Source organism: Flavobacterium koreense (genome assembly GCF_054776075.1).
This window is the reverse complement of sequence record NZ_BAAHCF010000002.1, coordinates 288,357-346,027: the sequence shown is the minus strand read 5'-3', so window position 1 is coordinate 346,027 and position 57,671 is coordinate 288,357. Positions and strand designations below refer to the sequence as shown.

The window sequence follows — 57,671 nt, the reverse complement described above, 5'->3', positions numbered from 1 at the left end:
ATTTGAAAAGTCTAGAACTTCAGAGTTATGTAAAGAACGTTCTATTTCTGATATTCCTTTCTCCATCAATAATTGCGTTGTATATTTTCTACTTACAGCAATTTCTTTTTCATTTAAAATAATTTTAAAATACAGCTTGCCATTTTTTGATTTGAACTTCATAAAAAACAAGTTAGCCACTGATTTTTTTAGCAATTCGATGTTCTCTTCACATTCAAAACGTAATTCAAAATCATTGCTTAGCAAAATTGCTTTACCTTTTCTAGAAGTAAATTCATATTTATAATACCCATTCAATCTTTTACTAATAACAAAAGTACCCATATCAATTAAAAACAGAATCAAATTAAAACAAAAAAGCTCCAAACATTATGTTTGAAGCTTTAGTACTCAGAGCGGGACTTGAACCCGCACGAACATTACTGTTCACTGGATTTTAAGTCCAGCGTGTCTACCAATTTCACCATCCGAGCGTATAGGTGGTTGAGCGAAAAACGGGGCTCGAACCCGCGACCTCGACCTTGGCAAGGTCGCGCTCTACCAACTGAGCTATTTTCGCATTATCAGATTTTGTATGAACGACAACACTTGTTCCGTATTGCGGATGCAAATGTAATATTAAAATTCAATTATACAAACGTTTTTTATAAAAAAAACTTCACAAAAACATAACCTACTGAAAACCTATTTGTTACTTTTTTAGCAACATTCGTTTTATTTCATTAAGTTTCATTAATGCCTCTACAGGAGTTAAGGTATTTATATCTAATCCAAGGATTTCTTCTTTAATTTCCTCCAATAATGGATCGTCTAAATTAAAGATACTCAACTGCATCTCATCCTTAGCTGATTTTATTCCATGCAACGCATCACCTGAATGATCTTTTTCGAGCTTCTTAAGCAGTTTTTGAGCTTTTTGAATTACTGTTTGTGGCATTCCAGCCATTTTAGCTACATGAATTCCAAAACTATGTGCACTGCCTCCTTTTACTAATTTTCTAATGAAAAGAACATTATCTTTTAACTCTTTTACCGAAACATTGTAATTTTGAATTCTCGGAAGCATTTCACTCATTTCATTTAATTCGTGATAATGTGTTGCAAAAAGTGTTTTTGGTCGTGCAGGATTTTCATGCAAAAACTCTGCAATTGCCCATGCTATAGAAATTCCATCATACGTACTTGTTCCTCGACCAATTTCATCTAAAAGCACCAAACTTCTATCAGAAATGTTATTCAAAATAGAAGCTGTTTCATTCATCTCTACCATAAATGTAGATTCACCCATCGAAATATTATCACTCGCTCCTACTCTAGTGAATATTTTATCGACAACTCCCATTCTAACCGCTTCTGCCGGAACAAAACAACCCATTTGAGCAAGTAATACAATCAAAGCTGTTTGACGCAAAATAGCTGATTTACCCGACATATTTGGTCCGGTTATCATAATTAATTGCTGTGTTTCTCTATCTAAATAAACATCATTAGCAATGTAAGGAACTCCAACTGGTAATTGCTTTTCAATAACAGGATGACGACCGTTGGTAATTTCTAATTCAAAAGTTTCGTCTATAATTGGACAAACATAATTGTTCTCAATTGCTAATTGCGTGAAAGATGTCAAACAATCTAACTGAGCAACCAAATTAGCATTTAACTGAACTGGTTTTATGTAAGTTGCAATCCAATTGACCAATTGTTCGAAAAGTTGACTTTCAATTTGATGTATTTTTTCTTCTGCACCAAGAATTTTGGTTTCATATTCTTTTAATTCTTCTGTAATGTATCGTTCAGCGTTTACCAACGTTTGCTTTCTAATCCATTCTGTCGGAACTTTGTCTTTATGTGTATTTCTAACTTCTATATAATATCCAAAAACATTGTTGAATGATATTTTCAAAGAAGAAATTCCTGTAGCTTCCGATTCTCTTTTTTCAATTCCTTCTAAAAACTCTTTACCAGAAAAGGCAATATTTCTTAATTCATCTAATTCGGCATGAACTCCAACAGCAATAGCGTTTCCTTTTGAAATAGCAACTGGCGCATCTTGATTTAATGTAGATTTTATCTTTTCACGAAGTAAATCACAACTATGAAAACTATCACCAATTATTCTTACTGCATCTTGCTTACTTTCTAAAGCCAATGTTTTTATTGGAATTATTGCATCCAAAGATTCTTTCAAATAAATAACTTCTCTTGGAGAGACTTTTCCTGTTGCAATTTTAGAAATCAATCGTTCTAAATCGGAAATCTGCTTTATTTGATATTGTATTTTTTGAAGTATTTCTTGATTTTCTTTCAAATAAGTAACCACTTCATGACGACTTCTAATTTTGCTAGCATCTTTCAAAGGCAACGCCAACCATCGTTTCAACAAACGTCCACCCATTGGCGAAAGCGTTTTATCAATTACATCTAAAAGCGTAACAGCATTAGGATTATAACTATGATATAATTCTAAATTTCTGATTGTAAATCTATCCATCCAAACATAAGCATCTTCCGCAATTCTTTGAATACTTGTAATATGCTGAACACGATTATGCTGAGTTTCTGACAAATAATATAAAATCGCTCCTGAAGCTATAATTCCATCTTGTAATTCTTCAATTCCAAAACCTTTTAATGAATTGGTTTGAAAATGATTGGTCAATGTTTCAAAAGCATAATCTTCCTGATAAACCCAATCTTCAAGATAAAAAGTATTAAAATCTTCTCCAAAACTTTCTTTAAATTGATTTCGATTGTTCTTCTGAATTAGAATTTCACTTGGATTAAAATTCTGAAGTAACTTATCAATATATTCTTCATTCCCTTGAGCCGTCAAAAATTCTCCTGTTGAAACATCTAAAAAGGAAACTCCCAATTGTTTTTTTCCAAAATAAATGGAAGCTAGGAAATTATTGGATTTAGATTGTAAAACCTCATCATTCATTGCAACTCCTGGAGTAACTAATTCGGTAACACCACGTTTTACAATAGTTTTAGTCATTTTTGGATCTTCAAGTTGATCACAAATGGCTACTCGAAGTCCTGCTTTTACAAGTTTCGGCAAATAGGTATTTATAGAATGGTGAGGAAAACCTGCCAAAGCCGTTTCTGTTTCTGAGCCAGCTCCTCGCTTTGTCAATGTAATACCAAGAATTTTTGAAGCACGAATAGCATCCTCCCCAAAAGTTTCATAAAAATCTCCTACTCTAAACAATAAACAAGCATCAGGATACTTCCTTTTAATCTCATTGTATTGCTTCATTAATGGCGTTTCTTTCGGGCTTTTATCTTTAGATGACAATGGTTTTATTATTTTAATTTTAGCTTACGAATTTAATTATTTAATATTAAATTTTATCATTAACAATTCATTTAATAAAAATTTAAGTTTCATTGTGACTCTTGAACTTTTTTTTATATAAATTTGTCTTGTTAAATTATTAATTTTATAAAAAATGAAAAAAATATTACTAGTAGCAGTTTTAGCAGTTTTCAGTTTAACTTCTGCAAATGCTCAAACAAAATCTAAAGCAAAAAAAGCTAAGAAAGCGGTATCAACTAAAGTTGAAACTCCTAAAGTTGATGGTGCAGGAATGGTTTTTGAAAATGAAACTATTGATTACGGAAGTATTCCACACAATGCTGACGGACAAAGAGAATTTGTTTTCACAAATAATGGAAACAAGCCTTTAGTTATTGAAAATACTCAAGGATCTTGTGGTTGTACGGTACCATCTAAACCAGAAAAACCAATTCAACCAGGAGAAACAGGTAAAATTGGAGTTAAATACGATACTAGCAGAGTTGGTCCATTTACTAAAACAGTAACTGTAACTTCTAATGCTGTAGGTTCAAATGTTACTCCAGTAACTACTCCTTCAACAACTCCAGGTGCTGCTCCAGTTCCAACAGGAAAGTCTACAAAAATTATTACTATTAAAGGTAATGTTCTTCCAGATGCTCCTGCTGCTCCTGCAACAGAGACTAAAAGCTAATATTTTTTCCTCATAAAAAAAGAGCTTCCGATTTTCGGAAGCTTTTTTTTTGAATACCTTTACCAAAAAAATTAGAAATGCGAAAATTAGAAAACAGCGAACTTGAAAGAAAATCGGTTGAAGATTTTAAACAAGCTGAAAAAACACCAATAATCATTGTCTTAGACGATATTAGAAGTCTTCACAATATTGGCTCGGTATTTAGAACTTCTGATGCATTTCTAATTGAAAAAATTTATCTCTGCGGAATAACTGCAACACCTCCAAACAAAGAAATTCATAAAACCGCACTTGGAGCAACTGAAACCGTCGCCTGGGAACACAATAAAAGTGTTATTGAAGTTATTGAAAAACTTAAAAAAGAAGGCGTTTCTGTTTATGCTATTGAACAAGTTGAAAATGCTATATTCTTAGATGATTTTAAACCTGAAAAAGAAAAAAAATACGCATTAGTATTCGGAAATGAAGTTTTTGGAGTTTCACAAGAAGCTATTGATTTAAGTGATGGCGTTATAGAAATCCCACAATTAGGAAGTAAACATTCATTAAATATATCGGTAAGTACAGGAATAGTAGTTTGGGATTTATTTCAAAAAATAAACACTCTTTAATCTTGTGAAAATAAAAAACATAATTAAAATATTTGTTTTATTTTTATTCCTAATTGGGCCTTCTACCAAAGCTCAAACATCTAATGTAGCACCAATTTTAACTGCAGCCGGAAACCAAATATACTGTCCTGGAACTTCAATGAAGATAGTTACAAATATGACTATTGTTGATCCAGATGACCCTGGTGTAACAGCTATTTACATTCAAATTTCTTCTGGATATGTTTCTGGACAAGATGTATTGACTCTTACTGGTTCTCATCCAACGATTAATAGTAGTTGGGATAGTAACACAGGAAAATTAACTTTGATTGGTCTTTTTGGTCAACCCACATATACTGAACTGGAAGCTGCAATTGAAGATGTTGAATATTTCAGCAACGTTACTAATCCAAGTGGCGTTAGAACTTTTTCTATATCAATTGGACAAGCGAATTATCTGCCTTCTAACGGACATTATTATCAATATATTCCCAATATTGGAATAACTTGGTCTGATGCTAAAATTGCGGCAGCTACCAACTTTTATTACGGAATTCAAGGCTATTTAGCTACAATAACCGCAGCGGACGAAGCACAAATTGCTGAAGAACAATCGGAAGGCGCTGGTTGGATTGGAGGAAGCGATGAACAACAAGAAGGTGTTTGGAGATGGATGACCGGACCAGAAACAGGAACTCTTTTTACCTATACACTTTGGAATACAGGTGAACCAAATAGCGCTGGCGATGAAGATTATACTCATATCACTGCTCCAGGTGTAGGAATTCCGGGGTCATGGAACGACATATCAAACACAGGAGCAACTAGCGGATTTTATCAACCAAAAGGATATATAGTAGAATATGGAGGAATGCCTGGTGATCCAATAATTCAAATTTCTACAAGCACAACAATAACTATCCCAAGCATTACCTCAACAACAGCCGCAGAAATTTGCAATCCTGGAGTGGTAACTCTTGGAGCAACTGCAAATGTTCCAGTAATTAATTGGTATACTTCTGCTACAGGAGGAACGCCAATTGCAACAGGAACAACTTTCACTACTCCTTTTTTAAATTCAACCACAACATATTTTGCAGATGCCTCTCCTGTTGGATGTACTTCAAATGTTAGAACTGCCGTAACTGCTTCTGTTAATACAACACCTATTTTAACTACTAATACTAATGTAAGTATTTGCGAAAACACAGCAACGACACTTAATGCTTCTACTTCAGCAGGAGTAATAAATTGGTATTCGTCTTTAACTAGCACAACTCCTTTAGTTACAGGAACCAGTTTTACAACTCCAGCATTATCACAAAATACTACTTATTATATTGAAGGAAATAATAATGGATGTCTTTCAATTGGAAGAATTGCTATAAATGTTCAAGTAATTACAAAACCTATAGTTGTTGATGAAAATCTTACACTTTGTGAAAACGAAACACTTACTTTAAACGCAGGAATTAACAATGTTTCTTATTTGTGGTCAACATCTGAAACTACCAATACAATTACGATTACTTCTCCTGGCATTTATTCTGTTTTAATTACAGATTTAACACCACAAGGTTGTTCTAATACTAAAACATTTACTATAACACAAAATGACCTTCCTGTTATTGATGACGTATTGATTAATGGCACAACTGCAACAATTATCGTTTCAACGTCTGGAGATTATGAATACTCTATTGACGGTGTGAGTTTTCAAACATCTAATGTATTTACTGTTTCTGAAGGCGGATTTTATACTGCTATGGTTCGAGGGAAAAACAATTGTGGTTTTGATTTCAAAGAATTTGCAGTAATTACAATCCCTAGTTTTTTTACTCCAAAAGGAGATGGATTTAATGACAATTGGACAATCAAGGGTTTAATCTATTATCCAAAAGCAAAAGTCACTATTTTTAATCGTTTTGGAAAATTAATAAAACAATTGAATGCTGTAGATAATTATTGGGATGGCACTTTAAACAACCAACTTTTACTATCTGATGATTATTGGTTTACGTTTAAAAAGGATGAAAACACTCCAGAAATAAAAGGTCATTTTTCCTTAAAGCGCTAATTAAGTTTTTTCTTAATTTCTTCAAGGATAAAAATATAATCTTCTTGATTTTTTACAAAATCTCTTTCAGAAACATCTACTATAAGTACGTTTAAATCTTTCTGAGTTTTGATATAATCGAGATAACCATTATTGATTTTTTCTAAATATTCTGCCGGAATTTCTTGCTCGTAACTTCTTCCTCTTCGCTTTATATTTGCCAATAATCGTTCTGTATTTTGGTATAAATAAACATACAAATCTGGTTTTGGCATTTCTCTATAAATGATATCGAAAAGGGTTTTATACAAACGATATTCATCTTCAGCTAACGTTACTTTTGCAAAAATTAAAGATTTAAAAATATGATAATCGGCGATTATAAAATCTTTAAACAAATCAAATTGCGCTAAATCATCTGATATTTGTTGGTATCTATCGGCTAAAAAAGACATCTCTAGCGGAAAAGCATATCGGTTTTGATCTTTATAAAATTTAGGCAAAAACGGATTGTCTGCAAATCGTTCTAGAACCGTTTTAGCATTAAAATCTTCTGCCAATTTAGAAACCAAAGTTGTTTTTCCTGCGCCAATATTTCCTTCAATAGCAATGTAATTGAAATCGTCGAAATTGATTTTTTGCAATGGTGCATTCAATTTTGAAATCTTTACACAATTTCCTTCATCCTTACATTCTTTTAAAATATCTGAAATTGATTTTTGAGAAATCGGATGTGTCCAATCGGAAACCACTTCCATCATTGGCAATAAAACAAAAAGTCGGTCTTGAAGATGTTTGTGTGGAATTTGTAATGATTCAGATTCAATAATTTCATCATCAAAAGAAATCATATCAACATCAATAACTCTTGGTTGATAATCGGAACTTTCTGTTCGAACTCTACCCAACTTTTTTTCAACTTTCAAAATATTTTTTAAAAGCTTTTGTGGATTTTTGTGCGTATGAATTAAAACCGCACAATTATAAAACGAATCACTAGAAAAACCCCAAGAATCTGATTCAAATAAAGAAGAAACCTTAACCACAGTTCCAACTTCTCGATGTAATAAATCAATACAATGCTCAATGTTTTCAAGGCGATTACCTTGATTACTACCTAGCGAAAGTATAACTTGATGTTGCTGATTCATATTTGGCAAAATAACTAAAAGAATTTTAGAATTGAAGTATATTTGTGCCTTGTGTTGATAACTATTTTTATTTTACATTTAATCAAATGGTTTGTAACAAATTATCTTTTTTAACTACTAATTAGTAAAATTAACTACTATGAGATTTTTAGGAAATGTATTAGCCACTATTGTTGGACTATTTATTTTTTGCATGATTTTTTTCTTCGGAATTATCTTGATTGGAGCCATTGCTGGTAGCGGAGATTCTGAAACAGTTTCGGTTAAAAGCAATTCTGTAATCGAATTAGATTTATCTAAAATCAACCACGATTATGCTGGAAAAACCAATTATGACGACATGCCTTTTTTGAACGACAAGGACAAACATGATGGATTATTCGATATAATCAACGCTATCGAATACGCCAAAACTGATTCGGATATTAAAGGAATTTCGATTTTAAACAATTTTTCAAATTTAGGAATTGCACAAACCAAAGCGTTGCGTGATGCTTTAGAAGATTTCAAAAAATCGGGTAAATTTATCTATTCTTACGCCGATGTTTATTCGCAAAAAGATTACTATTTGAATTCGGTTGCCAATACCATTTATTTGAATCCTATTGGAGAATTAGAGTTTAAAGGTTTATCTGCCGAATTGATGTTCTTTAAAGATTTACAAGAAAAATCGGGTGTAAAAATGGAAGTTATTCGCCACGGAAAATACAAAAGTGCAGTAGAACCCTTTTTAGAAAATAAAATGAGTGATGCTAACAGAGAGCAAACTACGCAACTTTTGACTTCGGTATGGAATTCAGTTGTCACTGATGTTGCAGCTAGCAGAAAAATCTCTGTTGCAAGATTAAATCAAGTTGCTGACGGACTTTTAGCAAGAACACCACAAATGGCAAAAGCTGAAAAATTAATCGACGTTATTGCTTACGAAGATATTTATCATAACGACATCAAAAAAGCTTTAAAAGTTGATTCAGACGATGATTACGATAGAGTTTCAATTGACGATTATGCTGAAAAAGTTGCTTCTACATCAAAAGATTATTCAACTAAAGATAAAATTGCTATTATTTATGCTCAAGGCGAAATTGGTAGCGGTGAAGGTGATGTAAACCTTATTGGTGAAGGTGCGATGCGTCGTTCTTTGCAAGAAGCTCGTGCTGATAAAAATGTAAAATCGGTAGTTTTAAGAATCGATTCTCCTGGTGGAAGCGCTTTAACATCTGAATTAATTTGGAGAGAAATTGAATTGACTAAAAAAGTAAAACCTGTCGTAGTTTCTATGGGAAATTATGCCGCTTCTGGTGGTTACTATATTGCTTGTAATGCAAACAAGATTTTTGCTGAAGCTAATACAATTACTGGTTCGATTGGAGTTTTTGGAGTTTTACCAAACTTTACTATAGCAGCAGATAAAATTGGTTTAGACATCGAACAAGTAAAAACACATACTAATGCCGCAGGTTACAGTCCGTTTATGCCTTTAGATGAAAACTATCGCGGTTTTGCTCAAGAAGGTGTTGAAAAGATTTACTCCACTTTTGTAAATCGAGTTGCTACTGGAAGAAAATTAACTTTCGAGCAAGTTGATGCAATTGGTCAAGGTAGAGTTTGGAGTGGTCAAGATGCTTTAAGAATTGGTTTGGTTGATAAAATTGGAGGAATGGACGAAGCTATAAAAGAAGCAGCTAAACTTGGAAAAACATCAAAATATAGAATTCAAAATTTTCCTGAATTTGAGAAAAGTTTTGAAGATGTTTTAGCACAATTTGGATTTGCACAATCGCGTCAAGCTATTATAAAAGAAGAAATTGGAGAGCAAAATTATAAAGTACTTCAACAAATAAAACAAATGACCAACCAAAAAGGCGTTCAAGCAAGAATGGCTTATGAGTTGAAAATTAATTAATCAAAAAACGATTGGGTTAGTTGTTTTTATCCGTCTTATTGAAAAATGAGACGGATTTTTTATTTGTAAAAGTTGTTCTACATCAAGGAAATAATGAAACATTTTATGACAATTTTACAAACTAAAACCATCCTAAAACACTAAATTTGTTGATTGTTTTTAGAAAGGCAAGATATTTGCATTGAATTAGTTGAATAAATAGTGAATCATTATGGTAAAGAAAATTTTAAAAATCGTTGGAATTGTATTGTTGTTATTAGTTGTATCAGCTTTTGCAATTCCGTATTTATTTGAAGATCAAATAAAAGCTAAAATTTTAAAATCTATCAATGAAAGTGTTGATGCAAAAGTAGCTTTTACCGATGCCGATTTGAGTTTATTTAAAAGTTTTCCAAATGCAAATGTGGCTATGGAAAATTTATCTATTGTAAACAAAGCACCATTTGAAGGTGACACTTTGGTTTCATTCAAAGAATTAAATTTAAAAATGTCGGTGATGGAATTGTTTAATGGCGATAACGAACCATTAAATATCGATGCTATTTCTTCCAAAAACGGATTAATTAATATCATTTTCAATAAAGATGGCGTTGGAAATTTCGACATTGCTTTAAAAAATCAAGACCAAAAAACAGACGATGGAAAAAGCAAACCACTTTCTTTAAAAATTAAAGAATACGATGTTGAAAATTTTAAATTCAAATATTTTGATGAATCCTCTAAAATTTCGATGGTTCTTGACAGCATTAATCATTCTGGAACTGGCGACTTTTCTAATGATGTTTTAGATTTAGACACTAAAACAACAGCAAAAATTTCGTTGAATATGGACAAAGTTAATTATATGAATAATATCAATGTCTCTTTGGATGCCATTCTCGGAATTGACTTAAAAAACAGCAAATATACTTTCAAGGAAAACAAAGCAAAAATCAACGAGTTGCCATTAGAATTCAACGGATTTATTCAATTAGTGGATGCAGGACAATTATATGATTTGACATTCAAAACTCCAACTTCATCGTTTAAAAACTTCTTAGGATTGATTCCTTCAGCTTATGCTAGTAGTTTAGATAATGTGAAAACTTCTGGCGATTTTACCGTTGCTGGTTTCGCGAAAGGAATGTTGACAGACACTACTGTTCCTAAATTTAATATTGCTATTGCTTCTAATAATGCTTCTTTTCAATATCCTGATTTACCAAAATCGGTTAAAAATATTATTATTGACACTAAAATCATCAATGAAACTGGTGTAATGAATGACACTTATGTGAATTTAGACAAACTATCATTTTCTATTGATCAAGATGTTTTTAACGCTAAAGCAAACATAAAAAACGTGGCGACAAACGCATTGGTTGACGCAGCATTAAAAGGAACAATCAATTTGGCTAATTTATCAAAAGCGTATCCTATTAAATTAGAAAAACCACTTTCTGGAATTTTGAAAGCTGATGTAACTACTAAATTTGATATGGCATCGGTTGAAAAAAGTCAGTATCAAAACATCAATAATGCTGGAAATATCAACTTAACAGGATTCAAATATGTGGATGAAAACGGCAAATCGATGAATATTAATAGTGCAATTGTTCAATTCAATCCGAGTCGTGTTAATCTTCAAGAATTTAAAGCTACTACAGGAAAAAGTGATATGAACGTGACTGGAGTTTTAGAAAATTTCTACGGATTTATTTTCAGAAATCAGAATTTGCAAGGAAACTTTAATTTGAGTTCTAACCAACTTGCGGTTTCCGATTTTATGACTACTGCAGAACCAACTGCTAAAACAGAAACGAAAGCTAAAACAGAAGCCATGAAAATTCCTGCTTTCTTGGATTGTTCACTTACCGCAAAAGCCAATACGGTTTTATATGATAATTTAACTTTGAAAGATGTTTCTGGAAAACTGATTGTAAAAGACCAAGCCGTGACTTTACAAAATGTGAAAACCAATATTTTTGGCGGTTCGATTGGCGTAAACGGAATGGTTTCTACCAAAGCAAAAATACCAACTTTTAATATGAATCTTGGTTTGAATCAAGTTAACATTGCCGACAGTTTCACGCAATTGGATATGTTGAAAAAAATTGCACCAATTGCAGGAATCATCAACGGAAAACTAAATTCAACTATCAAATTATCAGGAAATTTAAACTCTAATGAGATGACTCCTGATTTAAAAACACTTTCTGGAGATTTATTAGGCCAATTATTATCAACTACTGTAAATTCTAGTAATTCTACTCTTTTGAGTGCTTTAGATTCCAATTTGAATTTTATCGATTTGAAGAAATTAAATTTAAACGATTTGAAAGCGGCTTTAACCTTTAAAGATGGAAAAGTTACTGTAAAACCATTTGATTTAAAATACCAAGACATAAAAGTAACAGTTGGTGGAACGCATGGTTTTGACCAATTGATGAATTACAATTTAAAATTTGATGTTCCTGCTAAATATCTAGGTACTGATGTCAATAATTTAATTGCAAAATTATCTCCGGCAAATGCAGCTAAATTGGAAAGCATTCCTGTAAATGCAATTCTTGGTGGTTCTTTTACTACTCCAAAAATCACTACAGATGTTAAAACTGCAACCACAACTTTAGTAAACAATTTAGTGAAACAACAGAAAGAACAATTGATTGGAAAAGGTAAAAATGAATTAGAAAATCTAATCAATAAAAACAAAAAACCTGGCGATACTACAAAAACTAAAGTTCCAGCAACAAAAGATGAAGTGAAACAGGAAGTTAAAACCAAAGCCAAAGATTTATTAAATGGTTGGTTGAAGAAAAAAGAAAAACCTGCAAACACTACAACAACTCCATAAATTAAGATGCCTTTCGATTTGAAAGGCATTTTTTTTACAAACTAATCTTCACTACATAACCTTCAAAAGTTCGAATATTAAAAACAGTTCCGTCTTCGAAGATTAAATATTGTCCTTTTATTCCGGTTAGTTTTCCTGAGAAGTTTGGAGATTTATCCAAATTTAAACTGGTTACCTTTTTAGGATATTCCAAAACTGGAAAATGCAAATCATATAAATCTTCTTTTTCTGGATGATAGAACTCTTGTACTTCTTTTGGAATTAGGTATTTCAAATTGGCACGTTCTTTTATTAAATCGGCTGATGGCACTTCATTTTTTAGCATTTTTTGCCAATTGGTTTTATCTGCAAAATGATTTTTCAAAGCTACTTCGGTAATTCCTGCCAAGTATCGATTTGGAACCTCAACAATAGGAATGGCTTGCACTGCACCTTGATCAATCCATCGAGTTGGAACTTGCGTTTTTCTGGTAACACCAACTTTCACTTCACTTGATAAGGCTAAATAAACAATATGAGGTTGCAATTGTACTCGTTTTTCATAGTCCAAATCTCTATCTTCAATATCTAAATGTGCTGTCGATAATTCAGGTTTCATAATCCAATCACCTGCAGAAGCACTACTCATAAAGCAATCATAACAAAATCCTTGACGGAAAATTTTCTTTTTCTTACCACACTCCAAACATTGATAGCCAAGAAAATTAATTTCTAACGATTTGTTTAACAACTGATTCAAATTCAAAAAACTGTTTTCAAAAACCAAATAATATTGAATTGGATTAGAAAACTCGGTTTGCATTTTGGTTAGAACTCCTTCGTACTGCATATTAAATATTAGATTTATGATATTAGATTTTAAATATTTTACTATTTTAGCGTAAAGTTATAACTCATAACTCACAACTCATAACTCACAACCAAAAAAAATGCCTTTTCCAATAATTAATTCTATCGCATCTTGGGTTTTGAAGCAACGCATTCATCAGATTGAGTTGTTTCTTAAATATCCTAATGAAGTTCAAGATGAGTTACTTATGAACTTAATTCGCAATTGTGAAGAAACCGTTATTGGAAAAAAATATGAGTTTGATTCCATAAGAAATTATAAAACATTTACCGAAAGAGTTCCGGTTTCAACCTACGAAGAATTGGAACCCATGATTGAACTCACTCGAAAAGGCGCACAAAACGTTTTTTGGAATACACCTATAAAATGGTTTGCGAAATCAAGCGGAACTACAAACGCTAAAAGTAAATTTATTCCGGTAAGCAACGAAGCTCTGGAAGATTGCCACTACAAAGGCAGCAAAGATTTGTTGTGTATGTATCTGAACAACAATGAAAATTCGGATATGTTTCTTGGAAAAAGTTTGCGTCTTGGTGGAAGTTCTCAAATTTACGAAAACAACAATACTTCGTTTGGCGATTTATCAGCAATATTAATAGAAAATATGCCAATGTGGGCTGAATTCAGTAGCACACCAAGCAATAAAGTTTCGTTAATGAGCGAATGGGAAACCAAATTAACTGCCATTATTAACGAAACCAAGACAGAAAATGTAACCAGTTTTGCAGGTGTTCCTTCATGGATGCTGGTATTATTGAATCGAATTTTGACTGAAACCAACAATTCTAATTTGATGGAATTATGGCCGAATTTGGAAGTATATTTCCATGGTGGCGTAAATTTCGAACCTTATCGTGAGCAATATCAAAAGATTATTCCGAATAGTGATTTTAAATTTTATGAAATTTACAATGCTTCCGAAGGATTTTTTGCGATTCAGGATTTGAATTATTCTAACGATTTATTGTTGATGTTGGATTATGGTATTTTCTACGAGTTCATTCCGATGGATACTTTTGGAACGCCAAATCAGCGCATTGTTCGTTTAGCCGATGTTGAATTGTTTAAAAATTATGCCATTGTAATCACAACTAATTCAGGATTATGGCGTTATATGATCGGAGACACGGTTCGATTTACTTCTTTAAAACCTTACAGAATTAGAGTTTCAGGAAGAACAAAGCATCATATTAATGTTTTTGGAGAAGAGTTGATGGTTGAAAATACTGATACTGCGATTGCTAAAACAAGTTCGGTATTGAATTGTGAAGTTAAAGATTACACGGTTGCTCCTATTTTTATGAAAGGAAAAGAAAAAGGCGCACACGAATGGATGATTGAATTTAAAAAACATCCCGAAGATATAGCTCAATTTCAAAAAGTATTGGACGAAACGTTGCAAACCGTCAATTCTGATTATGAAGCCAAACGCTACAACAACATGACATTAAACCAATTGAAAGTAAATGTTGCGCGTGAAAATTTATTTTATGATTGGTTAAAAGAACAAGACAAATTGGGTGGACAACATAAAATACCAAGATTATCCAACGAACGTGATTATTTGGAACAATTGATTGGGATGCAAACTAGTGTGAATTCCAAATAATGAAAATAAGAATTATTATACTTTTAATAGTGTCTTTTGGATTTATTTCTTGTGAAAAATCTAAACCAAAAAAAGAGTTTAAAACTGAATTGGATTCTTTAAAATATAATAATTACAAAAAACTAATCGAGTTAGGTGGAACATTCAACTCTTTCGTAGTTATTAATGTCAAAGATTTGAATACTAATGAAGTTAAAGAAATTTGTACAAAAAATAACTTTCTAATTGGCGCCTTAAATTTGGAATTGAAAAACAAAAAAGCAGATGAAGTTTTACTAAATAAAAATAGATATTTTGAGTTTAAAGATACTATTGCACTAAATAATATTGGATTCAAATCATATAATCTGACAGAATTCAAAAAATTTGAAAACGAAAAAAATATCGATTCTTTATTTTCTAGAATACAAAAAAAACTTCCATTAAGTTTAAATATAAAAACCGATAAAGAAATGATTTTTTATGCTCATTCTTTATTCAACAAGGGAATTATGAGTGGCGAATATAGTTGTTTTGGTGTATTTCAAATCATTAATGATAAATGGTTTGAAGAAAGAAATAACAGAATTAAAAAAAATAAATAATGAAAAAAACTGCAATCTTATTCCTTCTTGCGATATCCATAATTTCTTGTGGACCAAAAAGAATGAAATGTTATGGAAAACGTTGCGTGGAAACTTCAATTAAAAAAGAAAGTTCAGTACATTCGCATCGCAATTCGTAATTCCCAAATTCTTTTTTGAAAACAAAACTTTACTTAGCCTTATTCTGTGTTGCCTTCTTTTGGGGCACAACCTTTTTGGGCATTCGAATTGGTATTGAAACCATTCCTCCTTTTTTACTTGCAGGAATTAGAAATTTAATTTCTGGTTTTATTATTTTCTTTTATTTGTTATTTCAACGAAAATTAGAACCTGTAAACCCAAGGCAATTTCTTAGAGCTTTTATCTTATCTATAATGATGATTGTTCTAGCCAACGGATTGACAACCTATTCTGAAAAGTACATTACTAGTGGATTGGCATCGTTAATTTCGACTTTATCACCATTTTTTGTACTGATTTTGAATTTGATTTTAGGCAATGAAAAACTTTCTATCAAAACGACACTTGGAATTTTATTAGGAATGTTTGGAATTTTTCTAATCTACCAAAACAGTCTTTCCGATTTATTGAATCCTGAGTATCGCCAAGGTGTTTTTGCTATTTTAATTGCCGTTTTAATGTGGGCAATCGGAACCATTATTACCAAAAAAGGAAGTGAAAATTCGTTAACAATGCTCATGAATGTTAGTGTCCAAATGATAATTGCCGGAATCATTTTGACTGCAATTCAATTCATTTTAACTCCAACTATTTCTTCAGAAAACTGGAGTTTACGCAGTGTTTTAGCAATGGTTTATTTAGCCGTTTTTGGTTCGGTTGTTGGTTATGTTGCTTATAGTTATTTGATAACTCAAATGTCTTCTACCAAAGTTTCGGTTTTATCTTATGTTAACGTTGTGGTCGCTTTATTTTTGGGTTGGCTTATTCTAGATGAAATAATTACTTCTCGAATTATCATCGCTGCTTCATTAATAATTGGTGGTGTATTTATTGTAAATTATAAAAAAGCAAAATAAATCTTAAATTCATTGTAACATTTGTTGGTGTTTCAAGTCTTACTTGTAATCATCACCCGAGGCAAAGCCGAACTGTTTGGAGTGCAACGGAAAAAATCAAAAAATCAAATACAATGAAATCATTATTTTTATCTATTACCTTGTTAGTAGCAAATGCCTTATTTGCTCAAGAAACAGAAACACCAAAAGATACTGTAAAGAAAAAAATTGAAGTTCTTGACGAAGTAAAAGTTTCCACAAAAAAACAACTTATCAAAGTTGAATCCGACAAAACAACCGTTTCTATAAAAGATAACGCAATGTTGAGTACTGGAACAGCTTATGATGCTGTTAAAAAATTACCTGGAGTTATCGCTTCACCAACAGGAGGTTTGACTTTAAATGGTAAAGGTGTTGCAATTTATATCGATGGCTCACCAAGTACGCTAAGTGGTTCCGATTTGGAAAATTACTTATCTTCTCTTCCAGCAAATGCTATTGAAAAAGTAGAGTTGATTTATAATCCTGGTGCTGCTTTTGATGCTAATGCTAGTGGTTCAGTAATCAATTTAGTAACTAGTAACAAACGTTTAAAAGGTATCAATGCAACATTCAATTTAAATTATAATTTCAATAAATATCAAAAACCAAGTCCGCAGATATTATTGAATGGTAAAGAGAAAAATTTGAGTTGGCAAACTATGATTGGCTATAATTATATTGATCGTGAGCAAAGGTCAAAAAACGGACAAACTTTTACTTCTTTCGACCCAGATAAGTACATCGACCAACAAAGACTTTCTGTTACAACAAACCGAAATTTCTACATGAGAATTGGGACAAATTATAAATTGAGTGAAAAATCTAACTTGTTGTTTAATTACAATTCTACTTACAGCAATGACAGAGATGTTTTTGATGCTAAAACTACTGGAAGTGAAATTTCAGATTATTTGAATGACGGAAGTACCAAAACAAAGTCTAACAATCAAGAATTTAGTTTACAATACAAAACTAAGTTAGATACTATTGGAAGAACACTTGATATAATTGCTTTTGCAAATACTTTCAATAGAAATCCGAATTCTAAATCTAATGCTTTTGATGGTGTAACTTCTAGTTATAATAATTTTACCAATGACTTTGGTTTGCTAAATTATTATTTGAAATATGATTTTGCAATTCCTTTTGAAAAACTAAAACTTTCTATCAATACTGGTGGAAAATTAAATACTATCAAAGTAAATAATACTGGAAAATACAATTTGAATTCTCCAATTACAGACATTATTGATTTTGATTATGAAGAAACAAATTTGGCTTTCTATGCTGAGGCTAGAAAAAAAATTAAAAAGTTCAACTTTACCGTAGGACTTCGATATGAAGATTTTAATGTAAATAGAACTGGAATTGTTGACAACACAAGAACAGATATAGACTTTAATAACAAAAATTTATTCCCTAATGTAAGTGCTTTGTATGAAATTGCTCCAAGTGTAAATATGAGCGCATCCTATTCAAGAAAAATTGCTCAACCAAGTTATGGTGTTTTAGATCCGAATGGTTCCAATTTTGACCAATACAATTCTTCAACCGGAAATTTATTGTTGAATCCGTCATTTTTTGATAATTATGAATTCAAGATTTCGGCGATGGATTTCATTCAATTAGGAACAAATTATACCGTTTCTAAAGATCATAATTTATTTATTTTTAATGCCGAGCCAGGACAATTGGTAAGTACACAAACGTTCCAACAATTTGATCGTTTTAAAACTATGAGTGTTTTTGCCAACTTCCCAATTCCGTTAGATTACTTCTTTAAAGGAAAAGAAGAGTTCAAAAACAGAATGAACAACATTGATAAAATGAATTACATCTTTTTGAACATCAATTACATCAAAAACTTGACGGAAGGATATGACTTTTCATTCAAGTCTAAACCAATTTGGAACTATGCTGCTCAAGCCCAAATTATGTTACCATGGGATATTAAAAGTAGTATGACTTACTTCATTTTGCCTCAAGGTGGTGTTTGGGAAATATATAAAATCACAAAACCAATTCAACAATTTGATATTTCTTTGAACAAAGATTTCTTGAATAAGAAATTAAAATTAGGAATTAACGCATTTGATTTATTCAATCAAAATGAAATCAACGCTTTAGTTTCATCTACCAATTTGGAAACAAAATTCTTTGAGAAAAATGATTCTAGAGTTTTTAGAATTTCGTTAACCTACAGATTTGGTAATTTGAAATTAGAAAAAGAAAACACCGACATTCAAACAGAAAAAGTGAAAAGTGGCGGTGGATTAGTGAAGTAATTTAGAGATTAGTTGTAAAATAAAACCCGATTTTGAAATTTCAGAATCGGGTTTTTATTTTTTAGTTATGAAGCAATTTCCAATCGTTTCAATAAATTTTTATTCAAGGTATGCTCAGCGTATTCTTTATCAATTTCTAAAGACTTATCATCAGAACTTGGCAATTCATACATAGCATCGGTTAAGATTGCTTCACATAAGGAACGTAATCCACGTGCACCTAATTTGTATTCTAAAGCTTTTTCTACAATGTAATCTAATGCTTCGTTGGTGATGGTGAATTTTACATCATCCATAGCAAATAACTTTTCGTATTGTTTTATCAAAGCATTTTTTGGTTCGGTTAGAATAGAACGTAACGTTTCTTTATCTAAAGGATCCATGTGGGTTAATACTGGCAAACGACCAATAATTTCAGGAATCAAACCAAAATCCTTGATGTCTTTTGGGATGATGTATTGTAACAAATTATCCTTATCGATATTATCAACATTTCTTGAAGTTGAATATCCAACAGCGGTTCTGTTTAAACGTTTTGAAATGATTCTTTCAATTCCGTCGAAAGCTCCACCAGCGATGAATAATATGTTTTGAGTATTAACCTCAACAAATTTTTGGTCTGGATGCTTTCTTCCTCCTTTTGGTGGTACGTTAACAACAGTTCCTTCTAATAATTTCAATAAGGCTTGTTGTACACCTTCACCAGAAACATCACGAGTTATTGATGGATTGTCACTTTTACGAGCAATTTTATCAATTTCGTCGATGAAAACTATGCCTCTTTCGGCTTTGGTAACATCATAATCGGCTGCTTGAAGTAAACGTGTTAAAATACTTTCAACATCTTCTCCAACATAACCAGCTTCGGTTAAAACAGTCGCGTCAACAATGGCTAATGGAACGTCTAACATACGTGCAATCGTTTTTGCTACTAATGTTTTTCCGGTTCCTGTTTGTCCTACCATAATGATGTTTGATTTTTCAATTTCAACATCTTCGGCAACTTGTTGTTGCATTAATCGTTTGTAGTGATTGTAAACTGCAACCGACATTACTTTTTTGGTTTGCTCTTGACCAATAACATATTCGTCAAGAAATGCTCTGATTTCTTTTGGCTTACGCAAAACTAAATCGGTAGCAATTTTTGCATTGGAATTGGTTTTTAATTCTTCTAAAATAATTCCATGTGCTTGTTCAATACAGCGGTCGCAAATGTGCGCGTCAATTCCGGCAATCAATAAATTGGTTTCCGGTTTTTTTCTTCCGCAGAAGGAACATTCTAATTTTTCTTTTGCCATTATTTAGTGATTAGTGAAAAGTGATTAGTAAATAGCTCTTCAATATTTACTAATCACTAATTACTTAAATTTATCTTCTTAAAACTTCATCAATCATTCCGTATTCTTTTGCTTCATCAGCAATCATCCAATAATCTCTTTCAGAGTCTCTATGTACTTTTTCGAAAGTTTGACCTGAATGGTTTGAGATTATTTCATACAACTCGTTTTTCAATTTCAACATTTCTTTCAAGTTGATTTCCATATCGGTTGCAACTCCTGAAGCACCACCTGAAGGTTGATGAATCATTACTCTTGAATGTGGTAATGCCGAACGTTTTCCAGCTGCACCAGCACAAAGTAAAACGGCTCCCATTGAAGCTGCCATTCCTGTGCAAATTGTTGCTACATCTGGTTTGATGTATTGCATAGTGTCATAAATTCCTAGACCTGCGTAAACGCTTCCACCAGGAGAATTGATATAAATTTGAATATCTTTAGAAGCATCAACTGATTCTAAAAACAATAATTGTGCTTGAATGATATTTGCCATATAATCATCAACTCCTGTTCCCATAAAGATGATTCTATCCATCATTAAACGAGAGAAAACGTCTAATTGCGAAATATTTAATTGGCGTTCTTCAATAATATAAGGCGTTAAACTAGCGACCATTTTATCGTAGTACAAGCTATTTACTCCATGATGCTTAGTAGCGAATTTTTTAAATTCTTTTCCGTAGTTCATTTTATTACTGTTATATGTTATTTAATGTAAGTTTTAAAACTATTGCAAATGTCGTTCCTTTTATTTTAAGTGACAAACTGTCTGAAAACAAAAGCGTCAAAATCAATTGACTTTGACGCTCAAATATAATAAATTATCTTTTACAATTAGTGGTTTAGTTCACCATACATTGCTTTAATAAACTCTTCGTAATTAACTTCTTTTGTTTTAGCTTTTACTTTTTCTTTGTAAAGGTTCAACATTTTTTCGCTCATTACTTGCTCTGAAAGACGTTTTACCTCATCTTGATTAGACATAACTCTAGCAACAATTCCTTGAACATCTTCGTCTGTAGGATTCATTTGACCGAATTGTGCCATTTGTTTTTTGATTAAACCTGAGGTAAAATCTTTTAATTCTTCAAAAGTTATTTGAAGATTATTATCTGCCATTACTTTACCTTCAATTAATTGGTAACGCAATCCGTTTTCAGATTTTGCATATTCTTCTTCGGCTTGTTCTGCTGTTAATGGATTTTCACCAGCCGATTGAATCCATTTTTTTAAGAATGTTGAAGGTAAATCAAATTTTGTATTTACAATTAACGATTCAGTAACATCATTTAAGAACTTTTGATTCGCTTGTTGTTCAAATTGTTGTTCAGCATCTTCTTTGATTTTTGCTTTCAATTCTTCCAATGAATTTACAACTCCAGGTCCGAATAATTTATCGAATAATTCTTGGTTTAATTCGGCTGGTTCACTTGCAACAACTTCATCAATTGTAAAAGTAACTTCAATATCTAAACCATGAACATCATCGTGACCAATAGCCAAAACATCCATTAATTTATGGTCGTCGTTGAATAAACCTTTAGTTTTTAATGTCACAACATCACCAACTTTTTTACCTAAGAACAATTTTGCTGTTTTTGCATCAGCAAACAATTCCATATCTAAAGTTGTTCTGTTATTGATTCCTTTTTCTTCGTTTGTAAAAATTCCAGAAACATCATTTCCTTCTGCAACAACAGTTGCCGAAACTATTTTACCATATTGTTTTTGAATTCTTGCAACTTGAGCGTTCAACATAGTGTCGTCTGCAATGATTTTGTATTGAACCACATCATTTTTAGCTGCTAAATCAACAGTGAATGTTGGAGCTAAACCTAATTCGAAATCAAATTTGAAATCTTCAGCATCCCAATTAAAACTGTCTGTTACAACAGGAAGTGGATTTCCTAAAATATCTAATTTTTCTTCTTGTAAATATCTGTTTAGATTTTCTTGTAAAACTTTGTTTACTTCTTCCAATAAAATTGCTTTTCCGTATTGTTTTTGGATTAAGCTCATTGGTACAGCACCTTTTCTAAAACCAGGAATCGCTGCATTTTTACGATAATCTGCTAATACTTTTTCTACTTTTGGAGCATAATCAGCTTTAGAAACCTCTACAGTTACTACAGCATTTAATGCATCTACATTATTTCTTGTAATATTCATTTCTTCGTGTTTTATACATACTAAAATTGGGTTGCAAAATTATAACATTTCTACAACCCAACCAATTTTATTTTATTGATTTTTAAACTATTGTTTTCCTTCTCCGGTAAGTTGATAAACCAATGATTGTGAAAGCGATAAAATGATGCTAAAGAACAAGGCTGTCCAAAATCCGTTTACATCAAATCCATCTACAAAATGGTCGCACAATAGAATGATTATCGCATTAATAACCAATAAAAATAGTCCGAGAGTAAAAACGGTCACTGGCAAAGTAAACAACACTAGTACTGGTTTTACAAAAAAGTTCAACAATCCTAGCACAATTGCAACAATTAATGCTGTTGAGAATTCGTCAACCACTACTCCTTTCATAAGGTAAGATATAACCATAACAAGGATGGACGTTATTAATATTCTTAAAAGTAATTTCATATGTTTAAATTTTATTTTTTATCGGTAACATATGGTATCGCCTTTTTAATCATTGGTGTTTGCTTGCGCAAACTTGTTGTTAATGGCGATTTCATATTTTCTAATTAATTTTTATTTACAATATTATTCCAAAAAACGTGCCGTTTCCTCAAAAAACAACTGCGGATTTTCTGCATGAAGCCAATGTCCTACATTTGGAATTGTTGCTAATTCAAAGTTAGGAAAATGTTTTTTTATTTCAGGTAAATCTGTATCTAGAATATACCTTGAATTACCTCCTCGTATGAAAAGTGTTGGTTTTTCAAATTGAGCTTCTTCTGGTAAAGCCGTTCCAATTACTTCAATTTTTTCATTAAAAACTTTCAAATTAAAACGAAAATCTAATTGTCCTGGGGCTGCCCAATATAAATTTTTCATTAGAAATTGACGTGTTCCAAAATCTGGAATAAAAGGATATAAAGTTTCTTCTACAGAAGCTCTATCTGGTTTTGAAGTAAAATCAACTGCATTCAATCCTGCTAATATGTCTTGGTGATGTGGTGCATAATATTTTGGACCAATATCGGCTACAATTAATTTTTCTACCATTTCCGGATAATTGGTTGCAAAAAGCATGGCTACTTTTCCTCCCATAGAATGACCTATTATAGATACTTGATTCAAATTATGATTTTGACAATATTCTAAAACATCTTGAGCCATTATATCATAACTAAAATCTTCTGAGTGAAAACTTTTACCGTGATTTCTTAAATCTAGAATATGAACTTGAAATCCTTTGGAAGCATATAAAGCTCCAAAAGATTTCCAATTGTCAGACATTCCTAAAAACCCATGAATTATCAGCAATGGTTTTCCTTCTCCTTCTATTCTTGAATGCAACATTTTACTTTAATTTTTGCAAATACATATTAACAACATTATCCAATCCTAAATATAATGCTTCAGAAATTAGAGCATGACCTATAGAAACCTCTAATAATCCTGGAATATTTTCCTTGAAAAATTTGATATTATCCAAGCTTAAGTCGTGACCGGCATTGATACCTAATCCTAATTCATTTGCTAAAACTGCCGCTTTAGTATAAGGTTCAATACCTTTCAAATTTCCTAAACCATATTGATGCGCAAACTCTTCTGTATAAAGTTCAATTCTTTCGGTTCCTGTTTCTTTAGCACCTTCTACCATTTTTAATATTGGATCAACAAAAATTGATGTTCTGATTCCGTTACGCTGAAATTCTTGAATTACTTCTTTTAAATAAGATTGATGTTTTACAGTATCCCAACCAGCAGAAGATGTAATAGCTCCAATTGCATCAGGCACCAAAGTAACTTGCTCGGGCTTACATTCCAAAACCAAATCGATAAAATTGTGTTGTGGATTCCCTTCAATATTGAATTCTGTATAAACAATCGGTTTTAAATCTCGAGCATCTTGATAACGAATATGACGTTCATCTGGTCGAGGATGAATAGTAATTCCTTGCGCTCCAAATTTTTGAATGTCTTTTGCAACTTGCAACAAATCGGGAACATTTCCTCCACGTGCATTACGTAAGGTTGCTATTTTATTAATATTTACACTTAATTTTGTCATAACTTTTTTTTGAAAATTTCATTTTTGAAATTCTGTTCACAAAAATACAAAGTTAAAATAAGGATTTATGTCCTAAAATTTGATTATTTTGCAACAAATATTGATTAATTGCTATGACCGAAATTACAGATTATATAACTAACGATTACAAAGCCATTGATAGTCAGCAAACTATTGCTGATGTTCAAGACTTTTTTTTAGATGTTCCTTATTCTCACTTTTCTGTTTTAAATGAAGGTATTTATATTGGAAGTATTGCTGCAGATGATGTAGAGACTTTTGATACTGATAAAAAAGTAGCTGACTACAAATATACTTTGGAGGGATTTTTCGCTAGAAAAAATATGATATGGCTGGATGTTTTGGAAGTTTTTGCGAAAAACCACACCAATATTGTACCTGTTCTGGATGAAGAAAATTCTTATTTAGGCTATTATGAATTGGAAGATATTGTCAAATTTTTTCATGAAACTCCATTTCTTAAAGAACAAGGCGGCATCATTGTAGTAAAAAAGAGTCTTATAGATTATTCTATGAGTCAAATTGCCCAAATCGTTGAAAGCAATAATGGTAAACTTTTGGGATTATTTGTTTCTGAAGCAGATGTTGAAAGTGTTCAAATAACAATAAAAATTGCACTTGGAAGCATGAATGACATCATTCAAACCTTCAGAAGATATAATTACGAAATAGTTTCTGAGCATCATGAAGATAATTATTTGAACAGTTTGAGAGAGCGTTCCGATTATTTGGATAAATATTTAAACATCTAGAAAATGAAAGTTGCTATCTTCGGACAATATTACCAAAACGATACTCGACCAATTATTCGAGACATTTTTTTATTTTTCAATAATAACAATGTTGAATTGGTCATAGAAGAAAAATTTCTCAAAATATTGTATGATGAAGAAATTCTGAAAAAAGAGTATAAAACATTCAACGATTATAAATGTTTAAACTCAAGTTTTGATTTACTTATTAGTATTGGTGGAGATGGAACTATATTAAGAGCAGCGACTTATGTTAGAGATTCAGGAATTCCAATTCTTGGAATTAATGCAGGACGATTAGGTTTTTTAGCCAAAGTTCAAAAAGAAAATATTGAGACATTTTTACAAATTGTGTTAAAAAAAGAGTATACTCTTTCTGAAAGAACCTTACTTAGTTTAGAATGCAATCCAGAAAACGAACAAATTAATGAATTGAATTTTGCCATGAATGAAGTAACTGTAAGCAGAAAAGACACTACTTCAATGATTACAATTGACACTTCATTAAATGGTGAGCATTTAAATTCCTATTGGGCAGACGGATTAATTATTTCTACACCAACAGGTTCAACAGGTTATTCTTTAAGTTGTGGCGGACCAGTTTTAACTCCAGAAGTTAAAGGATTAGTAATTACTCCTATTGCGCCTCATAATTTGAATGCACGTCCATTGGTTATTCCTGATGACACAGAAATTAAATTGAAAGTTTCAGGTAGAGAGGAACAATATTTAGTTTCACTAGATTCTAGAATTGCAACTCTTAATAACAATGCAGAATTAATTATTAGAAAAACTCCTTTTAAGATTAATATGGTTGAAATTCCAAACGAAACTTTCTTAAAAACATTAAGAAATAAACTTCTTTGGGGTGAAGACAAACGAAATTAATACTCTTTTTAAAATACTACTTCCTACTTTTTTCCGTTAAATAGCAGTTCATTTTAAATGAATTTTATTTTAAACTTTAACTGTGTCAATTTTAATTTATTATAAATACTAATATCATGTTTTATTAGTGGCTATAATTGTTATATTTGCACGCTATTTTTCAATTAATGAAAAGAATATTTTTATTTATTTTTATTTTAGGATTAACAAAATTAAACGCTCAGATTCACGAAGTTGGAGTATTTCTTGGTGGTAGCAATTATATTGGTGATGTTGGAAAAGCAAATTATGTAAATCCAAATGAGTTAGCTTATGGTTTGATTTATAAGTGGAATAAAAGTCCGAGACATTCATGGAGAATATCCTACACACAATCTAAAATCACAGCAAATGATTTAGATTCAGATGTGCCAGGAAGATTTAAAAGAGGTTATGACTTTGAAAACAACATTAAAGAATTATCTTTAGGTTTGGAGTTTAATTTTTTCGATTTTAATCTTCATAATTTTGATAAATTAGTAACTCCATATGTCTATTCAGGATTGAGTTATACCAATTATGATGAATTATATGTAATTAATGGAGTTTCAAAAATTGACATCAATCATGGTACATTTGCAATACCTATGATTGTTGGTGTTAAATCTAATATAATGCCTAATTTAATTTTGGGAGTTGAAGTTGGAGCAAGATATACAATGACTGATAATTTAGATGGTAGCTTACCAAAAAATGAAGATTTGGAACCATTAAAATTTGGAAATATAAACAGTAAAGATTGGTATGTTTTTTCTGGTTTTACATTAACCTATACCTTTGGTGAAAAACCATGCTATTGTGCAGATTAAAAAAATATGAGTTTATTAGAATCAATAAATAAAGAGAATTTACCTAAACACCTTGCTATCATCATGGATGGTAATGGTCGTTGGGCAAAGCAAAAAGGTTTGTTGAGAACTCTTGGTCACGAAAGCGGAACCAAATCTGTAAAAGTAACCGTAGAAACTTGTGCAAAACTCGGTATAGAAAACTTAACCTTATATGCATTTTCAACTGAAAATTGGAATCGACCAAAACTTGAAGTAGACACTTTAATGAAATTACTAGTTGGTTCGTTAAGAAAAGAATTAAAAACACTTCAAGAAAACAACATACGCCTTAATTCTATTGGAAATCTATCCAAAATGCCAAAGTCAATTCTAAAAGAATTAAATGAGGTAATAGAAAAAACAAAAAACAATACTCGAATGACTTTAACCTTAGCATTAAGTTATGGTTCACGAGAAGAATTATTAAATGTTGTTAAAAACATTAGTGATAAAGTTAAAAATAATATAATTTCAATAGACGCTATTGATGAATCAATTATAAATGAGCATCTTTACACGCACAATCTACCTGATGTAGATTTATTAATCAGAACGAGTGGTGAACATAGAATCAGTAATTTTCTGCTTTGGCAAATAGCTTATGCAGAATTGTTTTTCACTGATGTTTTGTGGCCCGATTTTACAGAAGAACATTTATATGAAGCCATCATTAGCTATCAAAAAAGAGAACGAAGATTTGGAAAAACAAGTGAACAAATTAAACAATCCTAAAGTGTCAATCAATCATATTAAAACTTTACTAACACTTTTATTCTTAGGAGTTGTTTTTCAATCAAATGCACAAGATAGATTGCCGTTTGACCAAGGAAAAAAATACATTCTTGGAAATGTAAATGTATTAGGTAAAATCAGCTACAATCAACAAACAGTAGTAACTTTTTCTGGATTAGAAAAAGGTCAAAATATTTCAGTTCCTGGGGAAGAAATTAGTGCAGCAATAAAAAAACTTGGTAAATTAGGTTTATTTAGCGACATAGATTTTTATGTTAATGAGATTAAAGGAGATAGTATCTTTCTAGATTTAGAAATCGTAGAATTGCCTAAATTAAGTGAAGCTAAATTTGTTGGTGTCAAAAAAAATAAAGTTGAAGAGTTGATTAAAGAAAATTCACTTACAAAAGGTAAAATTGTAAATGAAAATTTAATTACAACTACCAAAAACTATTTAGAAAACAAATATAAAAAAGACGGATTTTTTAACACTAAAGTAAATATTAGAACCATAGCAGATACTACTTCAAACACTGTTAACATGGTTGTAAACATTGATAAAGGTGAAAAAATAAAAATCAAACAAATAGCATTTCAAGGCAATAAAGAGTTTTCTAATAAAAAGCTTAAAAAGTCTATGAAAAACACCAAAGTAGTTAATCCAATTAGAGTGTTTAAAGCTTCTAAATTCATAAAAACTAAATACGAAGAAGATTTAGTGAAAATTGTTGACAACTACAAAGAAAAAGGATATCGTGATGCTAGAGTAGTAAGTGATTCTGTTTGGTTAGACAAGAAAAAAAATAAGCTTGCAATAAATATTAAGGTAGAAGAAGGTAAAAAATACTACTTCGGAAATATTAAATTCTTGGGTAACTCCGTATATTCGGATCAACTTTTAAGCACCATTCTAGGTATTAAAAAAGGAGATACTTACAATGGTGTTCTTCTTGAAAAAAGAGTTGCTGATAAAACTAAACCAGACGGAGAAGATTTGACCAATCTTTATCAAAATAATGGTTATTTATTTTCTAACATAAATCCTGTTGAAGTAAAAACAGCTAATGACTCTATCGATTTTGAAATTAGAGTAACAGAAGGACCAATTGCTTATTTTAATAAAATTACCGTTGTTGGAAATGATAAAACAAATGATAAAGTAATTTATCGTGAGTTAAGAACAAAACCAGGTGAAAAATATAGTAAAGATGACTTAGTTAGAACTATTCGTGAAATTGGACAATTAGGATTCTTCGATCCTGAAGCAATCGATCCAAAATTCAAGAATGTTGATCCAACTGCAGGAACTGTGGATATTGAATATAATTTAGTTGAAAAAGGGTCAAGTCAAATTGAACTTCAAGGAGGTTATGGCGGTGGAGGTTTCATTGGAACACTTGGTTTATCTTTTAACAACTTCTCTGTAAAAAATATGTTCAAAAAAGACGCCTACAAACCTCTTCCAATGGGTGATGGACAAAAAGTGTCTTTACGTTTACAAGCCAGTACTTTCTTTCAAACCTACAGTTTATCATTTTCTGAACCATGGTTTGGCGGAAAAAAACCAGTAAGTTTTTCAACGTCATTATCGCAAAGTAAACAATTTTTATACACTGGTTCTTCAGCGAGTGTAGATAAAAGTAAAAGTTTCAACATTACATCATTATCTGTAGGTATTGCTAAAAGATTAACTGTTCCAGATGATTATTTTACACTTTCAAATGCTGTAAGTTTTCAATATTATGATTTAAATAATTATAACACAGGTTTATTTACATTTGGTAATGGTTCTTCAAGAAACCTTGCTTTTAATATTGGTTTAAGTAGAAATAGTAAAGGTAACAACCCAATATACCCAACAAAAGGATCAGAATTTAGTCTTTCAACAAAATTTACGCTACCTTATTCTCTTTTCAACAACATTGATTATGCTAATTTAGGAAACCAAGCAGAATACAAAAGAAGATATTCGGCTTCATCAATACAAGATTTAAATTTTGGTGCTGATGGTGTATTAATTAACGATGGAGATTATATTAAAGAAGCTACAGTTGTAAATCCATTAACTGGATTAACAACTACAGGTATTGTTAAAGTAAATGATTTCAGCGAAGCTGATCCAGATCAAGCAAAAATTGATCAAAAAAGATTTAATTGGTTAGAATATTATAAGGTAAAATTTAAAGCCGATTGGTTTACTAAATTATATGGTAACGATCAAAATGCACTTGTTTTAAGAACATTAGGAGAATTTGGTTATCTTGGAGCATACAATTCTGCTAGAGGAGTTGTTCCATTTGAAAGATTTTTTGTTGGTGGAGATGGTTTAGCTAACTTTGCATTAGATGGTCGTGAAGTAGTCCAATTAAGAGGTTATCCAAATCAATCATTATCTTCTGTAAATGGAGGTTCAATCTATAACAAATTTTCATTAGAATTAAGATATCCTATTACTTTAAAAGCACAAGCATCAATTTATGCCTTATCTTTTTTAGAAGCAGGTACATCGTTTGACAATTTTAAAGACTATAATCCGTTCTCTTTACAACGATCTGCCGGATTTGGAATTAGAGTTTTCATGCCTGCCTTCGGATTATTAGGAATTGACTTTGCTCATGGCTTTGATCCAGTTCCAGGTTTAACAGAAAAAAGTGGATGGCAAACACATTTTATTATTGGTCAACAATTTTAGTATATTTGCTTAACATTTCTAAAACTTAAGTTTATGAAGAAATACATTTTACTAGCATTATTTGTAACATTAGCTGTAACAAAAACTGTAAATGCGCAAACAAGAGGAATCAAAGTTGGCTACATCGATATGGAGTACATCTTAGAAAAAGTTCCTGATTATGCTGAAGCAAAAAACCAATTGGAGCAAAAAGCAGAAAAATGGAAGCAAGAAATTGAAACCAAAAAAAATGATATTGCTAAGTTAAAAGAAGCTTTAAAAACCGAAAAAGTTCTTTTAACTAAAGAACTTATAGCAGAAAGAGAAGAAGAAATTGCTTTTCAAGAAAATGAACTATTAGAATATACTCAGAAAAAATTTGGTCCAAATGGTGAACTAATTGTTCAAAAAGCCGTTTTAGTAAAACCAATACAAGATCAAGTATTCAATGCGGTACAAGATATTGCTGAAGCAAAAAAATACGATTATATTTTCGACAAATCATCTGATTTAACAATGCTTTTTGCTGCAAAAAAACATGACATTAGCGACAGAGTTGTTAGCGCACTTACACGTGCTGAGAAAAGAGAGCAAATGTCTAAAAAACAACTAAAACTTGAAGAAGAAAGAGAGCGTAAGCAAGAAATGATTGATGACAATCCTGCACTTTCAGAAAGACAAAAACAAGTTGAAGAAAGAAAAGCTGCTCGTCTAAAAATGATTGAAGACAAAAAACTTCTTGCTGAAGAAAAGAAAGCTGAAGCTGATGCAAAAAGAAAACAATTGCTTGAAGAAAAGAATAATAAAAAAAGTGGCACAGTTTCTGATAAGCCTAATACAGATAACAAAGATGCAGACACAAAAACAGATGCAGTAGCTGATAAAAAAGCAGAAGTTGAAGCTCAAAAGAAAAAAACTTTAGAAGAAAGACAAAAGTTAATTGACGATAGAAAAAAAGCAGCCGAAGAAAAAAGACTTAAAATATTAGCCGATAGAGAAGCTGCAAAAAAAGCAAAAGAAGACGCAAAAAATAATAAACCTTAAAATAAATAAAAACAATAATTAATACGAAGAATGATGAAACAATTTAGAACTTTTTTAATAGCAGCAGTAGCTTTATTTAGCTTTCAAACAGTAAGCGCTCAAACTAAAGTAGCACATGTTGATACTAACGAAATCATGACTAAAATGCCTGCTGTACTTGATGCTCAAAATCAATTAAAAAAATTGAATGACACGTATACTGCAGAATACAAAACTATGGTAGATGAGTACCAAGCAAAAATTAAAAAATATGATGCTGAAGCTGCAACTGTAACAGATGCTGTAAACCAAACACGTCAATCAGAAATGCAAGACATGGGAAGAAGAATTGGTGAATATCAAGAAACTGCTCAAAAAGATTTACAAAAGAAAGAAGCAGACTTAATGAAACCTATCACTGAAAAAGTAAAAGCTTCTATCCAAAAAGTTGGAAAAGCTAAAGGTTTTAATTATGTACTAAACGCTGGTGATTTATTATTAGCTGATGGAACAGACATTACAGCTGATGTAAAAAAAGATTTAGGATTTTAATCCAATTTAAAAATCTAAAATATTTAAAAACTGCTCAATTTATTTGAGCAGTTTTTTTTTACATTTGCTTTATGACAAACAACAATCCTATTGGGCTATTTGATTCGGGCATTGGTGGAACTTCTATTTGGAAAGAAATTCATCAACTACTTCCGAATGAAGACACTATTTATCTAGCTGATAGTAAAAATGCTCCTTATGGTCAAAAATCCAAAGAGGAAATTATTCATTTAAGTTGTAAGAACACAGAGTTTCTTCTTAACAAAAATTGCAAAATCATAGTAGTCGCTTGTAATACCGCAACTACAAATGCAATAAAAGAATTACGAGCTAAATATAATGTTCCTTTCATAGGAATCGAACCAGCTATAAAACCAGCGGCGTTACATTCTAAAACACAAAAAATAGGAATTCTTGCTACTAAAGGAACATTAAATAGTGAGCTGTTTTACAAACATGTTGAACAATTTCAAGACATTCAAGTCATAGAGCAAATTGGATTTGGTTTGGTTGAACTAATTGAAAATGGCGAAATAAATTCTAAAGAAATGAGGGCTTTATTAAAAAAGTATCTAAATCCTATGATAGCGTCTAATATAGATTACTTAGTACTTGGATGCAGCCACTACCCTTACTTGATTCCTCAAATAAAAAAAATTCTACCATCAAATATCAAAATAATTGATTCTGGTGAGGCTGTTGCTAAACAGACAAAAAAAATCTTAGATGAAAAAGTAGGTTTTAGAGAACTAAATGAGAAAAGTAAGCAACTTTTTTATACCAATACCAACCCAAAAGTACTTATTGAAATTCTTGAAAATAAGTTTAAAGTTATTGAAAAAGACTTCTAAATCCCTTTGCTTTCATAATCTTAGCAAAAGTTAAGCTCAAATAGAGTATCTTTGCAAAAAATATAAGCATGAATAATTCTAATAATAAAAAACGAACTGGACCAAGCAAACCAAGTGGTGATAGAAAAAAATCTACCACAACTTCTAAACCTGCCATGGACAAACGTTCTCAAAATAGAAAACCCGCAGTTAAGAAAGATTCCCCAAACGTACCGAAACCTATAAAATCAGATGAAATTCGTTTGAACAAATACATCTCAAATTCTGGTGCTTGCTCTAGAAGAGATGCTGATATTTATATTCAATCTGGGAATGTAAAAGTAAATGGAATTGTAGTTACAGAAATGGGACATAAAGTTAAACCTGGTGATGTTGTGAATTTTGACGGCTCAACTTTAATGCCTGAAAAGAAAGAATATTTTGTTTTAAACAAACCCAAAAACTTCACTACTTCTAATGATGAAGATGGCGATCATAGAAATGTTTTAGAGCTAATAAAAGGCGCAACAACATCTAAGATGCAACCTATTGGTAGAATGGACAAAAACACCACTGGATTATTAGTTTTTACAAACGATACAGATATTATTAGAAAATTTAGTTTGCCAAATCAAAAATCACCAAAAATCTATCAAGTTACTTTAGATAAAAACTTAAAATTTGAAGATTTAGAAAAAATTTCAAAAGGAGTTACCCTTGACGGACACAAATTATTTGTTGATGAAGTAAGTTATATTGAAAACGAACCTAAAAATGAAATTGGCATCAAATTAAGAACTCCAAATGTAAAAGTTGTTAGAGCCATATTTGAAAATTTCAATTATACTACAATAAAAATTGATCGAGTTGCCTTTGCAGGTTTAACCAAAAAGAATCTTCCAAGAGGAAATTGGAGACCACTTACGGAACAAGAAATAATTAATTTAAAAAATATCTAACCAGGCAAAAGCTTGGTTTTTTTATCCAAATGACAACTCAAAAAAACTTATCTATAGCACATGCTTGGTTTGAAGCATTTAATACTCATAACCTAGAAAAGCTACTATCATTATATGATAATGATGCAGAACATTTTAGCCCAAAATTAAAAATTAGACATCCAGAAACAAACGGACTAGTAAGAGGACAAGATGCACTAAGAACATGGTGGCAAGATGCTTTTGAACGATTGCCAAGTTTGCAATATAAAGTAACTTCTCTAACAGCAAATTCTGACAGAGTATTTATGGAATATATAAGAAATGTAGATAACGAAGAAGCAATGCTAGTTGCAGAAGTATTAGAAATAAAAGAAGGCCTAATAGTTGCTTCAAGGGTATATCATGGCTAAAATTATGCAAAACAGCTAATTGTCGCAATATTTCTATAAAACAAAATACTATTGTATTTATAAATTTTGTAATTTTATTCCTTTAACCAAATAAATAAATTATGGCAGTATTAAAAGTAATCGAAGTACTTGCAAGCTCAGAAAAAAGCTGGGAAGATGCAACACAAAAAGCAGTTGAACAAGCAGCAAAATCATTAAAACACATTCGTTCAGTTTATGTTCAAGAACATAGTGCTGCTGTAAAAGACGGAAAAGTAACAGAATACAGAGTAAATTTAAAACTTACTTTCGAAATTGAATAATCAATAATAATTTTAACCAAAACAAAAAATAGAAACTATGGGATTAGGAGGATTTTTTAAAAACCTATTTGGTTCGGCCAAAGAAAAAGTAAGTGAAGTTGCTGATAAAGCTGAAGATTTTGCTGAAGAAGCAATTGAAAAAGTAAAAGAAACAGCTGCACCTTTAGTAGAAAAAGCTGAAGAATATGCAGAAATTGCAAAAGAAAAAGTAGCAGAATATGTTCCTGCTGCAAGTGAAGCAATTGAGAACGCTGTTGATACTGTAAAAGAAAAAGCAGGTGAACTTGCTGATAAAGCAGAAGAAATGGCTGGAAATGCTGTTGATACTGTAAAAGAAAAAGTTAACTCGTTTACAAATGACGCAGAAGAAGCAGCACCAGTTGCTCCAGCAGAAGACGCAAATAGAGTTGAAGAAGATGCTGATTAATTTTGGAAAAAAGCTATCTTTGTAAAAATTTAAATCACACTTTTTAGTGTGATTTTTTTATTATGGAAAAAACACTTCACATCAACAGTTTAGAAGAATACACAAAGCAATTTTTTGATGTATTAATTAGTTATTCGCCAAAGTTAATTTCAGCATTCATCATTCTTTTTGTTGGAATTTATGTAATTCGATTTATTAATCGATTGGTTAAGAAATTAATGGTTCAACGTGAGTTAGACCCAACGCTTTCAAAGTTTTTAGCCGATATTTTAAATTGGGTTTTACGAGTTTTGTTATTTGTAACTTTCATTTCAAAACTTGGAATAGAAACTTCATCATTTGTAGCAATTTTAGGAGCTGCAGGTTTGGCTGTAGGTCTCTCACTTCAAGGTTCTTTATCTAATTTTGCAGGTGGAATGTTGATTATTCTTTTCAAACCATTTAGAGTTGGAGATACTATCGAAGCACAAGGTGTAATTGGAACAGTAACAGAAATTCAAATATTTGTAACCAAACTTATTTCAGCTAATAATCAAACCATTTTTATTCCAAATGGAATTTTATCGAATGGAATCATTACAAACTTTTCTGTTGAAGGAATGAGACGTGTAGATTTGGTATTTTCACTTTCTTATGAAACCAACATCAAAGAAGCTAAAGAAGTTGTCTTAGAAGTAATGAAAAGCCATTCTAAAGTTTTGAAAAATCCAGAACCTATAGTTGTTGTAAAAGATTTGTCTGATAGCGCCATTCACTTAGCAATTCGTCCTTGGTCTAAAAACGAAGATTTTGGTGAAGTTTCCTCAGATATTTTGGAAAATTGTAAAGCCGCGTTTGATAAAAAGGGAATAATAATCCAACCTTTTGTAAGAGAAAATTCTAAGTAGATTTGGTTTGTAACATGAAATCTTTCAAATAATAAGGTTCAAAATAAGCCACATCTTCAAAAGAATTATTTAGAAATTTCTTGTACGAAATCTCACTCATTTCCTTAGCTGAAGGATAAAAAATAGTATCAACAAAGTTAAAATTAGATTTTGATAATATCGTTTTTACTTTTTCATTACTATCGCCCACGAAATAAACAGCATCCTCAATATCTGAAAAACTAGAATCGGTAAGAATTTCAGCTTGAACTTCTCTTATCATTTCTTTTTTTGAATTAAAAATAGCGCTATAAACTTCCATTCTTCGTGCATCAATCATCGGAATGATAATACCTTTTTCTATTTGCAATTGATTTGCTAAAACCGTCAATGTATCAACTGAAATCAATGGTATTTCTAATGCGTAACATAATCCTTTAGCCGCTGAAACTCCAATTCGCAATCCTGTATATGAACCAGGTCCTTGGCTTACTGCAACAGCACTTAAATCAGAAAATGTTATACCAGCTTCCTTTATAATCTCTTCGATAAATAGGTGCAATTTTTCTGCATGAGAAAAGCCTTGTTCAGCCATTTCTTTACATAAAATAGTTTCACCGTTTTTGGCTAAAGCCACAGAACAGTTTTTGGTAGCCGTTTCAATATTAAGAATGTAACCCATTTAAAAGATAATCTTTTTAAGTTCTATTTTTTTGCTTCTTCTTTCTTAGCAGTGATTTTAACTTTATCACCAGAATTTAGATTTTTAGAAACAGTAACATAAGGACCAACGATTACTTCATCACCTTTTTGAAGTCCAGAGATGATTTCAATATTAGTATCATCTTGGATTCCAGTTTTTACCACTCTTATTTTAGCTTTATCGCCTACTTTTACAAAAACACATTCTAGTTTTTTATCCGACTTAGCTTTAACTTTATTATCCTCTTCTCCATCTTCAACTTCAAACTTTTTAGTTGCCGTTGTATCCGATTTTATAACCACAGAGCTAATTGGCACACCAATAACTTTTTCTTTTCTTGTAGTGATGATATCAACAGTTGCTGTCATTCCTGGTCTAAAAGGCGAATAAGTATCTGGCTTTCCTTCAATTAAATCTAAATATGATTCTTTCAAAATTCTAACTTTAACTTTGAAATTTGTTACTTGATCGGCAGTAGTTGTAGAACTAGCAGAGTTAGAAATACTTGTAACAATTCCTTTAAACTCTTTTTTCAAATACGCATCAACCTGAATATTAGTTTCGTCTCCTATGTTGATTTTAACGATATCATTTTCGTTGACATCAACTTCAACTTCCATATTGTTTAAATTGGCAACTCTTAAAATTTCTGTTCCTGTCATTTGTTGGGTTCCTAAAACTCTTTCACCCAATTCTACATTCAGCATAGAAATTGTACCATCAGCTGGAGCATAAATTGTAGTTCTTCCTAAGTTATCCTTTGCTTCTTTTACAGTTGCGTTAGCACTTTGAACGTTATAATAAGCCGATTGTTTACTAGCTTTTGCCACTTCAAATGAAGCAATAGCTTTATCCCAATCTGAACGAGAAATAATTCCTTTTTCGTACAACGATTTATTTCTATCATAATTAGCTTGAGCTTCTTTGAAAGAGGCATCGGCTTGACTTAATCCAGCTTTAGTTCCAGAATAATTTGAAACAGAACGATTCAAACCAGAAGTATATAAATCAGGATTAATTTTTACTAATAAATCACCTTTTTTAACCACTTGACCTTCTTTTACAGGCAAAGCGATAATTTCTCCAGAAACTTCAGAAGATATTTTTACTTCAATTTCTGGCTGAATTTTTCCAGTTGCAGATACTGTTTCTATAATAGTTATTTCGTCAACTTTGGCAGTTTCAACTTCTGTAGAATTATCTCTATCACCAAAAACACCAGCTTTTGATAAGGCTACTAATAAAACTACTAATCCTAAAATAACTCCAGTTATTATGTAAATTTTCTTTTTTGACATGATCTTATTTATTTTCAATTATTGGAATTCCAAAATAAAACTCCACTACTTTAACTTTAAAAATGTAATCGTATTTAGTTCTTATTACTTCTGATTGTGCATTGGCATATAATAATTGTGCTTGATTGTAATCAAAACTATTCATCATGCCCACAGCATACTTTTCTTTAGCGTAATTAAAAGCTTCTTTACGAGCATCAAGCGTTATAGTTGCTGACTCGTATGCATTAAGAGCTCCTTTAGCATCTGTAATTGCTGTGTAAACATTTCGTTCTAAATCTAATGTAGCTTGTTTTTCAACTGTCTTAGAACGCTCTAAAGCAATTTTTGAACGCTCAACATTATTCTTGATTGACAAACCATTCAGTATCGGAATATTCAATTGCATTCCAAAATTATGTCCTTTATTGTTACTAAATTGATCAAAGAAGGGAAGTGCACCTGCTGTATAAGGAAAGCCCGAGCTATCAAATAATACTCTATCTGCATAACTAACTCTTGAACTAAAACTATAAAATCCAGATAAACTTGGTTGAAAAGCTCCTTTAGCAATTTTTACATCTTTTTCGGCAATTTCTAGATTTGTTTTGGCTATTTTTAACTCTACACGTTCTTGTTTTGCTTTTGCAATGATAGCTTCAGGTGTTTCTAACATTGTAGCGCTAGGTTTTACTTCATAATCAGCATCAGCAATATCAAAATCTTTAAAATCATCTAATTGTAGCAACTGTGCTAAACTCAATTTTGATAAAAACAATGTGTTTTCAGCCGCAACAACTCTTTGTTTATCTGCAGCTACTGTTGCCTTTACATCTAATAAGTCACCTCTTGGAACAACACCAGATGCAACAAGTTCTTCACTTCTTTTTTGCTGCTTTTCATCATTTGCTAATTGTTCTTTTTGAACTTTAAGATTCTCTTTATTGAAAAGAATTTGAAGAAAAGCGTTAGCAACATTTAGAGAAATATCATCTTTCATTTTGGTCAGTTGATACTGAGAAGATAAAATTGAAAGATTAGCTCTACGAAGTCTGTTTTGATTTTGCAATCCATTATAGATATCAATACTTGAATTTAAACCTGCAGAGGTAAATTGTGTAGTTTGATTCTGTAGTAAACCTGTTGTAATATTTTGATTTAAACCAATATTCCAAGAGTGTGAAGCATTGGCATTAATTGTTGGTAAAAAATTTCCAATAGCATCTTTCTTAGAAATTGCAGTTGTTTGCGCATCTAAATCGGTTTGTTTTATGCTAATATTATTCTTTAAAGCATAATCAACACATTCTTGTATAGTCCATTTTTTTGATTGAGCTTGGGATGAAAATCCGAAAACTAGAGCAAAAAGGAAAATTATTTTAAAACCTACGTTTTTCATGTTTATTTTAATCAATAGTTAAAATACAATAATGCAAATTTAAGCGTTTTATAATCAAAACAATTAAATTAACATATTCTTATCTGACGTTAAATTACTTTTTTTGTTACATTCACACCCAAATTAATTTTGATTTAAAAATGAAAAACTGTTTTCTTATATTATTTTCGCTTATTTTACTTTCTGCTTTGTTTAGTTGTTCGTCAACAAATAATATAGCTACTATAAAACCAGAACCCTCTCAAAATACTCCAATGGCATACAAAACAACAACTTCATTCGTAAGCATGCCCATGGAAGTTTCATTAAAAGAAATCGAAAACCAATTAAATAAAGCCTTAACTGGATTAATTTATGAAGATAATAATCTTGATGATGACAAAACGGAAATGAAAATTTGGAAAACAGGCACCATAAAATTAATTGAAAAAGACGGAAAAATACAATCTGTTTTGCCTTTAAAAATTTGGTCAAAAATAAAATACGGAACGGAGTTCATGGGACTAAACGACACAAGAGAAATTGACTTAAACGGAACCATAACTTTACTTAGCACAGCCAAATTATCAAATTGGAAAATGAATACTAGCTCTGTTATTGAAGATTTTGAATGGAGTGAAAGCCCAACGATATTAGTTGCAGGAAAAAAAGTTCCTATAACCTACATAATCAATCCAACACTATCTATTTTTAAGTCTAAAGTGGCAAAGAAAATTGATGATGCTATTGAAAAATCTTGTGATTTCAAACCTTATGTCTTAAATGTTTTAGAAACTTTGGGCACACCTTTTAAAACAAGTGAACAATATGAAACCTGGTTTAAAATGAATCCAATTGAAGTTTATGTTACTGATGCACAATTGCAAAAAAGTAAAATAAAAATGAACTTAGGATTAAAATGCACCATGCTAACAATGGTTGGACAAGAACCAAAAAATGTTTTTGATAAAGAATCTGTGACCTTTAAACCAGTTGCTACTGTTCCAGATAAAACCACTGCTACTGTTGCAGCAATTTCAACCTATGAAAGTGCTTCACGAATAATAACTAAGAATTTTCAAGGAAAAGAATTTGCTTCTGGAAGTAGAAAAATAACGGTACAAAAAGTTGATTTATGGTCGAAAGATGGTAAAATGATTATTGCACTTGACATGACTGGAAGCATCAATGGATCAATTTATCTTTCTGGAATTCCAAATTATAATTCAGTTACAAAAGAAATTTATTTTGAACAAATGGATTATGTTTTAAATACAAAAGGTCTTTTGACAAAAACAGCTAATTGGTTGTTGCAAGGCGTAATTTTGAGAAAAATTCAAGAAAACTGCCGCTATTCTATAAAAGAAAATTTGGACGAAGGCAAGAAAAGTTTATTGCCCTACTTGAGCAATTACTCACCAATGAAAGGCGTATTCGTAAACGGAACTTTGAACGATTTTGAATTTGAAAAAGTTGAATTGACCAACGAAGCTATAATTGCATTTATAACTACATCAGGTAAATTGAATATTAAAATTGATGGAATGGAATAAAAACTATTGAGTTTTCTTTTTCGTATACATTCTATAAACCACTACTCCAACGATACCAACCAACACGTACGGAATAACCATTAGGTAAACAATTCCGTCATTTACTGCTTCAGCTTTCATAGTATTTCCTTCACTCTCTAATGATGCTCTACACATAGCGCATTGTGCTTGTGAAGGAAGAGAATAGAATATAGAAAAAAGTATAATGACAAATCCTTTCAATGTAGAAACTTTTCTTTTCTCTAGTCTATTTTCTATTTTCTTTACTCTATTTTCTATTTTCTTTACTCTATTTTCTTTAATTTGCATAATATGGAGAAATCATTAGATAAACAACAACACCAGTAACTGCAACATATAACCATAACGGAAATGTAATTCTTGCCAACTTTTTGTGTCTATCAAATTGTTGAGATAATGCTCTAACGTAGGTAAACAAAACCAAAGGAATAATAATTACTGAAAGTGCAATATGAGTTAGCAGAATAAAAAAGTAAACATACCTAATTACACCTTCTCCACCAAACTTAGTTGATTCTGAAGTCATGTGGTAGGCAACATACATTACTAAAAAGATTACAGAACATGCAATTGCAGAAGTCATTAATTTTTCGTGTAACGAACGATTACCATTTTTTATAGCTCTTACTGCTAAAATCAATAAAATAGCCGTAATACCATTAATTGACGCGTAAATTGGCGGTAAGAAAGAAAGTGGCTCCACATTGATTCCAAAATCTTTCAATTTAACCGAAAATAGTATTGCTACTACTATTGGAATTAGTATTGAAACAATTATGATTGGTGTTCTAAATTTTTTTTCTATTGTGTTATCCATGATTATTCTTCTAATAATAATTTAATGTCTTCTTTAATTTCCTTTACTCCTTTGGCTTCAAGTCCATCATAATATAGAATTGGATTTCCTTGATTATCCTTTCTACATCTTATTTTTCCTTCTTTATCTATAAGTGCAAAAAGTCCGGAATGTTCAAAACCACCATTTACTTTTTTATTCTCCGCAGCATATAGATTGAAGCCTTTGTTTGCCAAACTTAAAATATATTCTTTGTCACCTGTTAGAAAATGCCAATTTGGTGAAGTGATGCCAAGTTGATTTGCATGTTCCTTTAAAACTTCAACAGTATCGTTTTCAGGGTTTATTGTAATTGAGGCTACTCCAAAGTTGCTCTCTTTTGAAAACTCCTTTTGAATATCCTTCATGTTTTTGTTCATAATGGGACAAATTGAAGGACACGTTGAAAAGAAAAATTCAATTACATATACTTTACCTAAATAACTTTTATCTGATATTTTAGCATTGTTTTGATCTGTTAATTCAAACTTAGGAACTGGTCCTATTTTTATCAAATCATTTTCTTTTACAATTTCATTAGAAAGACTCATCCTGTCATTTTTCACAACAGAGCCGTCTTTAATGCGATTAATTATTTTTGGTATAAAAATAATTCCAAATATTAAAATGATAAATGAAATACCTATGTAAGATTTATTTTTCATGATTATTATATTTTTCTTGAAGCGTTGTGATTTCTTTTTAAAGCCAATCGATACTCTGCCAAAATAATTTTAACATCATCAATCATTTGGTTGTATAATTCAGAAACCAGAACTGTATTATAGCCTTCTTTATATTCTGGCTTACCTTTTTTATCTTGACCTTTTCTACCTCTAAGATTTCTCTTTTTATCTACAATATAAACATTTGGTGTTCCAAGCTTATCATCTAATTTACCAACTAATTGTAGTTTATCATAGAATGTTTGTATTTGCTGTGGCGAACCAAAAACAAAGTTCCATCCAGCTTGAGTTCCAAGTTTACTTATATCGTTTTTTAATGCTTTTACTTGCTCTTGAGTTCCATCTGGAAAAATCATTACCATTTGAAAATCTTTAAAATCTTTATTCCTAGTATAAATCTTTTCGTATAAATTAAAAAAGCTTCCTTTTCGTTTTTCAACATCAGTACCAATAAAGCCTAATATTGTAATTTTATTGGTAAGAGCAACTGGTTTATCATCTAGCGTTTTCCAAGTATTTATGTCTGGAATATTCTTAGTAATGGTTGGAAGATTAACAAAACTATTAACTCCTGATGCAAAAAAGAGATAAGTAACTAGTGGAAGAACAAACAATACAAACAGAACAATTTTCTTTTTCATTTTTTTTCATAATTTGAATATACAAAAATAAAAAAAAGGTACGCAATGCGTACCTTTTTATTGAATTAATATAGTGTTAAAAATTCCACTTAATTGTAGCGTCTTTAAAAACCCCAAAAATATAATTACCTTCAGTTAAAAGGATGAATGTTAAATATAAAACTAAGAAAATAACTGTCCAAACAACAGATCTTCTTAATGCTTTTGTTTCACCTTCCATATGCATGAAAGCCCAAACGATTCCGTAAGCTTTAACTAAAGTTAAAATTAAGAATATCCAATTTAATAGATTAGTTCCTAAAAAATTAGTCATATGTAGAGCTTCAGGCTTGAAAATACCTAAAATTACCTCTACAATTGTAACTGCAGAAAGAAACCAAAAAACCTTCCAAATTCTACCTGTATTCGATTCGTGTGCGTGTGCCATTATTTTTTTATCTTAAAATTAAACTAAATAGAAGAATGTAAATACGAAAACCCAAACTAAATCGACAAAGTGCCAGTATAGTCCAACTTTTTCAACCATTTCGTAACTTCTTCTTTTTTCATAAGTTCCTAAAAGAACATTTATGAAAATGATGATGTTAATGATAACTCCAGAGAATACGTGGAAACCGTGGAAACCAGTAATAAAGAAAAAGAAATCAGCAAATAACTTACTTCCATATTCATTGTGTTGTAAGTTAGCTCCTTCAACTACTAATGAAGCATCTGCTAATCTTTTTTCAGATTCTGCTCTTGAAAGGATAAATTTGTGTTTTGGTTTATTTAAAGACTTATCTTCGTTTAGACCTTGAACAGTTTTAAGAGTTTCCTCACTATTAATAACTTCAGTTCTTACTAATAAGTCAGGACGAGATTTAAATCCTTCTAAAACTTCATTTACAGAATACGTTGGTAAAGAACCTTCTTCCATAAACCATTTTCCTTTTCCTCTTGTAAGTTGTTCTCTTTCTTCAGGTAATACAACTGCGAAATCAGCTAAAGCAACACGTTTTCCTTTGCTATCAACAAATTGTAAAATACTTCCGCCTTTTGTTTCAACAGCACCATACTCACCATGAATGAAATTTTTCCACTCCCAAGCTTGTGAACCAACGAAGATTAAACCTCCGATAATTGTTAAAAACATGTAGAAAGCTACTTTTCCTTGCTTCATTTGGTGTCCAGCATCAACTGCTAATACCATTGTTACAGATGAAAAGATAAGAATAAAAGTCATTAATGCCACATAATACATTGGCATAGAAACACCGTGAGCAAATGGAAAGTGAGTAAACACCTCATCAGCCAATGGCCAAGTTTCAATAAATTTAAACCTAGAAAAACCGTAAGCAGCTAAAAAACCAGAAAAGGTTAATGCATCAGAAACGATGAAAAACCACATCATTAATTTTCCGTAACTTGCTCCTAATGGCTCATTATTTCCGCCATCCCATGATTTCCCTACAGTATTTGCAGTAGTAACTGTCGATCCCATAAAAAGTTGTTGTTAAAAAGTTCCCAAATTTACATTTTTTTCTTATTTAAAGAAATATAAAAACAAAAATAAATAAATCCACAAGAAATCAAGAAAGTGCCAATACATTGCACCTAGCTCAATACCAAGAAATTGGGACGAATTGTACTTTTGTTTAAAATGATTATAAATTATAATTAATAATGAAATTATCCCTCCAGCTAAGTGCGCCATGTGCACATAAACCAAAACATACAAAAATGAAATGGTAATAGAACCTGATCCTCCAACTGGATATAAATGATTTTGAAATAACTGTGCAAAACCTTCAAATTGGAAATAAATAAATCCAAATCCCAAGGCAAGAGTTGCTAACAAAAATAATGTCGTTGTGCTTCTATCATCTTTCTTTATTGATTTTTTCGCTAAGTGAATGGTTACACTACACAAAAGAATAATTGCAGTACTTATAAAAAAAGCAGTTGGCATTTGGAAATCTTTAAGCCAATCTGGTCTCGATTTACTAACAACCATTGCGCTTGTTAAACCGGCAAACATCATCACCATACTTATCATCGCAAAAATCAACAAGAGTTTGTATGACCTTGCTGTGCGTTCTTTATGTTCTTCAGTTGTCATCATAACTATCTTAAAAATTTATCTGTTATATATATTATTTGCAATAAAGTAATGTAAGAAACACTTACTAACATTAGTACCCTAGCAGCTTTTGGCGTTCTTTGTTTGTATAATTTAATAGCATAAATCAGCATCCATAATCCCAAAAGAAAAACCAATACTGCAGCAATTGGACTAATAAACAACTGGCCTGTAAATCCCAAACAAGGTAAAAGCGATGCCACAATTAACCAAAAGGTATACAATATAATTTGTGTTGCCGTTTTATTATCTCTTTGTCCTGTTGGCAACATAAAAAACCCTGCCTTTTCATAGTCTTCATACAAAAACCAGCCTATAGCCCAAAAATGAGGAAACTGCCAAAAAAACTGAATCATGAATAGCGTTCCTGCTTCTATTCCGAAATTTCCTGTTGCTGCAACCCATCCTAACATGAAAGGAATTGCTCCTGGAATTGCTCCTACAAAAACCGATAATGGCGTAACCGTTTTTAATGGTGTGTAAGCACTTGTGTATAAAAATATTGAAATCGCTCCGAACATTGCTGTTTTTGGATTGATTAAATAGAGTAAGATTAATCCAATAATCGTTAACAAACTTGCCACAAATAGAGCAACTTTAGGCGACATTCTTCCTGCAGGAACTGGACGATTCTTAGTTCTATCCATTAATGCATCCAAATCTTTTTCTATCACTTGATTAAAAGCATTTGAAGCTCCAACCATGCAATACCCACCGATAATCAACATTATCAAAGTTGTCCAACTAAACGGATGACTTTCGTCAAATCCTAATAAATAGCCAGCAATTGAAGAAAATAAAACACTTATTGCTAAACCAGCCTTGGTGATTTCTTTAAAATCTCTAAAGATTGCTTTGAGCGAAAGTGTATTAGTTGTAGAATTCAATGGAATTGAAAAATTGATTTTTTAATGGTGCAAAAGTAGTTTATCAAAAAGGATTTGACAAAAAACAAACCATAAAATTATTTAAAATTCTAATAATCGAAATACCAATTAAAAATATCGCATCTCAAACCAAGAGAAAACCATGTAGTACTTTGTTTTTTCAACGCATCTGTTTCAACTGTTGGACTAAAATTTCTGTAAATAATACTTCCAAAAGCTTTCAAATTTGTGGCTGGGTTTATCAAATAACCGGCTTGTAAATCGGCGATAAAAATATTCGTTTTATTTCCTTGTCCAACAGTAACTCCATTGTCAAAAGGTCTATTATCATTATAACTTAAATAAATATTTCCACCGTAATTCTTAGTAGCGTCAAAATCAAAACCTCTTACACCCATTGTTAATTTGGCATCAGCAAAATATCTTCCTTTGTGATAACGCGCAATTGCGATTAATTCTTTAGCATTTCCACCCCATTGATGTCCAAGACTTTGGTTGCTGTTTCCATAATTTGTTAACGCATCACTATGAGAATAAACGTAAGGTCTAATGTGATTGTATTCTACCTGCACCATCAGATTTTCTATATTAAACGCATTGAAATATTTTGCTCCAATTTGGTATGCAAATTTGTTTTTCCAACTTTTATTAGCATCTTTCACTTCATTAAATGAGAATTCATCAATTAGAAATTGTCCGTAAAAGTTAATTTGATTGTTCCATTTGTACTTAGTTGTTAAACCAAGTAATGCATTTCCACTTCTTGAAGATGATGCAAACTCAACAGCACGATAAAAGATAATTGGATTTACGAAACTCATGTCAAATCCTCTATCGTTTTGTTTAGACCAAACTACCGATTCGAAAAAACCTAAATTGAATCTTTTAGTAACATTCCAACTTAAATAATGGTTTGCAACAAACTTTGTCGCATAAGTTCCATCAACTGTGGCGTCATTTCTAACATCTTTCATCCACATATAATTGTTGGTATATTTAATTTTCCAGAATGTAGTGTTTATTTTAAAATAAGGAACAGGACTTACACCATCAGTTAAAAACAGCGAACGATATCCATCACCTAAAAAATTTCTTCCATAACCCAATTGTAAATCAATAAACTTATTTGGTGCGAAAGTTAAATTTGCCTCGGCCATAGGAAAATCAAAAGCATCTGATTTGAATTCTTTCGCAATTCCAACTCCAGGAATTATTGCAGGATTTCCTCCTGATGGTTTTATCGAAACTGCATAATTATTAAAATAATCAGCAAAACGACCTTGACTTTCAAAAATGGTTGTGGTAAAGTTCAATTGACTTCCCAAACCACCTCGTACTTGAATTCCGCGAGTATTTACGTAAGTATAATCTGCAACACTTGGATCGCTTTTACCCATTTGCAAATCGAAAATAGGATTCATAGTAAACCAATAATCATCTCCTTGAATGGCAACTGTATTTTCATTCCAAAGCTTTTTTCCCCACCATGAAGTTTTGTTCTTCATTAGCTTTTGATTTTCTGCTTCTAGATTGTAATATTTAGAAACTTCGGCATAAGTATAAGGTTTGGATGCCGTATGATTATTACTACCTACTTGATTCATCGCCGGATCAAATTGGGCATAAAAACTATGCGACAACGGAATGCTCAAATGACTTTGAAACTGAGGATTATTGAATTTTTTATAAACTATACTATCAAATTCTGTAAGTTCTTTATTTTTATCATTTGGCGAGTAAATTGTAGTTGGATTGCTAGCCTCAATTTCTTTCTCTTTTTCTGCTTGGATTTCTGCTGCACTTTGAAGTGGAATTGCTATTTTGATAGTATACTTTGCATAAGTTGGTTTTCCGTTATACGTTGGCGGACTCACTTTTGGCATAGCCGCAAAAACTCGTTTACTTTCTTTTACTAAATCCTCATCTATGGCATCAACATATTGCACTTTGAAAGTTCCTTTGTCGTCAACCTCAAACAAGACTATGATACTTCCTTTGTAGTTGTTGTCTTTTAACTTAGTAGGTACTTGAAAATTATTGTAAACAAAATTTTGCACTTCAGTATTGAAACAATTTTCAAGTTCTTTAGCTTGTAATTTCTCGCAGTTTGGAAAAATTGGCATTTGTTCACTTCCTTTTTGGGCGGTAACCAATAATGCATTTAATAGTAAAAAAGCTATCGTTATTTTATTAAACATCCTATTTGAATATAATTTAGTAATCGCTGTTTGTTGTTTGTCCGTTGGCAATGGCTTTGGCAGAAGATGTCCCAATTCTCTTAACTCCAAGATTAATCATTTCTACTGCTTCATCGTATGTTCTAACGCCACCTGCTGCTTTTATAGACAGAGGAGAGCCATTTTCTAACATCATTATTATAGTTGGAACCGTTGCGCCATTTGGCAAACCATTTTCTGTTTTGTAAAAACCTGTTGATGATTTTACATAAACCGAATGATAACATTCTTCTTTAAAATTAGACATCACAACCTTTTTAATCAAAGAAGAAATTTGGATAATTTGGTCGTTACTTAATGCTGCCACTTCAATAATCCATTTTACTATTTTGTGATGATCTAGTCCAAGTTTGGTTCCTTCGAGAACTTCTTTTTTTACAATATCGATCTCACCTCTTTTGAATGCTTCATAATTGCATACAAAATCTAAATCATCTACACCATCTTCAATAGCTTTTTTAGCTTCGGTAAGTTTATCTTCCAATGAATAAGTTCCTTCATGAAAACCAATTACAGTTCCTATCGTAACCATTGAATTAGCCTTACTAATCATTTTTCTAGCCATAGCTACCATATCAGGACGAATCATGATAAGTTTAAAGCCTTCATCTATAGCTTCTTGGATAAATCCTTGAACTACTTTGGTGTTTTCTTCAACAGAAAGTCCAGCTTGCCCGGGTGTTTTTAGATAAGTAGAATCTAAATAGTTCTTGATGTTCATTTTCTTGATTATTAGAAACGATAAAGGTACAAAAAATCTGCATCCAATTTATTGCTGCCAAAAATAGAAAATAATGAAGTAATGATGCTTAGTATTCTAAATAAACTTATTTATAAGAGTAAATTTAAATTGTTGCAATAAAACAACAAAACCACTCAATGAGTGGTTTTGTTATTAAATATCTTAGTAATTATTAGTAATCCTACTATTGCTCCTGTTGTATTGGCTATAACATCAAGAATATCTGCGCTTCTAGTTGTGGTGAATAGTTTTTGGCAAATTTCCATTACTATTCCGTAGCCGATTGCTGCAAACAGAATCTTATAATTGTATTTACTTTGTTTGAAAAACATCGACCACAATATTACAAACATCATATAGAATGTAAAATGCGCGAGTTTATCTTTAAAAGGAACTTTTATGTCGCTACTAACATCATCAAATGTAGCCAAACTCAAATACGTAACAACAAGTGTCCAAAGAATGGCTAATAGGAAAAATATTTTTTTATTATGCACCTATCAAACTTGCGTAAGCTTCGCTATCTAATAATTCGTCCCATTGAGAAACATCAGACACTTTTACTTTCACCATCCATCCTGCTCCATAAGGGTCAGAATTTACAGTTTCTGGATTGCGTTCAAGGTCTTCGTTGAATTCGATAATTTCACCAGACATTGGTAAAAATAAATCAGAAACTGTTTTTACCGCTTCAACAGTACCAAAAACCTCATCTCTTTCAAGTGTTTGGTCTAGTGTTTCAACTTCAACATAAACGATATCACCAAGTTCGCTTTGAGCGAAATGTGTAATTCCGATAGTTGCTACATCACCATCCATAGAAACCCATTCGTGGTCTTTTGTGTATTTTAAATTAGTTGGTATGCTCATTTTGTTTGTAAGTTTAAATTCAGGTCAAATGTATTGTTTATTCTTAAATTTTTAAAATGATTTTTATCACTATTTCAATTAATTTCCAAAGTTATATCTTAAAGTGAATCCACCTCTAATATTTGTCAATGGGAATGATGTTGAAATTACTGCTTTAGAGAACGAATGATCGTAATAGAAAATCGCAGTTAGGTTTTTGCTAAACGAATAATCGGCTGTTAATCTTGCTGACCAAATGTTTTGTCCTCCACCTAATTGATTGTTGTTATAATCTAAATAACGTACAATTGTTTTATTGTTTCTGTAAGAAAAATCTATTTTTAAATTGATATCACTTTTTATAACCCCAGAAGGATCATCAGCCAATTTAGTTGAAAAAATTACATCTTTAAAACGATAACCAGTTCCAATTACATATTCAATTCCCTTTACTTCTGTTAATAGATTATTATCAAAACTTAAAGATAATGCTCTGTCTTTTTTCATTTCAGCCAGGAACTTGAACGAACTTTTAGTTTCTAAATCTAAACGAATTAAAGGATTAAATTGTTCTACTAAATTCACATTTCCAACAAGAGTCTTTTCATATAAATTCCCATTTAGTGGATTTACACCTTCTTTATAATCTAAATTAGATCGGAATGAATTTATAGTATAAGATGCTTTATAATTGTGTTGTAAAGAGAAACGTTTGAATTTATCTTTAAAGTATTTATAACGCATTAATCCATTATATTTTACATTCCAGTTAGGAATTGGGAAATTTCTCAAGATTCCTAAGGAAACATCTGAAGCTCCAGCACCTGTGTAGGCAGCTAAGAATGCTGGCAATAGAACCGATTGACTATTTTTGCCAAAACCAGCAGGATATCCTTCAGCATCGACTGCATAAGGTGCGCCTCCGTAATAATTTGAGGCCAATCTGTTTGCTATTTTTAAACGATTTTCTCTAAAATCATCGAAAGCTTCTGAACCAAATTCGTCACTATTCTTAAATGCTGTTTTAATCAAAACAGTTGATATTGCAAAATTTCCTGTGCTGTAAGGCGATCTTGAATTGTAATTTCCATCAGGAGAAACATCGTACTGTTCTGAGAAATTATTAGCATACGTTCTGTTCGCACTTAAGTCGATTTTGAAATCTGGAAACAAATCCACATTCGCTGTAAAATCTAGTGTTCTAGTTAGAATTTGAGTATAATTTAAATTGAATTCTGGATAAGATGTTAACCAACCATTTTTAGCAGCTTCAAAACGAATATCATCCTGCGAACCAAAAGCAAATCCTAAAGAAGGTTTAGCTGTTCCAAAGAAACCAATACTTGGAAGGAATCCTGGTAAAGCAGTTCCTTGATTTTCGGTATAATTGATTTGAATGTTTTTCACACTTGTTAAAACACCTATTAAACCATCTACAAAAGGATTGCTATCTTTAGCCGGAGTAGCTGCTTGACTCGTTACTTTTTGACCAGGTTTTGGCGGACCAACTTGTGTTGTTTTGGTTTGTTTTTTAGTTTTATTCAATCCTAAATACTTGTAAAAAGTTTCCATATTGAATTGGGTATTCAATTTATGAGAACCTGCATTTTGAACTGTATTTCCAAGACTGTATTCAACTCCGTTAGAAATAACAGATGAGAATGCCAATGAAGAACGTTGCCAACTAAAATTACCTGTGTAAGTATAACTAGATTTCACAAAACTCAAGAATGGAATTTTGTTTAATGGCAATTCGTAGTTTACTGTTAACTGTTGGTTGTGTTGGTTTGGTGAACCAATATTCCAATAATCTGTCCAAATTGTGTATGAATTATCTGGAACATTGTTTTCGTCCATGTAATTTCTAACTATATTATTGGAAGTAGCATTAAAATTTAGTTTCAACGATTTAGTTAGATTATAATTAAATCCATATTGATAATTGAACAAGAAATTTCTTTGGTATAAAGCATCTAGACCAAGACCTTCTACATCAACTAATCTAAATTGCTGTCTATTGAATTGACGAATGATATTAGAACTGAAAGAGATATTTGCTGGTAAATAATTGAAATTAAAATCGCTCAATAATTTCCAATAGCTACTTTTCTTGAACGTTTTCACTTTTTTGAAAGGTTCAATTGGTTTAGATTGGAATGCAAATGTATAATCAGCAGTAGTGTTTACTTGTTGATCAGTGAAATTTTCTAATTCAAAATTGTGTCTATCAACTTGATTGTAAGAATAGGAAAGTGTCAAGTTTTCTGGATCGTAGAAATGTGGTTTTTGTTTTTCACCACGTTCTTTTTTCACACCAATAAAGTTGATACTTTTTCTTTTAGTATAATCAATAGCTCTATTTTTGATGTTACGTTTCTCTGCTTCATCAGCCGTCACATCAATTAATTGTTGCAATTCTATATCTTGATTGAAAGGATCATATTTTGGCGTAATAAACTCTTCACCAACAGCATAATTGAATGGAAGATTTATTCCCCATTTTTTAGGTAAAAGTTTACCCAAACTCATGTTGGTAACAACGTTATATTGTAAGATATCTTCACGACTTCTTTCGTTTGGTCCTTGTTCTAAAGTTCCAAAACCTATGGTACTTAATCTACCAGTAGCAGAAACGTTAGCAAAATCAGCAAGATTACCATCTAAATTAGCAACTGCTGCCATACCACCTTTGTTGTCCATTTCAGCAAGACGAAGTTCATTGAACCATACTTCTCCTTTAATACGTCTAGGATTTAAAGGATGTTGTGGTGTATTTAAATCATCTGTTTGGTTTTTTACACCAACCATTAATGTTCTCACTAAACCGAAATTAGGATTTCCTCGAATACCTAATCTTAATTTATTTACTTTACCAGAAGCTGAAGGATTCATGTCTGGATCATCTTCATTTCTATAGAAAATTTCACCTGGTGTATAAACATAATTTAAGGCTAAAATTTTCAGCTTGGTTAGTAATTCTGTAGAAATATCAATTCTATTGGATTCTGGCCAAACACCTTCAGCAGAATTATCTCCAAACTGCGTTCTTTTTAACGGAATTTCAACTTGATAAAAGTTTTCTGTAAAGTCATTACCAAAACGAATAAAAGCAACCATTTCATCATCTTCCAAGGAAGTAACATCATCAGCTGGTGCTTCAGCGTGCACAAACATTTTCAGTTTTTTAAACTGACGCATATCTACACTTACATTTTTGAACACTGCTCTAGAATCTCCTGGTTCTAAACCATCTCCATCTACTCTCAATGCTAATGATTGCTCGTTTTGTGGTATTAAAGTATTATTAAAATACAGTTCTTCCAATTGAACACCTGGAGGCGTTACATAATGAATAGGTAGTCTATCGCCGTTTTCTTGAATATTTATTGCTTGAGAATCAAAATCGGTACCATCATCAGATGTATCTGTATCTGTTGGATCTAAGGTGTTTTCAAATCTTCTCCATTCACCACGCACTAAATCTAAAGTTCCAAAACGCAACGTAATTTGACTTTCAAAACCTGTCATAAAAAGTCTCATGAATCTTATAGAACGAAAATCTGAAATACTTCCAACTGTATTTTCAGGTTGAGAAACTGGCACTTTAAACTGAATCCATCTTGCTTGAGTGGTTTCACCATTTGATAATGTTACCGTAGTTTCTCTAACATCGGTAACGTATCTAGTATTTCCTACTGCCATTCCTGGCCTAACATCAATACCATATTCATAATAAGCATTGATAGTATTCATGGTATTGTCTCTGTTGATGTCTTCAACATCTGGAACCGTTGTAGAACCACGATTGGTATCTGTTACATCAATTGGTGAATTGCCTTCTGTTCCATTATAATTTTTATAACGATCAAAAATATTTCCAGTAGTATTTAAGAAATAAGTAAAATTATCAACTGCTGGATCGGTAAAAGAAGAGAACGTTGGAAATTTAGCTGCTTCTTGAGCATCGTTCAATCCATTAAATCCAACATCTTGAGCCGTTCTATTTCCAGGATCAGAATCGAAAGCATAGATTAACGATTGTGAAGCTGGAACATCTCCCCAAAGCGGTTGCGGATTTACCACTATTTGATTATTACCAACTCCATTTTCATAGAATTTCCTTCCGTCTTTAAGAACATCTTCCGATATTTCACCAAGATTTAAATATACTTTACCAATGTTTGTACTTGGAGTTTGAGCAGTAGGATTTCCTGGATCAAAATAAGGATCTAGCATCCAAAATTGTACATATTCAACGTTAGATTGTTCAAAATTGGTTGAATTTAAAGCACGAACTATTCCACCAAAATTATCTTCTGGATTTGGTATTGTGTTATCTGGTGCAGTCGCTGTATTAAAATTGTATGGACCACGCTCATTTGGAAAATACGTTAAATCTAAAGTATTTACAACTTGAGTTTGTCCTTGAGCTATAACTGTATTTGGAAACAACTCTTGACTAAAAATTCTTCGTGTGGAATTTAGTGACAAATCATCTTCAGAAATTCCGGATGGTCTTTGTGTATAAAAAACTGGATCAATAGAATACCAAGCTAATTTTGCTCTTTTAAATCCATAATCTAATCCATTTGAGGTTCCACCAAAGTCAGGATAACTTGGTAATACTCCTGTTGTTGGTTTTTCTGGTGTAGAAGACAAGTACCACGAAAAAGGTGATTTTAAATCGATGGTTGTTTGTGAACCTTCAAAGTCGTCAACATAAATAGTTGCTTCGCCTTCAAAACGATCGGCTTTTGGAGAATTAGGTTGCAAGTAAGCTACTTCACCTCTAAAAGAAACCACAGAAGGAACGTCCGTATCTATATTTGGAAGTTTATTTACCAATCTAGTTAAGAAAGGTACTTCTGTTGAATAAGCAGTATTTATTCCGTAAATAGAATTGTTTACCGATTCTTGTCCGTAGTTAGATTTTTGAGTAAAAGGTCTTTCTGTCATTTTTAAGAACGTTGCTCCTAAAATGAATTTTTCAGAAAATTTATGCTCTACATTTACACCAAAGAAACGTCTTGTTTGTTGACCAAAAACAGAGTTGTTCTCTACAGAAACTTCAATTGGAGTATTCGAAGCCGATAATGCCGGATCAAGAATTTGAACTCTACCTGCTTGATAGTTTACAGTATAATCAACACCTTCAACAAGAACTCTTCCGCCAGCTGTAACTACTACAGAACCTTTAGGTACATTGAAAGCACCAATTGGAATTCCATCACCACCAGAAGATTTGAATTTACCTCGAAGTTGAAATTTATTTTTTTCACTGTCTTGTAAAGCTGCTGCCTGTGTACTTTTATATAAGGTTCTAAAAACGTATTTCGCTTGATTGGCGTTGTAAACTAAAGTTGGATCACCATTGTAATCTTCACCTACACCACTTCTTAACTTTTCAAATAAGTACTTACCGAAAGGTTCCACAGAGGTAAAAATCAATCTACCATTTTGTTGATCTACAGTTAATCCTGGAATAAAATCGAAGAATCCATCACCTCCGTTTTGTGGGTCGTTATTATAATTTAATTGATCTATTCCAAAAACTTTCAACAGAGGCGTTTGTTCTACTCCAGTAGGAAGTGGTGTAGTAGAATTAGCTTGTGTAATGTAGTTTAATGGCGATGGATCTGTATATAAGATATTGAATTTAAAATCTTCTTTTTGTAATTGATAACCACCAGGAATTTGATAAATGTTTTTCATCATCAATCCCCAAATTGGTTTTTGAACAGTGGTCAAACTACTTTTAAGCATTTTCAATATTAATGCTTGTGATGATGGAACTCCACTTGGGTCTACTTGCGTTGCTTCTACTCCATCATTACCAAATTCACCTACTTGGTATACTTGGTCTCCAATAGTATATTGATAAGCTACAGCAAGAACTTCGTCATTTGCTAAACGCTGTTGTAAAGAGATGTATCCCAATTGTGGATGATAAGTAAACTCGTTTGGGCTAAGTTTTCTTGCATTTTCTAGTTTTGCATAATCAATACCTTCACTTACTGGAACGGAATTATTAAAACCTGCATTTGAAGTTACTATTTCTCTAATATTTGTATTTAAGAAACCACCACCTAAAGTAATTAAAGCAGGATCATATTTATTATTTGAGTTTTTAGAAGGAGTATCAATAGGTGCTAAGAAAAAGCTATTTGCTAAGTCTGTTGGATTAATAGCTACAATTTCTGCTGGTGGAATTGGATTTAAAGTTCCAGATTCATTTAAAGCAGCTTCACCTAAATCTTGTAAGGCAATAATATTTCTTAAGTTATTATTGTTTGTTGTAACTCTATTTTGTCTGTTTGTAATCCAAACTTCAATACGTGTAATTTGAACTCTACTATCAATTTGAGGATAATTTCTTAGAGAGTAATCGTATTTGTTTTTGAAGTATTGCGATAAGAAAAAGTGTCTATCGGCATCATATTCTTGTGCAAAAAGTTCAAAATTTTGGATGGTTCCACCACCTTGAGAAGTAACGGTTTTTGTTTGTGATTTTTGTTCAGAGAAAACTCCGGTAACTGTAGTCTTTCCGAATTGTAATTGTGCTTTTACCCCAAATAAACTTTGTGCTCCTCTTATCAATGAACTGTTTAGAGGCATGTTTACGTTACCTACTTCAATTTTTTGAATAATATCGTCTTCTGTTGGAGCGTATTCTAACTTGATAAGATTTTGAAATGCAAAAGTAGATTGGGTATCATAATTGGCATTTACATTTAATCTTGTACCCACTTTTCCCATCAAACTCATACTGATTCTTTGGTCAAAATCGAAAGTTGTTGTAGCTCTATTTCTTGGCGAAAAGGATGGATTGTCTTGTTTTGTATGTCTAAAACCTAAATCAACTTCGACAGAACCTGTTGGCTTAACATCAATTGTATTACCCCCAAAAATGGTTTCGAAAAAACTTGAATTTACATAATATCTTGGCAACAAATTCTTTTTATCTTCTTCGGTACCTTTACCATCAACTGCTTTAGATTTGTTCTTAAAGTACTCATGCATTGACTCTTTTAATACCAATTTTTCATATTCTTTTGGAGTAAGAATGATGGGATAATTGATGTTAAAACCTTCAAAAGTTTTTGTAAGAACATACATATTAGTTATTGGGTCATAAGTATATGCCTCAACCACACTTTTAGGATTAGCCAGATTAATAGCTCCTGTATTATATCCTTTTATTGAATCGTTAACTTCATCGTCTTGAGCAAAAGAAAGTTGCCCAGTTAACAGCAAACTTAGAAAGCACGCTGTTTTAAAAATAAATGAAGTATATTTTTGGTAATATGTTTTCAACAATTATAAATTTTTTAATGCTTGTTTAATAATAACTTCAACGGTAGCATCGGGATTTTGACTTATCACTTTATCTACTATTTTTTCGGAAGCTTTTCTAACAAAACCTAAAACCTCCAAAGCAGATAACGCTTCATCTCGATTTGTATTGCTTTGCGACATAGAAACTTCGTCTAAATCGTAAATTTTTAACACTTTATCCTTCAAATCAAGGATAGCTCGTTGTGCTGTTTTACCTCCAATCCCTTTAATGGACTGAATAGTTGCAACATCTCCGCTGGCTAATGCTTGAATAATTTGTTTTGGTTCTAATGAGGAAAGCATTGTTCTTGCAATTCCTGCTCCAATACCAGAAACTGAAAGTAACATTTTAAATATTTCACGCTCCGATTTTTCTACAAATCCATACAATGAATGTGAATCTTCCTTTACCATCAAATGCGTAAATAATTTTACAAAATCGGCATTTGGTAATAAGGAATAAGTATGCAGTGAAATATTAATATGATAACCTACACCATTGCAGTCGATTACAACTTCTGTTGGTGTTTTTTCAACTAATTTACCTTGAATATGTGCTATCATAGTTTTTATTATGCTTTCCAAATATAACAAAAAAGTTTAATTGGCATAACTAATGCCGATTTTCTGCTATTTTTTTACGTCAAAATTCTTAATTCGTTT

52 protein-coding genes and 2 tRNA genes (2 of these 54 cut by a window edge) are annotated in these 57,671 nt (G+C 31.5%); 24 read left to right on the top strand and 30 right to left on the bottom strand.

Annotated elements, in window-relative coordinates:
* The 4 genes from ACYU7A_RS01820 to mutS all read right to left on the bottom strand — a co-directional run.
* Positions 1-324, bottom strand: partial view of a DUF1508 domain-containing protein gene (locus ACYU7A_RS01820; protein WP_460573813.1) — the 5' portion only. 48 nt of this gene lie to the left of the window's left edge; the window shows 324 of its 372 coding nt (coding positions 1-324); its start codon is at positions 322-324; the stop codon falls past the left edge of the window.
* A gap of 63 nt (positions 325-387) precedes the next feature.
* A tRNA-Leu gene (locus ACYU7A_RS01815) sits at positions 388-473 on the bottom strand.
* A gap of 13 nt (positions 474-486) precedes the next feature.
* Positions 487-559 (bottom strand) — tRNA-Gly (locus tag ACYU7A_RS01810).
* A gap of 132 nt (positions 560-691) precedes the next feature.
* Positions 692-3,259, bottom strand: a complete 2,568-nt coding sequence (gene mutS / locus ACYU7A_RS01805; protein WP_460574034.1) for a DNA mismatch repair protein MutS — start codon at positions 3,257-3,259, stop codon at positions 692-694.
* Between the two features lie 193 nt (positions 3,260-3,452).
* Here mutS and ACYU7A_RS01800 point away from each other — a divergent pair, with 193 nt between their 5' ends.
* From ACYU7A_RS01800 to ACYU7A_RS01790, 3 genes are all read left to right on the top strand, one after another.
* Positions 3,453-3,992, top strand: a complete 540-nt coding sequence (locus ACYU7A_RS01800) for a DUF1573 domain-containing protein (RefSeq protein ID WP_460573811.1) — start codon at positions 3,453-3,455, stop codon at positions 3,990-3,992.
* Between the two features lie 77 nt (positions 3,993-4,069).
* A complete protein-coding gene (locus ACYU7A_RS01795; RefSeq protein WP_460573809.1) occupies positions 4,070-4,603 on the top strand; it encodes an RNA methyltransferase in 534 nt (177 codons plus the stop codon).
* Positions 4,604-4,607: 4 nt separating this feature from the next.
* The gene (locus ACYU7A_RS01790; protein WP_460573807.1) at positions 4,608-6,662 is read left to right on the top strand and encodes an Ig-like domain-containing protein; all 2,055 of its coding nucleotides are present in this window, start codon (positions 4,608-4,610) and stop codon (positions 6,660-6,662) included.
* On the opposite strand, the gene folK is transcribed toward ACYU7A_RS01790, so the two are convergent.
* On the bottom strand, positions 6,659-7,792 hold the full coding sequence (gene folK / locus ACYU7A_RS01785) for a 2-amino-4-hydroxy-6-hydroxymethyldihydropteridine diphosphokinase (RefSeq protein ID WP_460573805.1): 1,134 nt from the start codon (positions 7,790-7,792) through the stop codon (positions 6,659-6,661). The two genes, ACYU7A_RS01790 and folK, sit on opposite strands and share 4 nt — an antisense overlap.
* 139 nt (positions 7,793-7,931) lie before the next feature.
* On the opposite strand from folK, the gene sppA reads away from it, so the two are divergent.
* Together sppA and ACYU7A_RS01775 are read left to right on the top strand one after the other, a co-directional pair.
* Positions 7,932-9,698, top strand: a complete 1,767-nt coding sequence (sppA, locus tag ACYU7A_RS01780; protein ID WP_460573803.1) for a signal peptide peptidase SppA — start codon at positions 7,932-7,934, stop codon at positions 9,696-9,698.
* Between the two features lie 211 nt (positions 9,699-9,909).
* On the top strand, positions 9,910-12,534 hold the full coding sequence (locus ACYU7A_RS01775; protein ID WP_460573801.1) for an AsmA family protein: 2,625 nt from the start codon (positions 9,910-9,912) through the stop codon (positions 12,532-12,534).
* Positions 12,535-12,568: 34 nt separating this feature from the next.
* Here ACYU7A_RS01775 and ACYU7A_RS01770 read toward each other — a convergent pair whose 3' ends face one another.
* Positions 12,569-13,363, bottom strand: coding sequence for a DUF2797 domain-containing protein (locus ACYU7A_RS01770; protein ID WP_460573799.1), 795 nt, complete (start codon positions 13,361-13,363; stop codon positions 12,569-12,571).
* A 100-nt stretch (positions 13,364-13,463) separates the two neighbouring features.
* On the opposite strand from ACYU7A_RS01770, the gene ACYU7A_RS01765 reads away from it, so the two are divergent.
* From ACYU7A_RS01765 to ACYU7A_RS01745, 5 genes are all read left to right on the top strand, one after another.
* Positions 13,464-14,993 (top strand): GH3 auxin-responsive promoter family protein, encoded by a 1,530-nt coding sequence (locus ACYU7A_RS01765; protein WP_460573797.1) that lies wholly within the window; start codon positions 13,464-13,466, stop codon positions 14,991-14,993.
* Positions 14,993-15,577 carry a hypothetical protein gene (locus ACYU7A_RS01760; RefSeq protein WP_460573796.1) on the top strand — a complete coding sequence of 195 codons (585 nt, stop codon included), beginning with the start codon at positions 14,993-14,995 and terminating at the stop codon, positions 15,575-15,577. The genes ACYU7A_RS01765 and ACYU7A_RS01760 overlap by 1 nt, the downstream gene beginning before the upstream one ends.
* Positions 15,577-15,717 carry a hypothetical protein gene (locus tag ACYU7A_RS01755; RefSeq protein WP_460573794.1) on the top strand — a complete coding sequence of 47 codons (141 nt, stop codon included), beginning with the start codon at positions 15,577-15,579 and terminating at the stop codon, positions 15,715-15,717. Before ACYU7A_RS01760 ends, ACYU7A_RS01755 begins: the two co-directional genes overlap by 1 nt.
* A gap of 15 nt (positions 15,718-15,732) precedes the next feature.
* Positions 15,733-16,614, top strand: coding sequence for a DMT family transporter (locus ACYU7A_RS01750; protein ID WP_460573792.1), 882 nt, complete (start codon positions 15,733-15,735; stop codon positions 16,612-16,614).
* A 113-nt stretch (positions 16,615-16,727) separates the two neighbouring features.
* Positions 16,728-18,920, top strand: a complete 2,193-nt coding sequence (locus tag ACYU7A_RS01745; protein ID WP_460573790.1) for a TonB-dependent receptor domain-containing protein — start codon at positions 16,728-16,730, stop codon at positions 18,918-18,920.
* Positions 18,921-18,985: 65 nt separating this feature from the next.
* Here ACYU7A_RS01745 and clpX read toward each other — a convergent pair whose 3' ends face one another.
* The 6 genes from clpX to ACYU7A_RS01715 form a co-directional block, all read right to left on the bottom strand.
* The gene (gene clpX, locus ACYU7A_RS01740; RefSeq protein ID WP_298305777.1) at positions 18,986-20,218 is read right to left on the bottom strand and encodes an ATP-dependent Clp protease ATP-binding subunit ClpX; all 1,233 of its coding nucleotides are present in this window, start codon (positions 20,216-20,218) and stop codon (positions 18,986-18,988) included.
* A 70-nt stretch (positions 20,219-20,288) separates the two neighbouring features.
* Positions 20,289-20,945: an ATP-dependent Clp endopeptidase proteolytic subunit ClpP gene (clpP, locus tag ACYU7A_RS01735; RefSeq protein WP_298305780.1), complete on the bottom strand. Its 657-nt coding sequence runs from the start codon at positions 20,943-20,945 to the stop codon at positions 20,289-20,291.
* Between the two features lie 146 nt (positions 20,946-21,091).
* Positions 21,092-22,426, bottom strand: a complete 1,335-nt coding sequence (gene tig / locus ACYU7A_RS01730) for a trigger factor (RefSeq protein ID WP_460573787.1) — start codon at positions 22,424-22,426, stop codon at positions 21,092-21,094.
* 87 nt (positions 22,427-22,513) lie between these two features.
* Positions 22,514-22,861 (bottom strand): phage holin family protein, encoded by a 348-nt coding sequence (locus ACYU7A_RS01725; protein WP_460573785.1) that lies wholly within the window; start codon positions 22,859-22,861, stop codon positions 22,514-22,516.
* Between the two features lie 123 nt (positions 22,862-22,984).
* Positions 22,985-23,746: an alpha/beta fold hydrolase gene (locus ACYU7A_RS01720; protein ID WP_460573783.1), complete on the bottom strand. Its 762-nt coding sequence runs from the start codon at positions 23,744-23,746 to the stop codon at positions 22,985-22,987.
* A 1-nt stretch (position 23,747) separates the two neighbouring features.
* On the bottom strand, positions 23,748-24,461 hold the full coding sequence (locus ACYU7A_RS01715; protein ID WP_460573781.1) for a pyridoxine 5'-phosphate synthase: 714 nt from the start codon (positions 24,459-24,461) through the stop codon (positions 23,748-23,750).
* Positions 24,462-24,574: 113 nt separating this feature from the next.
* Between ACYU7A_RS01715 and ACYU7A_RS01710 the strand changes: the two genes are divergently transcribed.
* The 13 genes from ACYU7A_RS01710 (at position 24,575) to ACYU7A_RS01650 (ending at position 35,766) form a co-directional block, all read left to right on the top strand.
* Positions 24,575-25,234, top strand: coding sequence for a CBS domain-containing protein (locus ACYU7A_RS01710; protein ID WP_460573779.1), 660 nt, complete (start codon positions 24,575-24,577; stop codon positions 25,232-25,234).
* A gap of 3 nt (positions 25,235-25,237) precedes the next feature.
* Entirely contained in the window at positions 25,238-26,122 is an 885-nt protein-coding gene (locus tag ACYU7A_RS01705) for an NAD kinase (RefSeq protein WP_298305220.1), read from the top strand.
* Positions 26,123-26,289: 167 nt separating this feature from the next.
* Positions 26,290-26,970: a type IX secretion system protein PorG gene (porG, locus tag ACYU7A_RS01700; protein ID WP_460573776.1), complete on the top strand. Its 681-nt coding sequence runs from the start codon at positions 26,290-26,292 to the stop codon at positions 26,968-26,970.
* Between the two features lie 6 nt (positions 26,971-26,976).
* Positions 26,977-27,723 (top strand): isoprenyl transferase, encoded by a 747-nt coding sequence (locus tag ACYU7A_RS01695; RefSeq protein WP_460573774.1) that lies wholly within the window; start codon positions 26,977-26,979, stop codon positions 27,721-27,723.
* Complete coding sequence (bamA, locus tag ACYU7A_RS01690) at positions 27,650-30,415, top strand: outer membrane protein assembly factor BamA (protein WP_460573772.1); 2,766 nt, start codon at positions 27,650-27,652, stop codon at positions 30,413-30,415. Before ACYU7A_RS01695 ends, bamA begins: the two co-directional genes overlap by 74 nt.
* A 33-nt stretch (positions 30,416-30,448) precedes the next feature.
* On the top strand, positions 30,449-31,438 hold the full coding sequence (locus ACYU7A_RS01685; protein ID WP_460573770.1) for an OmpH/Skp family outer membrane protein: 990 nt from the start codon (positions 30,449-30,451) through the stop codon (positions 31,436-31,438).
* A 33-nt stretch (positions 31,439-31,471) separates the two neighbouring features.
* Positions 31,472-31,969, top strand: a complete 498-nt coding sequence (locus ACYU7A_RS01680; RefSeq protein WP_460574033.1) for an OmpH/Skp family outer membrane protein — start codon at positions 31,472-31,474, stop codon at positions 31,967-31,969.
* Between the two features lie 71 nt (positions 31,970-32,040).
* Positions 32,041-32,820, top strand: coding sequence for a glutamate racemase (murI, locus tag ACYU7A_RS01675; RefSeq protein WP_460573768.1), 780 nt, complete (start codon positions 32,041-32,043; stop codon positions 32,818-32,820).
* Between the two features lie 68 nt (positions 32,821-32,888).
* Positions 32,889-33,758: a pseudouridine synthase gene (locus tag ACYU7A_RS01670; protein ID WP_460573766.1), complete on the top strand. Its 870-nt coding sequence runs from the start codon at positions 32,889-32,891 to the stop codon at positions 33,756-33,758.
* A gap of 29 nt (positions 33,759-33,787) precedes the next feature.
* On the top strand, positions 33,788-34,150 hold the full coding sequence (locus ACYU7A_RS01665; protein ID WP_460573764.1) for a nuclear transport factor 2 family protein: 363 nt from the start codon (positions 33,788-33,790) through the stop codon (positions 34,148-34,150).
* A 101-nt stretch (positions 34,151-34,251) separates the two neighbouring features.
* Positions 34,252-34,452, top strand: a complete 201-nt coding sequence (locus ACYU7A_RS01660; protein ID WP_298305198.1) for a dodecin family protein — start codon at positions 34,252-34,254, stop codon at positions 34,450-34,452.
* Positions 34,453-34,489: 37 nt separating this feature from the next.
* On the top strand, positions 34,490-34,879 hold the full coding sequence (locus ACYU7A_RS01655; RefSeq protein WP_460573762.1) for a YtxH domain-containing protein: 390 nt from the start codon (positions 34,490-34,492) through the stop codon (positions 34,877-34,879).
* Positions 34,880-34,941: 62 nt separating this feature from the next.
* On the top strand, positions 34,942-35,766 hold the full coding sequence (locus tag ACYU7A_RS01650; RefSeq protein WP_460573760.1) for a mechanosensitive ion channel family protein: 825 nt from the start codon (positions 34,942-34,944) through the stop codon (positions 35,764-35,766).
* On the opposite strand, the gene tsaB is transcribed toward ACYU7A_RS01650, so the two are convergent.
* The 3 genes from tsaB to ACYU7A_RS01635 are packed head-to-tail and all read right to left on the bottom strand — an operon-like array spanning position 35,759 to position 39,124.
* Positions 35,759-36,427, bottom strand: a complete 669-nt coding sequence (gene tsaB / locus ACYU7A_RS01645; RefSeq protein ID WP_460573758.1) for a tRNA (adenosine(37)-N6)-threonylcarbamoyltransferase complex dimerization subunit type 1 TsaB — start codon at positions 36,425-36,427, stop codon at positions 35,759-35,761. The two genes, ACYU7A_RS01650 and tsaB, sit on opposite strands and share 8 nt — an antisense overlap.
* A gap of 23 nt (positions 36,428-36,450) precedes the next feature.
* The gene (locus tag ACYU7A_RS01640) at positions 36,451-37,746 is read right to left on the bottom strand and encodes an efflux RND transporter periplasmic adaptor subunit (RefSeq protein ID WP_460573756.1); all 1,296 of its coding nucleotides are present in this window, start codon (positions 37,744-37,746) and stop codon (positions 36,451-36,453) included.
* A gap of 4 nt (positions 37,747-37,750) precedes the next feature.
* Entirely contained in the window at positions 37,751-39,124 is a 1,374-nt protein-coding gene (locus ACYU7A_RS01635; protein WP_460573754.1) for a TolC family protein, read from the bottom strand.
* A 140-nt stretch (positions 39,125-39,264) separates the two neighbouring features.
* Between ACYU7A_RS01635 and ACYU7A_RS01630 the strand changes: the two genes are divergently transcribed.
* On the top strand, positions 39,265-40,656 hold the full coding sequence (locus ACYU7A_RS01630) for a DUF4403 family protein (protein WP_460573752.1): 1,392 nt from the start codon (positions 39,265-39,267) through the stop codon (positions 40,654-40,656).
* Between the two features lie 3 nt (positions 40,657-40,659).
* On the opposite strand, the gene ACYU7A_RS01625 is transcribed toward ACYU7A_RS01630, so the two are convergent.
* From ACYU7A_RS01625 to ACYU7A_RS01555, 15 genes are all read right to left on the bottom strand, one after another.
* The gene (locus ACYU7A_RS01625) at positions 40,660-40,965 is read right to left on the bottom strand and encodes a hypothetical protein (protein WP_460573750.1); all 306 of its coding nucleotides are present in this window, start codon (positions 40,963-40,965) and stop codon (positions 40,660-40,662) included.
* Positions 40,955-41,494, bottom strand: a complete 540-nt coding sequence (locus ACYU7A_RS01620; protein ID WP_460573748.1) for a DUF420 domain-containing protein — start codon at positions 41,492-41,494, stop codon at positions 40,955-40,957. The genes ACYU7A_RS01625 and ACYU7A_RS01620 overlap by 11 nt, the downstream gene beginning before the upstream one ends.
* 2 nt (positions 41,495-41,496) lie before the next feature.
* Positions 41,497-42,177 carry an SCO family protein gene (locus ACYU7A_RS01615; protein ID WP_460573746.1) on the bottom strand — a complete coding sequence of 227 codons (681 nt, stop codon included), beginning with the start codon at positions 42,175-42,177 and terminating at the stop codon, positions 41,497-41,499.
* A gap of 5 nt (positions 42,178-42,182) precedes the next feature.
* Complete coding sequence (locus ACYU7A_RS01610; RefSeq protein WP_298305169.1) at positions 42,183-42,839, bottom strand: hypothetical protein; 657 nt, start codon at positions 42,837-42,839, stop codon at positions 42,183-42,185.
* Positions 42,840-42,915: 76 nt separating this feature from the next.
* On the bottom strand, positions 42,916-43,266 hold the full coding sequence (locus tag ACYU7A_RS01605; RefSeq protein ID WP_460573744.1) for a cytochrome C oxidase subunit IV family protein: 351 nt from the start codon (positions 43,264-43,266) through the stop codon (positions 42,916-42,918).
* A gap of 18 nt (positions 43,267-43,284) precedes the next feature.
* Positions 43,285-44,319 (bottom strand): cytochrome c oxidase subunit 3, encoded by a 1,035-nt coding sequence (locus ACYU7A_RS01600; RefSeq protein WP_460573742.1) that lies wholly within the window; start codon positions 44,317-44,319, stop codon positions 43,285-43,287.
* A 42-nt stretch (positions 44,320-44,361) separates the two neighbouring features.
* Entirely contained in the window at positions 44,362-44,940 is a 579-nt protein-coding gene (locus tag ACYU7A_RS01595; RefSeq protein ID WP_460573740.1) for a cytochrome c oxidase subunit 3, read from the bottom strand.
* Between the two features lie 2 nt (positions 44,941-44,942).
* Complete coding sequence (gene cyoE / locus ACYU7A_RS01590) at positions 44,943-45,845, bottom strand: heme o synthase (RefSeq protein ID WP_460573738.1); 903 nt, start codon at positions 45,843-45,845, stop codon at positions 44,943-44,945.
* An 89-nt stretch (positions 45,846-45,934) separates the two neighbouring features.
* The gene (locus tag ACYU7A_RS01585) at positions 45,935-48,043 is read right to left on the bottom strand and encodes a gliding motility protein RemB (protein ID WP_460573736.1); all 2,109 of its coding nucleotides are present in this window, start codon (positions 48,041-48,043) and stop codon (positions 45,935-45,937) included.
* Positions 48,044-48,059: 16 nt separating this feature from the next.
* Entirely contained in the window at positions 48,060-48,803 is a 744-nt protein-coding gene (gene deoC / locus ACYU7A_RS01580) for a deoxyribose-phosphate aldolase (RefSeq protein ID WP_460573734.1), read from the bottom strand.
* 155 nt (positions 48,804-48,958) lie between these two features.
* Positions 48,959-49,321 (bottom strand): VanZ family protein, encoded by a 363-nt coding sequence (locus ACYU7A_RS01575; protein ID WP_460573732.1) that lies wholly within the window; start codon positions 49,319-49,321, stop codon positions 48,959-48,961.
* The gene (gene gcvH / locus ACYU7A_RS01570; protein ID WP_344815546.1) at positions 49,314-49,694 is read right to left on the bottom strand and encodes a glycine cleavage system protein GcvH; all 381 of its coding nucleotides are present in this window, start codon (positions 49,692-49,694) and stop codon (positions 49,314-49,316) included. The genes ACYU7A_RS01575 and gcvH overlap by 8 nt, the downstream gene beginning before the upstream one ends.
* Before the next feature lie 78 nt (positions 49,695-49,772).
* The gene (sov, locus tag ACYU7A_RS01565; RefSeq protein WP_460574032.1) at positions 49,773-56,954 is read right to left on the bottom strand and encodes a T9SS outer membrane translocon Sov/SprA; all 7,182 of its coding nucleotides are present in this window, start codon (positions 56,952-56,954) and stop codon (positions 49,773-49,775) included.
* A gap of 36 nt (positions 56,955-56,990) precedes the next feature.
* Complete coding sequence (ruvA, locus tag ACYU7A_RS01560; protein WP_396143040.1) at positions 56,991-57,572, bottom strand: Holliday junction branch migration protein RuvA; 582 nt, start codon at positions 57,570-57,572, stop codon at positions 56,991-56,993.
* 66 nt (positions 57,573-57,638) lie between these two features.
* Positions 57,639-57,671, bottom strand: partial view of an NADP-dependent malic enzyme gene (locus ACYU7A_RS01555; RefSeq protein WP_460573730.1) — the 3' end only. The gene runs 2,265 nt beyond the window's last position; the window shows 33 of its 2,298 coding nt (coding positions 2,266-2,298); the start codon falls outside the window, past its right edge; it ends in the stop codon at positions 57,639-57,641.

Excerpts from the sequence above, each read along its gene's own strand:
- ACYU7A_RS01625 (WP_460573750.1), bottom strand. The coding sequence starts at position 40,965 with ATGCAAATTAAAGAAAATAGAGTAAAGAAAATAGAAAATAGAGTAAAG.
- ACYU7A_RS01600 (WP_460573742.1), bottom strand. The coding sequence starts at position 44,319 with ATGGGATCGACAGTTACTACTGCAAATACTGTAGGGAAATCATGGGAT.
- ACYU7A_RS01615 (WP_460573746.1), bottom strand. The coding sequence starts at position 42,177 with ATGAAAAATAAATCTTACATAGGTATTTCATTTATCATTTTAATATTT.
- ACYU7A_RS01705 (WP_298305220.1), top strand. The coding sequence starts at position 25,238 with ATGAAAGTTGCTATCTTCGGACAATATTACCAAAACGATACTCGACCA.
- ACYU7A_RS01635 (WP_460573754.1), bottom strand. The coding sequence starts at position 39,124 with ATGAAAAACGTAGGTTTTAAAATAATTTTCCTTTTTGCTCTAGTTTTC.
- ACYU7A_RS01665 (WP_460573764.1), top strand. The coding sequence starts at position 33,788 with ATGACAACTCAAAAAAACTTATCTATAGCACATGCTTGGTTTGAAGCA.
- ACYU7A_RS01760 (WP_460573796.1), top strand. The coding sequence starts at position 14,993 with ATGAAAATAAGAATTATTATACTTTTAATAGTGTCTTTTGGATTTATT.
- ACYU7A_RS01620 (WP_460573748.1), bottom strand. The coding sequence starts at position 41,494 with ATGGATAACACAATAGAAAAAAAATTTAGAACACCAATCATAATTGTT.
- ACYU7A_RS01610 (WP_298305169.1), bottom strand. The coding sequence starts at position 42,839 with ATGAAAAAGAAAATTGTTCTGTTTGTATTGTTTGTTCTTCCACTAGTT.
- folK (WP_460573805.1), bottom strand. The coding sequence starts at position 7,792 with ATGAATCAGCAACATCAAGTTATACTTTCGCTAGGTAGTAATCAAGGT.
- ruvA (WP_396143040.1), bottom strand. The coding sequence starts at position 57,572 with ATGATAGCACATATTCAAGGTAAATTAGTTGAAAAAACACCAACAGAA.
- ACYU7A_RS01775 (WP_460573801.1), top strand. The coding sequence starts at position 9,910 with ATGGTAAAGAAAATTTTAAAAATCGTTGGAATTGTATTGTTGTTATTA.
- ACYU7A_RS01745 (WP_460573790.1), top strand. The coding sequence starts at position 16,728 with ATGAAATCATTATTTTTATCTATTACCTTGTTAGTAGCAAATGCCTTA.
- ACYU7A_RS01770 (WP_460573799.1), bottom strand. The coding sequence starts at position 13,363 with ATGCAGTACGAAGGAGTTCTAACCAAAATGCAAACCGAGTTTTCTAAT.
- ACYU7A_RS01640 (WP_460573756.1), bottom strand. The coding sequence starts at position 37,746 with ATGTCAAAAAAGAAAATTTACATAATAACTGGAGTTATTTTAGGATTA.
- tig (WP_460573787.1), bottom strand. The coding sequence starts at position 22,426 with ATGAATATTACAAGAAATAATGTAGATGCATTAAATGCTGTAGTAACT.
- ACYU7A_RS01765 (WP_460573797.1), top strand. The coding sequence starts at position 13,464 with ATGCCTTTTCCAATAATTAATTCTATCGCATCTTGGGTTTTGAAGCAA.
- clpX (WP_298305777.1), bottom strand. The coding sequence starts at position 20,218 with ATGGCAAAAGAAAAATTAGAATGTTCCTTCTGCGGAAGAAAAAAACCG.
- ACYU7A_RS01680 (WP_460574033.1), top strand. The coding sequence starts at position 31,472 with ATGAAACAATTTAGAACTTTTTTAATAGCAGCAGTAGCTTTATTTAGC.
- ACYU7A_RS01685 (WP_460573770.1), top strand. The coding sequence starts at position 30,449 with ATGAAGAAATACATTTTACTAGCATTATTTGTAACATTAGCTGTAACA.
- ACYU7A_RS01655 (WP_460573762.1), top strand. The coding sequence starts at position 34,490 with ATGGGATTAGGAGGATTTTTTAAAAACCTATTTGGTTCGGCCAAAGAA.
- ACYU7A_RS01710 (WP_460573779.1), top strand. The coding sequence starts at position 24,575 with ATGACCGAAATTACAGATTATATAACTAACGATTACAAAGCCATTGAT.
- deoC (WP_460573734.1), bottom strand. The coding sequence starts at position 48,803 with ATGAACATCAAGAACTATTTAGATTCTACTTATCTAAAAACACCCGGG.
- ACYU7A_RS01715 (WP_460573781.1), bottom strand. The coding sequence starts at position 24,461 with ATGACAAAATTAAGTGTAAATATTAATAAAATAGCAACCTTACGTAAT.
- ACYU7A_RS01585 (WP_460573736.1), bottom strand. The coding sequence starts at position 48,043 with ATGTTTAATAAAATAACGATAGCTTTTTTACTATTAAATGCATTATTG.
- ACYU7A_RS01605 (WP_460573744.1), bottom strand. The coding sequence starts at position 43,266 with ATGGCACACGCACACGAATCGAATACAGGTAGAATTTGGAAGGTTTTT.
- murI (WP_460573768.1), top strand. The coding sequence starts at position 32,041 with ATGACAAACAACAATCCTATTGGGCTATTTGATTCGGGCATTGGTGGA.
- mutS (WP_460574034.1), bottom strand. The coding sequence starts at position 3,259 with ATGAAGCAATACAATGAGATTAAAAGGAAGTATCCTGATGCTTGTTTA.
- ACYU7A_RS01800 (WP_460573811.1), top strand. The coding sequence starts at position 3,453 with ATGAAAAAAATATTACTAGTAGCAGTTTTAGCAGTTTTCAGTTTAACT.
- porG (WP_460573776.1), top strand. The coding sequence starts at position 26,290 with ATGAAAAGAATATTTTTATTTATTTTTATTTTAGGATTAACAAAATTA.
- bamA (WP_460573772.1), top strand. The coding sequence starts at position 27,650 with ATGAAGCCATCATTAGCTATCAAAAAAGAGAACGAAGATTTGGAAAAA.
- ACYU7A_RS01695 (WP_460573774.1), top strand. The coding sequence starts at position 26,977 with ATGAGTTTATTAGAATCAATAAATAAAGAGAATTTACCTAAACACCTT.
- ACYU7A_RS01720 (WP_460573783.1), bottom strand. The coding sequence starts at position 23,746 with ATGTTGCATTCAAGAATAGAAGGAGAAGGAAAACCATTGCTGATAATT.
- ACYU7A_RS01630 (WP_460573752.1), top strand. The coding sequence starts at position 39,265 with ATGAAAAACTGTTTTCTTATATTATTTTCGCTTATTTTACTTTCTGCT.
- ACYU7A_RS01595 (WP_460573740.1), bottom strand. The coding sequence starts at position 44,940 with ATGATGACAACTGAAGAACATAAAGAACGCACAGCAAGGTCATACAAA.
- ACYU7A_RS01660 (WP_298305198.1), top strand. The coding sequence starts at position 34,252 with ATGGCAGTATTAAAAGTAATCGAAGTACTTGCAAGCTCAGAAAAAAGC.
- gcvH (WP_344815546.1), bottom strand. The coding sequence starts at position 49,694 with ATGAGCATACCAACTAATTTAAAATACACAAAAGACCACGAATGGGTT.
- ACYU7A_RS01795 (WP_460573809.1), top strand. The coding sequence starts at position 4,070 with ATGCGAAAATTAGAAAACAGCGAACTTGAAAGAAAATCGGTTGAAGAT.
- sppA (WP_460573803.1), top strand. The coding sequence starts at position 7,932 with ATGAGATTTTTAGGAAATGTATTAGCCACTATTGTTGGACTATTTATT.
- ACYU7A_RS01650 (WP_460573760.1), top strand. The coding sequence starts at position 34,942 with ATGGAAAAAACACTTCACATCAACAGTTTAGAAGAATACACAAAGCAA.
- tsaB (WP_460573758.1), bottom strand. The coding sequence starts at position 36,427 with ATGGGTTACATTCTTAATATTGAAACGGCTACCAAAAACTGTTCTGTG.
- ACYU7A_RS01670 (WP_460573766.1), top strand. The coding sequence starts at position 32,889 with ATGAATAATTCTAATAATAAAAAACGAACTGGACCAAGCAAACCAAGT.
- ACYU7A_RS01755 (WP_460573794.1), top strand. The coding sequence starts at position 15,577 with ATGAAAAAAACTGCAATCTTATTCCTTCTTGCGATATCCATAATTTCT.
- ACYU7A_RS01725 (WP_460573785.1), bottom strand. The coding sequence starts at position 22,861 with ATGAAATTACTTTTAAGAATATTAATAACGTCCATCCTTGTTATGGTT.
- clpP (WP_298305780.1), bottom strand. The coding sequence starts at position 20,945 with ATGAACTACGGAAAAGAATTTAAAAAATTCGCTACTAAGCATCATGGA.